The sequence below is a fragment of the Shimia marina genome (assembly GCF_001458175.1).
Classification (GTDB): domain Bacteria; phylum Pseudomonadota; class Alphaproteobacteria; order Rhodobacterales; family Rhodobacteraceae; genus Shimia; species Shimia marina.
In genome coordinates, this window is the sequence record NZ_CYPW01000008.1 from 113,043 (window position 1) to 161,923 (window position 48,881).

59 protein-coding genes and 2 pseudogenes (1 of these 61 only partly in view) are annotated in these 48,881 nt (G+C 60.1%); 22 read left to right on the forward strand and 39 right to left on the reverse strand.

Annotated elements, in window-relative coordinates; genetic code table 11:
* Positions 1-85, reverse strand: the start of a protein-coding gene (locus tag SHM7688_RS06220; RefSeq protein WP_046212149.1) for a L,D-transpeptidase family protein. 392 nt of this gene lie to the left of the window's left edge; 85 of the gene's 477 nt are visible here — the first part of the coding sequence; its start codon is at positions 83-85; the stop codon falls past the left edge of the window.
* Positions 86-179: 94 nt separating this feature from the next.
* Positions 180-2,528, reverse strand: a complete 2,349-nt coding sequence (locus tag SHM7688_RS06225) for a heavy metal translocating P-type ATPase (RefSeq protein WP_081806556.1) — start codon at positions 2,526-2,528, stop codon at positions 180-182.
* A gap of 184 nt (positions 2,529-2,712) precedes the next feature.
* On the opposite strand from SHM7688_RS06225, the gene SHM7688_RS19985 reads away from it, so the two are divergent.
* Positions 2,713-2,985: a hypothetical protein gene (locus SHM7688_RS19985; protein WP_081806555.1), complete on the forward strand. Its 273-nt coding sequence runs from the start codon at positions 2,713-2,715 to the stop codon at positions 2,983-2,985.
* Positions 2,986-3,058: 73 nt separating this feature from the next.
* Here SHM7688_RS19985 and SHM7688_RS19355 read toward each other — a convergent pair whose 3' ends face one another.
* From SHM7688_RS19355 to SHM7688_RS06305, 17 genes are all read right to left on the reverse strand, one after another.
* Complete coding sequence (locus SHM7688_RS19355) at positions 3,059-3,721, reverse strand: L,D-transpeptidase (RefSeq protein ID WP_046212120.1); 663 nt, start codon at positions 3,719-3,721, stop codon at positions 3,059-3,061.
* A gap of 388 nt (positions 3,722-4,109) precedes the next feature.
* The gene (locus tag SHM7688_RS06235; RefSeq protein WP_035253452.1) at positions 4,110-5,495 is read right to left on the reverse strand and encodes an IS1182 family transposase; all 1,386 of its coding nucleotides are present in this window, start codon (positions 5,493-5,495) and stop codon (positions 4,110-4,112) included.
* Between the two features lie 128 nt (positions 5,496-5,623).
* Positions 5,624-6,700: a TrbL/VirB6 family protein gene (locus tag SHM7688_RS06240; protein ID WP_035252574.1), complete on the reverse strand. Its 1,077-nt coding sequence runs from the start codon at positions 6,698-6,700 to the stop codon at positions 5,624-5,626.
* 12 nt (positions 6,701-6,712) lie between these two features.
* Positions 6,713-7,045, reverse strand: a complete 333-nt coding sequence (locus SHM7688_RS06245) for a hypothetical protein (RefSeq protein ID WP_223229249.1) — start codon at positions 7,043-7,045, stop codon at positions 6,713-6,715.
* Between the two features lie 77 nt (positions 7,046-7,122).
* Positions 7,123-7,317: a DUF4177 domain-containing protein gene (locus SHM7688_RS06250; protein ID WP_035252579.1), complete on the reverse strand. Its 195-nt coding sequence runs from the start codon at positions 7,315-7,317 to the stop codon at positions 7,123-7,125.
* Positions 7,314-8,300, reverse strand: coding sequence for an ATPase, T2SS/T4P/T4SS family (locus SHM7688_RS06255; protein WP_035252582.1), 987 nt, complete (start codon positions 8,298-8,300; stop codon positions 7,314-7,316). The genes SHM7688_RS06250 and SHM7688_RS06255 overlap by 4 nt, the downstream gene beginning before the upstream one ends.
* A 4-nt stretch (positions 8,301-8,304) precedes the next feature.
* A complete protein-coding gene (locus SHM7688_RS06260) occupies positions 8,305-9,684 on the reverse strand; it encodes a TraB/TrbI/VirB10 family type IV secretion system protein (RefSeq protein ID WP_035252585.1) in 1,380 nt (459 codons plus the stop codon).
* Positions 9,681-10,376 carry a TrbG/VirB9 family P-type conjugative transfer protein gene (locus SHM7688_RS06265; protein ID WP_035252587.1) on the reverse strand — a complete coding sequence of 232 codons (696 nt, stop codon included), beginning with the start codon at positions 10,374-10,376 and terminating at the stop codon, positions 9,681-9,683. Before SHM7688_RS06265 ends, SHM7688_RS06260 begins: the two co-directional genes overlap by 4 nt.
* 1 nt (position 10,377) lies before the next feature.
* Positions 10,378-11,031 (reverse strand): VirB8 family type IV secretion system protein, encoded by a 654-nt coding sequence (locus tag SHM7688_RS06270; protein ID WP_035252590.1) that lies wholly within the window; start codon positions 11,029-11,031, stop codon positions 10,378-10,380.
* Positions 11,032-11,047: 16 nt separating this feature from the next.
* Complete coding sequence (locus SHM7688_RS06275; RefSeq protein ID WP_035252593.1) at positions 11,048-11,857, reverse strand: type IV secretion system protein; 810 nt, start codon at positions 11,855-11,857, stop codon at positions 11,048-11,050.
* Entirely contained in the window at positions 11,854-12,945 is a 1,092-nt protein-coding gene (locus SHM7688_RS06280) for a lytic transglycosylase domain-containing protein (protein ID WP_035252737.1), read from the reverse strand. Before SHM7688_RS06280 ends, SHM7688_RS06275 begins: the two co-directional genes overlap by 4 nt.
* 55 nt (positions 12,946-13,000) lie before the next feature.
* Positions 13,001-13,168: a hypothetical protein gene (locus tag SHM7688_RS19840; protein ID WP_165589904.1), complete on the reverse strand. Its 168-nt coding sequence runs from the start codon at positions 13,166-13,168 to the stop codon at positions 13,001-13,003.
* The gene (locus SHM7688_RS06285; RefSeq protein ID WP_035252596.1) at positions 13,165-15,540 is read right to left on the reverse strand and encodes a VirB4 family type IV secretion/conjugal transfer ATPase; all 2,376 of its coding nucleotides are present in this window, start codon (positions 15,538-15,540) and stop codon (positions 13,165-13,167) included. The genes SHM7688_RS19840 and SHM7688_RS06285 overlap by 4 nt, the downstream gene beginning before the upstream one ends.
* The gene (locus SHM7688_RS06290) at positions 15,530-15,808 is read right to left on the reverse strand and encodes a VirB3 family type IV secretion system protein (RefSeq protein WP_035252740.1); all 279 of its coding nucleotides are present in this window, start codon (positions 15,806-15,808) and stop codon (positions 15,530-15,532) included. Before SHM7688_RS06290 ends, SHM7688_RS06285 begins: the two co-directional genes overlap by 11 nt.
* Positions 15,801-16,094, reverse strand: a complete 294-nt coding sequence (locus tag SHM7688_RS06295) for a TrbC/VirB2 family protein (RefSeq protein WP_035252599.1) — start codon at positions 16,092-16,094, stop codon at positions 15,801-15,803. Before SHM7688_RS06295 ends, SHM7688_RS06290 begins: the two co-directional genes overlap by 8 nt.
* Positions 16,091-16,705, reverse strand: coding sequence for a lytic transglycosylase domain-containing protein (locus SHM7688_RS06300; protein ID WP_058239121.1), 615 nt, complete (start codon positions 16,703-16,705; stop codon positions 16,091-16,093). The genes SHM7688_RS06295 and SHM7688_RS06300 overlap by 4 nt, the downstream gene beginning before the upstream one ends.
* Positions 16,706-16,748: 43 nt before the next feature.
* Positions 16,749-17,117: a hypothetical protein gene (locus tag SHM7688_RS06305; RefSeq protein ID WP_028284974.1), complete on the reverse strand. Its 369-nt coding sequence runs from the start codon at positions 17,115-17,117 to the stop codon at positions 16,749-16,751.
* 210 nt (positions 17,118-17,327) lie between these two features.
* On the opposite strand from SHM7688_RS06305, the gene SHM7688_RS06310 reads away from it, so the two are divergent.
* The 3 genes from SHM7688_RS06310 (at position 17,328) to SHM7688_RS19845 (ending at position 18,662) form a co-directional block, all read left to right on the forward strand.
* Complete coding sequence (locus tag SHM7688_RS06310) at positions 17,328-17,579, forward strand: hypothetical protein (RefSeq protein ID WP_028284973.1); 252 nt, start codon at positions 17,328-17,330, stop codon at positions 17,577-17,579.
* Positions 17,580-17,703: 124 nt separating this feature from the next.
* On the forward strand, positions 17,704-17,961 hold the full coding sequence (locus SHM7688_RS06315) for a helix-turn-helix domain-containing protein (protein ID WP_028284972.1): 258 nt from the start codon (positions 17,704-17,706) through the stop codon (positions 17,959-17,961).
* A gap of 494 nt (positions 17,962-18,455) precedes the next feature.
* Positions 18,456-18,662, forward strand: a complete 207-nt coding sequence (locus tag SHM7688_RS19845; protein ID WP_162797850.1) for a hypothetical protein — start codon at positions 18,456-18,458, stop codon at positions 18,660-18,662.
* Here the strand turns inward: SHM7688_RS19845 and SHM7688_RS20220 are convergent.
* The 3 genes from SHM7688_RS20220 to SHM7688_RS06330 all read right to left on the reverse strand — a co-directional run bounded on the left by SHM7688_RS20220 (position 18,566) and on the right by SHM7688_RS06330 (position 20,014).
* Positions 18,566-18,925: a c-type cytochrome gene (locus SHM7688_RS20220; RefSeq protein ID WP_074637348.1), complete on the reverse strand. Its 360-nt coding sequence runs from the start codon at positions 18,923-18,925 to the stop codon at positions 18,566-18,568. The two genes, SHM7688_RS19845 and SHM7688_RS20220, sit on opposite strands and share 97 nt — an antisense overlap.
* Positions 18,926-19,150: 225 nt before the next feature.
* On the reverse strand, positions 19,151-19,618 hold the full coding sequence (locus SHM7688_RS06325; protein ID WP_074637346.1) for a DUF411 domain-containing protein: 468 nt from the start codon (positions 19,616-19,618) through the stop codon (positions 19,151-19,153).
* 51 nt (positions 19,619-19,669) lie between these two features.
* Entirely contained in the window at positions 19,670-20,014 is a 345-nt protein-coding gene (locus tag SHM7688_RS06330; protein WP_046212131.1) for an ArsR/SmtB family transcription factor, read from the reverse strand.
* Between the two features lie 56 nt (positions 20,015-20,070).
* Between SHM7688_RS06330 and SHM7688_RS06335 the strand changes: the two genes are divergently transcribed.
* From SHM7688_RS06335 to SHM7688_RS06350, 4 genes are read left to right on the forward strand one after another with little or no spacing between them, the layout of a single operon-like run.
* On the forward strand, positions 20,071-20,925 hold the full coding sequence (locus tag SHM7688_RS06335) for a cation efflux transmembrane domain-containing protein (protein WP_028284971.1): 855 nt from the start codon (positions 20,071-20,073) through the stop codon (positions 20,923-20,925).
* Complete coding sequence (lspA, locus tag SHM7688_RS06340) at positions 20,922-21,431, forward strand: signal peptidase II (RefSeq protein ID WP_036538122.1); 510 nt, start codon at positions 20,922-20,924, stop codon at positions 21,429-21,431. The genes SHM7688_RS06335 and lspA (SHM7688_RS06340) overlap by 4 nt, the downstream gene beginning before the upstream one ends.
* A gap of 37 nt (positions 21,432-21,468) precedes the next feature.
* Positions 21,469-21,990, forward strand: a complete 522-nt coding sequence (locus SHM7688_RS06345) for a TRAP transporter small permease subunit (RefSeq protein WP_223229250.1) — start codon at positions 21,469-21,471, stop codon at positions 21,988-21,990.
* Positions 21,980-23,353 carry a TRAP transporter large permease gene (locus tag SHM7688_RS06350; protein WP_046212151.1) on the forward strand — a complete coding sequence of 458 codons (1,374 nt, stop codon included), beginning with the start codon at positions 21,980-21,982 and terminating at the stop codon, positions 23,351-23,353. Before SHM7688_RS06345 ends, SHM7688_RS06350 begins: the two co-directional genes overlap by 11 nt.
* A 219-nt stretch (positions 23,354-23,572) precedes the next feature.
* On the opposite strand, the gene SHM7688_RS06355 is transcribed toward SHM7688_RS06350, so the two are convergent.
* The 6 genes from SHM7688_RS06355 to SHM7688_RS06380 all read right to left on the reverse strand — a co-directional run bounded on the left by SHM7688_RS06355 (position 23,573) and on the right by SHM7688_RS06380 (position 27,624).
* Positions 23,573-24,268 carry a hypothetical protein gene (locus SHM7688_RS06355; protein WP_223229251.1) on the reverse strand — a complete coding sequence of 232 codons (696 nt, stop codon included), beginning with the start codon at positions 24,266-24,268 and terminating at the stop codon, positions 23,573-23,575.
* A gap of 353 nt (positions 24,269-24,621) precedes the next feature.
* A complete protein-coding gene (locus SHM7688_RS06360) occupies positions 24,622-24,933 on the reverse strand; it encodes a SpoIIAA family protein (protein WP_007803481.1) in 312 nt (103 codons plus the stop codon).
* Positions 24,905-25,870: a cation diffusion facilitator family transporter gene (locus tag SHM7688_RS06365; RefSeq protein WP_007803480.1), complete on the reverse strand. Its 966-nt coding sequence runs from the start codon at positions 25,868-25,870 to the stop codon at positions 24,905-24,907. The genes SHM7688_RS06360 and SHM7688_RS06365 overlap by 29 nt, the downstream gene beginning before the upstream one ends.
* Complete coding sequence (locus tag SHM7688_RS06370; protein WP_007803479.1) at positions 25,860-26,423, reverse strand: transglutaminase-like domain-containing protein; 564 nt, start codon at positions 26,421-26,423, stop codon at positions 25,860-25,862. Before SHM7688_RS06370 ends, SHM7688_RS06365 begins: the two co-directional genes overlap by 11 nt.
* A gap of 69 nt (positions 26,424-26,492) precedes the next feature.
* Positions 26,493-27,113 carry a cation efflux transmembrane domain-containing protein gene (locus SHM7688_RS06375; RefSeq protein WP_008327361.1) on the reverse strand — a complete coding sequence of 207 codons (621 nt, stop codon included), beginning with the start codon at positions 27,111-27,113 and terminating at the stop codon, positions 26,493-26,495.
* Positions 27,114-27,195: 82 nt separating this feature from the next.
* Entirely contained in the window at positions 27,196-27,624 is a 429-nt protein-coding gene (locus tag SHM7688_RS06380; RefSeq protein WP_007803476.1) for a MerR family transcriptional regulator, read from the reverse strand.
* Positions 27,625-27,837: 213 nt separating this feature from the next.
* On the opposite strand from SHM7688_RS06380, the gene SHM7688_RS06385 reads away from it, so the two are divergent.
* From SHM7688_RS06385 to lnt, 10 genes are read left to right on the forward strand one after another with little or no spacing between them, the layout of a single operon-like run.
* Positions 27,838-28,404 (forward strand): SCO family protein, encoded by a 567-nt coding sequence (locus SHM7688_RS06385; RefSeq protein ID WP_007803475.1) that lies wholly within the window; start codon positions 27,838-27,840, stop codon positions 28,402-28,404.
* 5 nt (positions 28,405-28,409) lie between these two features.
* Complete coding sequence (locus tag SHM7688_RS06390; RefSeq protein ID WP_007803474.1) at positions 28,410-28,832, forward strand: disulfide bond formation protein B; 423 nt, start codon at positions 28,410-28,412, stop codon at positions 28,830-28,832.
* The gene (locus tag SHM7688_RS06395; RefSeq protein WP_007803472.1) at positions 28,829-29,488 is read left to right on the forward strand and encodes a DsbA family protein; all 660 of its coding nucleotides are present in this window, start codon (positions 28,829-28,831) and stop codon (positions 29,486-29,488) included. Before SHM7688_RS06390 ends, SHM7688_RS06395 begins: the two co-directional genes overlap by 4 nt.
* A 22-nt stretch (positions 29,489-29,510) precedes the next feature.
* Positions 29,511-29,981 carry a copper chaperone PCu(A)C gene (locus SHM7688_RS06400; protein ID WP_008327335.1) on the forward strand — a complete coding sequence of 157 codons (471 nt, stop codon included), beginning with the start codon at positions 29,511-29,513 and terminating at the stop codon, positions 29,979-29,981.
* Entirely contained in the window at positions 29,981-30,607 is a 627-nt protein-coding gene (locus tag SHM7688_RS06405) for an SCO family protein (RefSeq protein WP_007803468.1), read from the forward strand. Before SHM7688_RS06400 ends, SHM7688_RS06405 begins: the two co-directional genes overlap by 1 nt.
* Positions 30,604-31,977: a M23 family metallopeptidase gene (locus SHM7688_RS06410; protein ID WP_050686157.1), complete on the forward strand. Its 1,374-nt coding sequence runs from the start codon at positions 30,604-30,606 to the stop codon at positions 31,975-31,977. Before SHM7688_RS06405 ends, SHM7688_RS06410 begins: the two co-directional genes overlap by 4 nt.
* Positions 31,978-31,980: 3 nt before the next feature.
* Positions 31,981-32,439: a DUF411 domain-containing protein gene (locus tag SHM7688_RS06415; RefSeq protein ID WP_007803465.1), complete on the forward strand. Its 459-nt coding sequence runs from the start codon at positions 31,981-31,983 to the stop codon at positions 32,437-32,439.
* 22 nt (positions 32,440-32,461) lie between these two features.
* Positions 32,462-33,244: a ZIP family metal transporter gene (locus tag SHM7688_RS06420; protein WP_050686155.1), complete on the forward strand. Its 783-nt coding sequence runs from the start codon at positions 32,462-32,464 to the stop codon at positions 33,242-33,244.
* Between the two features lie 4 nt (positions 33,245-33,248).
* On the forward strand, positions 33,249-33,722 hold the full coding sequence (gene lspA / locus SHM7688_RS06425; RefSeq protein ID WP_007803461.1) for a signal peptidase II: 474 nt from the start codon (positions 33,249-33,251) through the stop codon (positions 33,720-33,722).
* Positions 33,719-35,290, forward strand: coding sequence for an apolipoprotein N-acyltransferase (gene lnt, locus SHM7688_RS06430; protein WP_009807490.1), 1,572 nt, complete (start codon positions 33,719-33,721; stop codon positions 35,288-35,290). Before lspA (SHM7688_RS06425) ends, lnt begins: the two co-directional genes overlap by 4 nt.
* Before the next feature lie 261 nt (positions 35,291-35,551).
* On the opposite strand, the gene mntR is transcribed toward lnt, so the two are convergent.
* Positions 35,552-36,010, reverse strand: coding sequence for a manganese-binding transcriptional regulator MntR (gene mntR / locus SHM7688_RS06440; RefSeq protein WP_008327326.1), 459 nt, complete (start codon positions 36,008-36,010; stop codon positions 35,552-35,554).
* 97 nt (positions 36,011-36,107) lie between these two features.
* Here mntR and SHM7688_RS06445 point away from each other — a divergent pair, with 97 nt between their 5' ends.
* Positions 36,108-36,383 carry a hypothetical protein gene (locus SHM7688_RS06445; RefSeq protein WP_012187175.1) on the forward strand — a complete coding sequence of 92 codons (276 nt, stop codon included), beginning with the start codon at positions 36,108-36,110 and terminating at the stop codon, positions 36,381-36,383.
* Here SHM7688_RS06445 and SHM7688_RS06450 read toward each other — a convergent pair.
* Positions 36,377-38,731, reverse strand: coding sequence for a heavy metal translocating P-type ATPase (locus tag SHM7688_RS06450; protein ID WP_207287124.1), 2,355 nt, complete (start codon positions 38,729-38,731; stop codon positions 36,377-36,379). The genes SHM7688_RS06445 and SHM7688_RS06450 overlap by 7 nt on opposite strands.
* A gap of 192 nt (positions 38,732-38,923) precedes the next feature.
* On the opposite strand from SHM7688_RS06450, the gene SHM7688_RS06455 reads away from it, so the two are divergent.
* Entirely contained in the window at positions 38,924-39,196 is a 273-nt protein-coding gene (locus SHM7688_RS06455) for a hypothetical protein (protein WP_012187176.1), read from the forward strand.
* 47 nt (positions 39,197-39,243) lie between these two features.
* On the opposite strand, the gene SHM7688_RS06460 is transcribed toward SHM7688_RS06455, so the two are convergent.
* The 3 genes and pseudogenes from SHM7688_RS06460 to SHM7688_RS19575 form a co-directional block, all read right to left on the reverse strand.
* Complete coding sequence (locus SHM7688_RS06460) at positions 39,244-39,909, reverse strand: L,D-transpeptidase (protein ID WP_007803448.1); 666 nt, start codon at positions 39,907-39,909, stop codon at positions 39,244-39,246.
* A 193-nt stretch (positions 39,910-40,102) separates the two neighbouring features.
* Positions 40,103-40,825 carry a cytochrome c biogenesis CcdA family protein gene (locus tag SHM7688_RS06465; RefSeq protein WP_007803446.1) on the reverse strand — a complete coding sequence of 241 codons (723 nt, stop codon included), beginning with the start codon at positions 40,823-40,825 and terminating at the stop codon, positions 40,103-40,105.
* Positions 40,813-40,932, reverse strand: a pseudogene (locus tag SHM7688_RS19575) (IS5/IS1182 family transposase); the annotation flags it as partial. The pseudogene SHM7688_RS19575 and the gene SHM7688_RS06465, both read right to left, overlap by 13 nt.
* A 109-nt stretch (positions 40,933-41,041) precedes the next feature.
* On the opposite strand from SHM7688_RS19575, the gene SHM7688_RS06470 reads away from it, so the two are divergent.
* A complete protein-coding gene (locus tag SHM7688_RS06470) occupies positions 41,042-41,686 on the forward strand; it encodes a hypothetical protein (RefSeq protein ID WP_007803445.1) in 645 nt (214 codons plus the stop codon).
* A 7-nt stretch (positions 41,687-41,693) separates the two neighbouring features.
* Here the strand turns inward: SHM7688_RS06470 and SHM7688_RS06475 are convergent, their stop codons facing one another.
* The 5 genes from SHM7688_RS06475 to SHM7688_RS06495 all read right to left on the reverse strand — a co-directional run bounded on the left by SHM7688_RS06475 (position 41,694) and on the right by SHM7688_RS06495 (position 47,649).
* A complete protein-coding gene (locus SHM7688_RS06475; protein WP_007803442.1) occupies positions 41,694-43,031 on the reverse strand; it encodes an APC family permease in 1,338 nt (445 codons plus the stop codon).
* 48 nt (positions 43,032-43,079) lie between these two features.
* Positions 43,080-45,425, reverse strand: a complete 2,346-nt coding sequence (locus SHM7688_RS06480) for a copper-transporting P-type ATPase (protein WP_012187177.1) — start codon at positions 45,423-45,425, stop codon at positions 43,080-43,082.
* A 78-nt stretch (positions 45,426-45,503) separates the two neighbouring features.
* Positions 45,504-46,424, reverse strand: coding sequence for a prolipoprotein diacylglyceryl transferase (gene lgt / locus SHM7688_RS06485; RefSeq protein WP_050686145.1), 921 nt, complete (start codon positions 46,422-46,424; stop codon positions 45,504-45,506).
* Between the two features lie 105 nt (positions 46,425-46,529).
* Entirely contained in the window at positions 46,530-46,916 is a 387-nt protein-coding gene (locus tag SHM7688_RS06490; RefSeq protein WP_050686143.1) for a DUF302 domain-containing protein, read from the reverse strand.
* A 139-nt stretch (positions 46,917-47,055) separates the two neighbouring features.
* Positions 47,056-47,649 (reverse strand): EF-hand domain-containing protein, encoded by a 594-nt coding sequence (locus SHM7688_RS06495; protein WP_223229252.1) that lies wholly within the window; start codon positions 47,647-47,649, stop codon positions 47,056-47,058.
* Positions 47,650-48,046: 397 nt separating this feature from the next.
* Between SHM7688_RS06495 and SHM7688_RS06500 the strand changes: the two genes are divergently transcribed.
* Complete coding sequence (locus SHM7688_RS06500) at positions 48,047-48,604, forward strand: hypothetical protein (protein WP_012187179.1); 558 nt, start codon at positions 48,047-48,049, stop codon at positions 48,602-48,604.
* Positions 48,605-48,680: 76 nt separating this feature from the next.
* On the opposite strand, the pseudogene SHM7688_RS19365 reads toward SHM7688_RS06500, so the two are convergent.
* Positions 48,681-48,788, reverse strand: a pseudogene (locus SHM7688_RS19365) (L,D-transpeptidase); the annotation flags it as partial.
* Positions 48,789-48,881 lie beyond the last annotated feature (93 nt).

Here is a 48,881-nt window from a genome sequence, read left to right on the forward strand (position 1 = left end):
AGACCCGCACCCGGGTCACCTCCGGCCCCCTGTAAGTGCGGAATTTGTTTGCACATCCAGAAAGAATTGTCGCCAGAGCTCCCAGGAGGATTGTGCGACGTGTAACTCGAAAATTCACTGCTCAATGCCTCTTTCATGAGGTTTTTCAAACTTGACACTAGCGTGCTGTGCCAGCCCGTTCAATGGCCGTGCGCCAAAGCACCTTCGGCCAGTCTGTCGCCGACGCGGTCACCGCCTTTGGGCGGAGTCTCCGCGTGGTGTCCGTTTAACAGCCTGAGCGCATTTGCGACAACCAGCAGTGACACGCCAACATCTGCGGCAATGGCCCCCCACATCGATGCCATCCCAAACGCTGTCGCCACCACGAAAACGGCCTTGGTTGCCAGCGAGGTTGCGATGTTTTGACGGATGATCGACATCGCACGGCGGGAATGGCCTATGAGCCAGGGCACCCTGCCAATGTCATCAGTCATCAAGGCAATGTCCGCCGTCTCGATGGCCGCGTCGGAACCAACCGCGCCCATGGCGATAGCATAGTGGGCCCGCGCCATGGCGGGGGCATCGTTTACGCCATCGCCAATCATGGCCACCATATCGTGCGCTTCGACCAGGTCTTCGATGGCCGTCACCTTGTCCTCGGGCAGAAGCTCCGCGCGCACCTCGTCGATGCCGACCTCTGTCGCGACCGCGCGCGCGGTGCGTTCATTGTCGCCCGTCAGCATGACGATGGTTTTCACGCCCTGCGCATGCAGACGAGCCACGATTCCCTTGGCGTCGGGGCGGATGCGGTCGCGCAGTTCCAGAATACCCATCACCCCATTTGCATCACCAACAGCCACCAACGTACTACCGGCAACTTCGATACGGTGCCGAAGGTCTGTCGGAATGGCACTTCCAAGCCCTTTTTCCTCGGCGAACCGGTCAGAGCCGAGCCAGACCGCCCGATCCTGTACCCTGCCTTCAAGCCCACGCCCCGGTACGGTCCGCGTATCGTCCGCCGCGGATACATCAAGGCCGTCGACTTCTGCACGTACAAGGATAGCGCGCGCTAACGGGTGGGAGGATCGCGCTTCAAGCGCCGCCGCTACGCCCATCAGATCCTGCGTCGACGCATTCCCTAGCGGATACATTGCAGCAACTTCAGGCTCGCCGATGGTGATCGTACCGGTCTTGTCCATGGCCAAGGCTGAAGTGCGTCCCGGAGCTTCGACATAAGCACCGCCCTTGATCAGCACCCCGGCGCGGGCCGAGGCTGTGAGCGCGGCGACGATGGACACGGGCGTCGAAATGACCAGCGCACAAGGGCAGGCGATCACCAGAAGGACGAGGGCGTTGTAGAACCAGTCATCCCAGGCTCCACCAAATACGAGCGGTGGCAGCATCGCGACGGCAATGGCGAGCGCCATCACGATGGGCGTATAGACGCGCGCAAATTTCGCCACCCATTGCTCCACGGGCGCGCGGCGGGTGTGGGCGTCGCCTACCATGCGGATGATCTTGGCGAGCACCGTGTCGGAGGCCGCCCTGGTCGCGCGTACCGTCAGCGTGCCCTCGCCATTGATCGTGCCCGCATAGACCTCGTCACCCGGCTCCTTCGGCACCAATGCGCTTTCGCCAGTGATCGGGGCTTGATCAACGGCCCCGGCGCCTTCGATCACTTGCCCGTCCAATGGAATGCGGTCCCCGCCACGCACCACGAAATGTGCATCGATGGCGACGGCTGACGCCGGAACATCTGCTTCAGAACCATCTTCGTAGACAACCCTTGCAGTAGGTGGCGCTAGGTCGAGCAAAGCCGAGACAGCGTTCCGCGCCCGCCCGACACTCCAGCTTTCAAGGTACAGCGAGAGAGAGAAGAAGAACGCGACCGTTGCCGCCTCGAAAAACTCGCCAAGGCCGATAGCCCCGGCCACAGCGACCACCATCAAGAGGTTCATGTCGGGCGATACGCGCCGCGCGGATGACCACGCCTTCGGGGCGACAAGCCAAACGCCAGCCAGGATCGCGATAGCAAAAAGCCCCGCTTCGACCAAAGGCATCACTGCTTCTCCATGGCCGGAAAAGAGACCGATCGCACCGCCCATCCCGGTTTCTGCGATGTGATACAGAAATCCTGCCGCCCAAAAGCCTCCGCTCAGCATTGTGAACAGGCGCTGACGGGCAAGATGCGCAGCTTGATCCTCCGAAGCGTTCTCGGCATCCCAGGGTTTTGCGCTCATACCCGTGGTCGCAACCAGTTGAGTGATCTCTCCATCCGACACTGCGGCAGCGCTGTGGAGTATGATCATGCGTCCGTTGATGACATCGAATGCCAGGTGCTCCGCCCCGCCGACTTTCGGTCCAACGACCTTGTTGAGGATCGCCACTTCTTCTGCGCAATCAAGACCGCTGACCTGAAAACTCCGGCCCGCTCCATCTTGTGGCACGGGACCAAACTCTTCGTGTGAATGGCTTCCTCCACAGCAGGCATGTTCACTTGCACATGTTTCTGACTTGGCTCTATCAGTTGGGTGTACTTCAGATACCACAGTTTCAGTTTTGGCGGCCATTCGGCATCTCCAGAATCATTGCTTGGCTGGACCATAACTCCTACAGTCGCTAGAGGTTCAAGAGGTATTTTGTTTCGTATATAGTTTTCGGCTGCCAAGGGGCGCGCGAGTATAAAACCAATCGGCGGACACGCAATCAACGAAGAAAGGCGACAAGGAATTTATGAAGACTCAGCAATTTGCCGGACCGATCGGACTACCGCTACTTGGGGTACTGCTGCTTGGCGCATGCGCGACGACAGATCAGAACGGATCCCAAAAAATCGGAAACGTGCCAGAGGCTATCGTGGAACTGGCTGATCCAAGTCAAAACCTTGCAACAGCCCGGCTCCGCGAAGAAGACGGATGCTACTGGTATGAACACAACGGACCCGTAGAAAAGACCTTGCTTCCCCTCAGAACCGCTGGTGGCAACCCGATTTGTGTTGCTCGGTAAACGTAACGATCTTCCTGACATCTCCGGCCCACGTTGAGGGCCGGAGCGAAGATCAACGCGTCACAATCCTGCACTAGCTGTCCGAAACAACACTCTGTTCGGCAGAATACAGGTATACGGTCGACCCTATGGCGACGTTTGAATAGAGATCATTGATATGTGCCATGACCATCCGGACGCAGCCAGAACTCGCTCGACCGCCAATCGACCAAGGTTTAGGTGTCCCGTGGATGCGAAGGTAAGTGTCTCGGTTGCCAACGTAGAGATAAAGAGCACGTGACCCGAGTGCATTCTTCGGCCCCGGCTCCATCCCATCCGCAAATTCTGCGTTTTCCGGATTTCGTTCGATCATTGACGCTGTTGGGGTCCAGTGTGGCCATTCGACCTTTCGCCGAATGGTGTAGGTTCCTGGTTCGTAGAGATTTCCACGCGCGATCGCCACTCCATACCGCATCGCTGTACCACCTTCTTCAATGTGATAGAGATAGCGGGCGACTGCATCGACATGGATGTCACCTGGCACAAGGCCATCTTTCGCAGCAACACGTTGCGGCAAGAAACGGGGATGCAGCCCCCACGGATTGGATGTCGCCGGGTCATAGTTGCTGGGCGTTACCTGAGAATCCCACGACGCTTTTTGGCCGGTCGTTGGCCAGCTACTGGCCAAAGCCGGTCCCGCGATCGGTAACGAAAACATCGCAGTGGACGTGGAAATGAAATGGCGCCGGGTCAGCATAGGTCCTACTCCAAAGAAATTGTTTGTGCACCTCCAGCCGCGGCTTGGATGCCTCGAGTGCCTTGTAGAACCTCAAGCCACTATAGGTTCAAGGCCTCATTTATGAGCGATGATCAAGTCCTCGTGAAGGGATGGCTCTCCTTCTGCCGCTGGCATCTGACAGATCACAGGCCAATTTTACAAGCATTTTGGATCTTACCGGTGTCGATACTCTGCCACAAACCCTTGGCGAAACTCGGTTTGATTTTGTCACTTTTTCATCCTCGGCTATGAGAGCCTACATTGGAACGCGATGCAGCATTGTTCACTTTGGGCTGATTCTGTGGAAAAACAACGTGTTGCTGACGCAGAAAGCGCGGTGCTGAACATAGCGCGAGCGCCTTTTCTATCAGGCTTTGCGCGTTTGCTGCGGTGCGGGAAAGATCTTTGCCAGTTTGCGGAGGTTTTGGGCGGTTGCGGCGAGGAGGAATTCGTCATTTGCACCGCATGGTCCGCGTAATCGGAGCCGCCCGAGGCCGAGAATGCGTTTGAGGTGAGCGAAGAGCATCTCGACCTTCTTTCGGAGCTTCATTGAGATCTCGTATTGGCGGGTCTTGGCGATGTCGCGAGCGACTTGACGTGCGTCTTCGTGTTCTTCACGTGTGATCTTGCGAGCGTCGGCATTCGGGCAGCATTTGGCCTTTGATGGGCAGGCCTGGCAGGTCAGTTTCAATGCGCGATAGCGGGCTGTGCCTTTGCCGGTGGGTCCTCGGTTCGGGTCGGAATAGTTGCGACGGAACTGCTTCAGCGCGTGCCCCTCCGGACAGATGTATTGATCGTTCTCTGCATCCCATTCGAAGTCAGCACGCGTCCATGTGCCATCGCTGCGGCTGGACTTGTCAAAGACAGGAATGTGTGGGGCGATCTTGCGTTCGACAAGCCAGCCCAACATCGGCCCGGTGCCATAGGCGGTATCTGCGATCAGGCGCTCCGGGTGCAGATCAAACCTGTCTTTCACGCGCCTGAGCATTGTTTTGGTGGACCCAACCTCGGCCTGCCGAATGGATCGTGTGGCCTCGACGTCGACGATGACCCCATAATCCGTATCGATCAGATAATTGTCGGAATAGCTGAAGAATGCAGGACCTTTGCGGGCTGCCGTCCATTGACTGGCGGGGTCGGAATGTGATGTGAACTTCGGCTGCACATTGCTGGCAGCGCCAAAGGCCGCCTCATCCAATGTGTCGAGATACTCTCGAACGGCGCGTGGTGCATCCATGGGATCAATGGTTGTCGCGTCCCATTCTTCCTTCGGTGTCGAGTTCTGCTTGTTGGCGTCAGCCTCGATCAGACTGGCGTCGATGGCCATACGTTGGCCGCTCACGAGACCCTCTGCGATGCAACGGGTAACAGTCGTCTCAAACAAATGGCGCAGCAGTTCGCTCTCCCGAAACCGCCCATGTCGGTTTTTCGAGAAGGTCGAATGGTCGGGCACGCGGTCATTGAGGTCGAGCCGACAGAACCATCGATAGGCCAGGTTCAGATGCACTTCCTCGCACAGGCGGCGTTCGGAGCGGATGCCAAAGCAATACCCCACCAGAAGCATGCGGATCAGGAGTTCAGGGTCGACAGAAGGGCGGCCCGTGTGGCTGTAGAACTCCGCAAGATGGGTGCGAATGCCACTCAGATCGACAAACCGATCAATCGAGCGCAACAGGTGGGCTTGAGGCACATGATCTTCCAGCGAAAACTCGTAAAACAAAGCCGCCTGCGCTTCTTGTCTCGGTCCCATCATCACTCAATCCCCCGTTCAATATGGAAATTGAATCAGTGACTTCGGCCTCGATCAAGGGTGAGTTTTTCAACAGAATAGGCTCCCACCCGACGTTCGCTACGGGATGCCTGAAGGTCGGCTAAGGGCCGTCACCGTCGGCCAAGTCGACCCAGTCTCGCCAGCTGCGCCAGCATTTTTGACCCCGAGTCTGCGGATCCTGTGCCTCCTGCGGAACCCGTCTGCCCCATGCCTTGCCTCACGGGCATCTGCTGCACGCCGAAGAACTGCCGCGCCCTGAGGGCTGCGTATTCTGCGCCACTTGCCCCACCGATCAGGTAGCGATTGTAGGCCTGCTTGCTGCCCATTGCGGCGCGGGCAAAGCTGTAGCCGCCGCCGAGACCACCGGAGAGGGCGGGCATCATGATGTTGCCGGAGATCGCGCGAACGATGAAGGGCGTTGCGATGATGAAGCCCTTGGCCATGAGCACCATCATGAAGAAGGGAATGAGCGCGCCGATGTTTGAGGCTCCCTCCGGGTCGCCAAGCTCGCCGATGAGTGCGGAGGAGACGCCTGTGATCGTCGCGAACACGCCGGCGACGACGATGGGGTAGAGCGCAAAGGAAACCAGCGCCGACAGCCAGCGCGCGAAGTAGTCTTTGGTCACCTCGAAGAGTGTCAGGAATATCATGACCGGCGCGATCCCGATCAGAAGCGCGATCATCAGTCGGGAGGCCACGAGGATGAAGGCGGCGAGCCCGCCGAGGATGGAAAGCAGCAGGACACCGACGATGTCGAGCATGGCGCCGGCCATCCAGTTCAGCTCGGACCCGGCAGCGTTCAGATAGTCCCCCAACTCGGCGATCAACCGGTCGAATTCTTCGGCGAAAGTTCCAGAAGGACCGGGAGTTCCACCACCGACCGAAGCCACGAGCGCCCCCGCAATGCTGTCGATCCCTGCAAGGATAGCGGCGGAAAGCGCGTTGAACTGCACCCAATTGGTCGCAAATATTCCGATCAACCCGATCTTGACTGCGAGCCAAAAGGCCGTGCGCCCGTCCATCGCCTTATACTGGTAGATCATGTTCAGGAAGACGAGGATCACCACCAGAGTTGTTCCCAGCACCAGAAGCGTGCCGACTGTCGCCGCGACCGACCCGAACTGGGTTTCCGCCGCGGTGTCGAGGTAGCCCTGGGAGGTTTCAACGAAGTAGGTGACGACGCTCATCTGGGATCAGCCTCACCAGTTACCTGCGGCTTCGCAGATCGCTTTGGCCGCGAGGCGAACGTCGTTGGCACGACTGTTGTAGGCGTCCGAGGCTTCCAGCATTTCCCATCGTTCGTCGCTGGCGTATCTCTCCCGAAATACCGCTTCTGCAGCGTCCCAGGACGGGAACCGGGTCGCGCAGTCGCAGTTGCCGATCTCAACGACCCGCTCGAGATTCTGGGCGCGATAGATGTCCTGAACCAGAACCCGCTGATAGGCTTGGCGCAGGGGGATCTCATGCATCCAGGCAGGCTCGGTGGGCCGGTCTGCACAGACGTCGAAGCTGCGATCGAGGGTCGGCACCATATTGCGCTCTGCCAAGGCGGGGACAGCCAGTAGGCTCACGGCCAGCGCGATTAGCGCAAGAGTTAGCCGCGCCGAATTCATGCCTTTGCCTCGGCCGCAGTCGTTTCCCGCTTCAAAAATACCGTGTAGCCAACGTTAGCGTATTCCGATGAAGTGAACGACACGACTTCCCATCCCTCTGCGCCTCGGGCATTCAGAACGTTTTTCATCTCAAATTCACCTGTCTTGCGGCTCATCGGGAAGGTCAGGATGTCATATTCAAAGGTCTTCATTGGGAAGCTCCGATCTCGGTTGCGCCGGGGAGGTAGAATTCAGTGATGCCGCGTTTGCCGTCGTGGCGACCGGCCTGGATGATTACGTCGATGGAGTTCTCGATGTACTGGATCATGTCGGCATAGGTCATGGGGATCTCGGTCTTGAGCGCGGCGATGGCCAGACGCTGCACGGCAAGTTGCGGGGTTTCTGCGTGCAGCGTGGTCATTGAGCCGCCATGGCCAGTGTTGATCGCCTCGAGGAAGGTCATGGCCTCCTTGCCGCGCACCTCGCCCAGGATGATCCGGTCGGGGCGCATGCGCAACGTTGCGGTGAGCAGCACATCGGCGGTCTGGAACTCCGCATCGCGATTGGCGATGAGGGTCACGGCATTGGGCTGGGTCGGCAGAAGCTCGGCGGCTTCCTCGATGGTGACGATGCGTTCCTCGGATGGCACGTGCGAGAGGATCTTGCGCGCAGCCACGGTCTTGCCGGTGGAGGTGCCGCCAGAGACGATCATGTTAAGCTTGTTGTCGACGCAAAAGGCCAGCGCATCGTCGATCACGCCCGCGGCCACAACGTCGCGCAGTTCCCGCGTCTTCTCGAGACGCAGTTCTTCGAGCTTGCGTTCTTTGCCATACAGAAAGTCGAGCGCGATGCCATCGAGCGGCAGGCTTGAAAAAAACCGAAGGCTGATCGACATCGCCGAGAGCACGGCAGGCGGGGTGATGACCTGTGCCCGGATCGGGCGGCCCTTGTAGGTGATCGAGACCGAGACGATCGGGCGGTCTTTGCTCATTGTGGTGTTGGCGGAGGAGGCGATCTGGTTGCCGAGGTCCTTCACTTCCGTTGCGGTTAGCTGCCGTTCCAGTTCTCGCATGGAGTGATCGCCCTGGAACTCGCCCCAGCAGCTGCCATCGGGGTTGATGCAGATCTCGATGACATCGTCGCGAGCGGCGGCGTCGATCCTGTCGAGGGAGGTTTCGAGATAGCTCAGCGACATGGACTCAGAATATCTCCAGATCGCGGTCGACCATCACCGTGACGCGGGCCCCTTGGTCGACATAGATGACGGGGCCGATGGAGAGGTAGTCGCCTATGACGCTGTCCGTGGCATCGGCCAGATCATCGCCCACGTCTTCGAGCACGTCCGCGGCGGTCTCATCCTGGACGTTTGCAGCAGCAGCGCTTGGCGCGGCGGAGATCAGCGATATCAACGCCGCTGAGCCGAAACGCTCATCGAAGCGCGTGTCGACAAAGCCGGTCACGCCGGAGCGGCCCAATTCGTCACCCCCGAAAGAGCTGATCTGGATCGTCTGGTTGTCGGGTAGCATGATCCGGTCCCAGGCGATGGTGACCCGGCGCTGCGCGATATCGACCCCCGAACGATAGCGCCCGATGAGACGGGCCCCGCGCGGGATAAGGAGGCGCGCGCCATCGACGCTGTAGACATCCTCGGACACCACGGCACGGGTCTGGCCGGGCAGGGAGCTGTCAAGGGCAGTTTCCATGACGGCCTGAATCATTGTGCCCTGGATGATGGTGTTGGACGGGTTGGCGATGACTTCTGCCTGCGTCACGGACGTGGGCAGTGCGCCGTTCAGCACGAAATCCGTCACGTCCCCGAAGGTGCGTTTGGTCAGTGCCGTCTCATTCGCACCGGATGCACCTCCAAAAGCGATCGTCGGCGAGGTGATGCGGCGCTCCTGGAATGCGCGTTCCTCAGCCGCGCGGCGTTCGAGTTCCGCCAGCCGCCGTGCTTCCTCCTCGCGGCGGAGCCGTTCTTCTTCCCGCGCGCGCAGTTCGTCTTCGGTTGGGCCGATGGGTGCGGGCAGGGGGCGGTTGGCCTCAAGCTGCGCGAGTTCGAGATCCATCCGGAGTTGCTCCAGTTCGCGGTCGCGCGCCGTAAGCTCATCGCGAAACTGCTGTTGCGCGGCTTCCGACGCAGCTTGCAGGGCGGCTATCTGCGCTGTCAGCGCATCAATGGCTTCAGCGGCTGCGGTATCTTCCTCTACTACCGGTTCGGGCGCGCTGCGCAATTCTTCGATCTGGGCCTGAAGGGCGGCGAGTTGCGCTAAAAGCTCGGCGTTCGGTTCCACCGGTTCAGGTGCGACCAGAACGACTTCGGGCTCCGGTGGAGGGAGGGTTTCGATGGCACCGAACCCGTCGCCTTCGTTCTGGAACACGTCTGGCGTGGCCGTAGGCAGAGCTTCTTCTTCCTCGGGTTGGGACAGGAGATAGAGCAATGCACCGCCGGCACCGATCACGAGGACGACGACCAGTGCGAGCAGCGGTGGGCGCCGTGGGGCAGGGGGCGAACCTGCGCCTTTGCCTTGCTCGAGAGCAGCGAGGCGTTTCTCGAGGTCCGCGTTTCCGGTGTCGCTCATGATCCGACCCCCGCCGTTGGTGTGGCCTCGATACAGACCACCTCCTCCCCAATCCGCAGCACCCATTGCCTGTTCACCCCGGAGACCCGGATCACGCCGTCCTCGGTCGCTTGCGTGTTGGCCGTCCGTTCTCGGCCATTGGCGTAGCGAAAGATTGCGGGCACCGGCGCGTTCCGCGGGAACTCGAAATACGTGAAGGTCCCATCATCCCAGACGCGCGTCGGGGTGAACTCGGTGCGCGCACTGGCACCGTAATTGTGGTTAGGGGCTTGGGCCGCGATGGCACGTGTGGGCCGTGCATTGTCTTCGGGGTAGCGGAACTGGACCACGTAGAAGGTCGGGCTGCGGGTCTCCTGGACGTTGAAGTAGTAGCTGCGGCGGTTGGTATAGACGGTCACGTTGGTATGGACACCGCGCGCGACGGGCTTGATCGCGAAGGCTTGCCCGCCCGGAACGCCGTCGATCTCGAAGCCCTCCGTGTCCCCTGCGATGATTGAGCGGATGCTTTCTCCCTCGCCAAACTCGATCGTGGTCACATGGGTGAGCGAGACGTTGAGGCGATAGACCTGACCTTCCTGATAGGTAGCCAAGCGCACGCGGCTGTCATTGGGGCCACCGCGCGGGATGGCTTCCGCGAAGGCAAGGACTGGCAGCAGGGAAAATAGGCCAGCAACTAAGAACTTACTGATCAAACTAGTTCTCCAATCTGTCGGAGCGGATGGAATATTCGAGCACGGTGAAGCCGAAGGGGTTGGTCCAGACCTCATCGATGGAGCGGCTGGTCTCGGGGCGGAACTCGAAGAGCAGCGTGGCGGTGAAGAGGCCGGTCTGGACGCCGTTGATGGATGTCAGGCGCTTGCGCAGGCGGACCGTGGCGCGATTGGTGCCGATCCGGTTGATGCTGAGGATCTCGACGTCGAGCCGGGCATTCGGGCCATAGACCGTCGGCGGGTAACTCTCGTTGGCGCTGTTCCAGATCTGGCGCAACCCACTTTCGGCCGCACCGTCCGAGCGACGCAGCACACTGCGGATGCGCAGATCATTGTCGAGTTGGTTGTAGACCTCGCGGTCAGTTACGTAGCGGAAGACTTCCGCCTCGATGATGGCCTGGTTGGCTGTGACCGAAGTTGCACCTACAGAGGCTTCGGGCAGGGCAAAGCCTGTCTCGGGATCGTAAGGAACAACCACGGGCGGCGGATCGACATCGAGGATTGCGACAGCCGCCGCGCTCAGGCATCCGAGGATGCCGAAGATGAGCCCGATGAGCCCAAGGCGCTGCCAGAGCCGTTCGCGGCGCAGCGCACCATAGACCAGCTCCTCTTCGATGATTTCCTGTTCACTCGCCACGCGTCAAACCCCTGAATCAGTCTGCGCGCAGGTCTGGCAGCGTAAAGTCCATGAAGCGCTGCTCCTCTGCGATGGTGGCGGCATCGATCACGCCGCCGGTGCCGTCACCCACGGTTTGCACCGCTTCAAGCTGCCACATGGCGACGAGCGCGATCGCCAGTTCCGCGGTCACTCGCGTGTTGAGATCGATGCTTTCCTTGAGTTCATCCATGTCATCGATCAGCCCGACGAGCCGGTCGACACGCTCCAGCGCTTGCCCTGCGTCTTCATAGCTGTTCTGGGCCGCCGCCGAGACGAGCGCGCCGGTCGTGGCTTGCGTCGCCACGCGATTGGCCCCGGGATTGCCGCTTGTGGCCATTTCCGAAAGCGTATCGTCGTCAAAGCCGAGATCGGCCAGGACCCGGTCCATCTGGGTTTCGATCTCGCCCGCGCCGGAGCCGGACAGGCCGGAGAAGTCACCCGTCTTGATGGCTTCGATGGTGGCGAGGATGTCCCCGAACTCCTGGTCGAGCAGGCCGTTCAGCTCGTCTTCCATTTCGGTGCGGATGATTTCCGGCAGCTCGGCAAGGCGCGTTAGGGCTTCGTAGGTGCGTTGCAATTCGCCAAGTTGTTCCGTGAGTGTCGCAAGCTGTTCGCGGAGCTGCGTCAGCTGCTCGTTTTGCAGGATCTCGTCTTCGATCATCTGCCGCAGCTGCTGGATGTTTTGTGCGATGTTCTGGGTATCGACGACGGGCACGCCTTGCGCCAGGGCAGGGGACAGGGTGCCGAGATGCAGGCCAATTCCAAGCGTCGTGGCCAAGGCCGTCCTCACGAGTAAATCTCTCATCGGTCTATCTCCCTGATCGTGAATTCCATGAACGCGCCCTCGGCCAAGCGGGCGCTGGCCTGGGCCAGCTCTTCGGCAGAAAGCACGCGGGTGCGCGCGGCCTGTAGCCGGATGCGGGCCGCGACGAGACGCACGAGTTCGGCGCGGGCATAGGTGTTGAGCGCGATGCTTTCCTGCACGTCTTCGGTTTCAGAGATCTGCTCGACGATGTCCGTAATACGCAGCGTGGCCTGCCGGATCGCGGCTGGCGCGTTGTTGCCATAATAGGCCGCGCCATGCCCGGTGATCGAGAGGTTGGCATTGGCCAGTAACGCGGGATCAATCGTGCCGAGCGCTTCGATCCCGCCGATGCGGCTTAGGTAGAGATTGTAGCGTTCGGGGATGACCTGGACATAGTGCTGGGTCTCGGCAAAGGGCGGCACGCCCCCATATTCAAACACGCGGCCGGGTCCGGCGTTGTAGGCCGCGAGCGCGTTGATGATATTGCCGTCGAAGGTGTTGAGCTGGGCCGCGAGATAGCGCGCGCCGCCATGCACCTGCAGGTAGGGGCTGTCATAGTATTCTGGGTTGATGCCGAGGTCACTGGCGGTGCCTGGCATGATCTGGGTAAGGCCAAAGGCGCCGACCGGCGACCGCGCGCCGATGGTGAACCGGCTTTCCTGCCATATAAGCGCTTGCAACAGTGCCCGCCATTGAACCGGCGAGAGGCCCGCGCGGCCAACTCCCGCAAAGCCGCTGGTCTCCTGGGCGACGCGAATGATGAGCTGCTCGATGTTTTCCGAGGCATCCCCGAACATCTGCGCGCCGCCGGGATTGGGATCGATCTCACCCGTGCCATAGACCGCCTCGACGGACCGCGCCGGATCGCCGCTGCCACTTTCCAGCCCGGAGACCATGGCCGGCAGGCCTTGACCGCCAAAACTTGTCTGGGCATCGAGGATGCGTTGCAGGGTTTCCAGCTGCTCCCGTTCGATCTCGGCAATGAGTTCGCGTACAGCAAGCTTGTCCGCTTGAATGGCGAGGTCGGCCTCGCGATCGCCTGTTTCGACGATATCGCGCGCGGTCAGCCCGCTGTCATTGGTCGGCACACCTTGGGACAAGGCGAGACCGGGCAGCAAGCAAAGCGCGAGGATATGGGGCAGCTTAGACCTCAACGTCACCATCCGATGCGCCGAGGGGCGTGAAGGTGCAATCTGGCGCGACGGGGGCCGTCGAGGCCATGAAAGTGAAGCAATTGGCCTGCGGTTCCTGGTACTGGGCGCAGGAGGCCAAAGCGCCGAGCGCGGCCAAGGCGAAAAGAACACGGATCATGAAAGCCTCCAGAAGTCGGGGCGGTCGCGGTAATCGGCGCCGACCAGCGCCTCACCTTTCTCCATGCCGCCGAGGATGGTGAGATTGGGCCCGAGGGCGCTCAGATCGGCATCGACCACGATGGAGCCCTGGTCGTCTCGGATGAGCGCAAGGCGGCTGTCGCTGCCGGTGTTGAGAAGCACGTCGAGTTCCTTCTCATAGAGGTTCAGCATCGCGTAATCGGCCGCATGGGCGCGGATGTTAGGAAGCAGAATCTGCGTCGGTACGGCCTCGACAATCGTCTTGCCGGTCCGGGTGCGCTCGAGCTGACTGGCGTATTGCGTCATCATCACCGCGACGGTGTTTTGCTTCCGCGCGGTCACCAGCCAGTTCGAGAGCCGCTCCGCGAAATAGGCGTTGTCCAGCGCCTTCCAGGCCTCGTCGATCACGATGATCGTTGGGCGGCGATCTTCGATCTCACGCTCGACCCGGCGGAAGAGATAAGAGAGAACGGCCATGCGTTCCTTCTCGGCCTCGCTGTCGAGTATGCCGGTGAGATCGAAGCCCACCACATCGCCTTTGAGCGAGAAGGTGTCTTCCAGAGTCTGTCCGAATATCCAGCCGTAACGGCCCTCTTCGGTCCATTCGAGCAGGCGCTGATGCAGATCGCCACCATCATCGGTGGAGACGAATAGCGATGCGAAATCCCGCCAGTTCCGCAAGCCGGGATTCGTCGCCTGCGCGTTCTGGCGCACGACCTCTTGGATGCGGTTGGTCTGGGCAGGCGTGAGCGGCTTGTCTGCGCGATAGAGCAGGGTGGCGAGCCAGTCCGAGAGCCATGCCGTGCCGCGCGCATCGGTCTCGGTCCAGAGCGGGTTGAGGCCTGTGGGTTGCCCCGCTTTCAGGGACGCATAGCGTCCGCCATTGGCGCGGACCGCCATCTCCATACCGAGACGGTAATCGAAGACGAAGATCCGCGCCCCTGCTCGACGGGCCTGGGTCATGAGGAATGCCGAGAGGACCGACTTGCCAGACCCAGGCCGTCCCATGATCAGCGTATGCCCGCTGGTGGGTTCTTTGTCGGGGCTGCCTTGCTCGTGATATGAAAACCGATAGGCGCTCTGCTCGGGTGTGGGCAGATAGGTGATGATCTTGCCCCAAGGGGTTTTCTGAGCAGGCTTGCCAAGCTGCGTCCGATGAAACGCCGCGAAATCCGCAAAGTTGCGATTGGTGATCGCGCTGGCGCGCACGCGCTTAGGCTGGTTGCCAGGATGCTGGCTGAGGTAGTGGGCCTTGGCCGCAACCCGCTCGCCGATCATCTTCACGCCCTCGGCGGCGGCGGCGTTCACGATTTCGGCGCTGAGTGTCTGTAGCTCGTCGAGCGTGTCGCAGAAGATCGTTGCGATCATGTGGTGTTCACCGAAGCTTTGTCGCTTGGCCTCAAGATCATCGGCGGCGATGTCGAGGGCTTCCATCAGCGAGAGCGCCGCGTCCTGGCTCGCCTGCATCTGGCGCTTTTGCCGCTTGATCCGACCCGCCATGAGGTTCGAATTGATCGGCGTGAAGGAATGCGTGACGATCATGTCGACAGGCAGGTTCAGCATGTCGAACATGGTGCAGGAGGTTGCCTCGGAATATTCCCCGATGGTGAAACTCTTCCCAAAGCGGTGTCCCACGACGCCTTCGGAGAGTTCGAAGTGATCGCCTTGAAACGTCACTCGCGTGTTGGCGACGTTGAAGGACAGGAAACCATAGGTATTGGCCGGATAAAGCGGCAGTTCCTGGCCAGTGTTGAGGGCCCCCAGAAAGCCGATCAACTCGCCGGACTTGGCCGAAAGCACACGCGGATTCAGCTCCGTCAGGCCTGACACGAACACGCTCACGGCCTCGCCCAATCGGCGAAGGCGTTTCTCAGTTGCCTCCTTCAGCCGATCCGGTGCGCTGCGGTTCAGGAACGGCAGGACGCTTTTCGGGGGCGGGCGATGGATGACCGTGAGCGTCAGCGTCTTGTCGCGCAGCCCGCTGGTCTCGAGTTTCTTGCGCCAGAGCCGGTCAACTTCTCCAGCAAAACTGTCCTCGCGCACGGGCTCGAGGTCCGGCGTGATCGCCTTCGAGACCTTGTGGACGTAGTAGCTGAACTCCGGCCCCAGCTGCGCGATGATCCGGGCAAAAAGCGCGGTCACCTTGTCGAGATAGGCATCATCCGTGGTGTAGCTGTTGACCCCGTCGAGCCGAATGCACTGGAAAAGCTCGTTGACCCGCGTCCGCACGGTCCGGTCATCGACCTGGCTGACGTACGGCAGCATATGCGCAAGGCGGGTCTCGCGTGCATACCATTCGGGCGTCATCGTGCGGGGATCGAGCGCAGCATCACAGGCTTCATCACGGAGCATAGCTGTCCCCGCCATGGATGGAGCGGTTCCGCGTTGGTGGGGTTTCCTGCAGTGCCGTCATCATCACGTCGATGAAGCGCGGGTCCCAGTCCGCGGCCTTCCAAAGCACGGGATAGAGCAGGGCGGCCACGCCCAGCACCGCGATGTGCTGGATCCAGACGAACAAGAGCACCGAGCCAAAGAGCCAGACCATCGCATACATGATGGGCAGGCCCAAAAGCTTGGGCGGGCGCACGAGACCCAGAAAGAGGGGCGAGCGCTCAGCCACCGGCAAAGACCGCGGCAACAATGGTGGGGGCGGCAGCAACACCGGCGATCCCGACGAGGACCCAGAGGGCCTGGCGCAGATCGATGATGTTGAAGAACCAGCTCAAGAAAACGCCCAGCACGGCAAGCGTCGCGATCACCACACCGAGCGGGCCGGTCAGCGCATCAACGATGCCCTGCAACAGGCTCTGGATCGGCGAGAGATCGATGCTTTGCGCAAGCGCAGGCTCTGCAACGAGCAGGAAGAGCGCGAGCGACGCAATAAACAGGTTAGATATGTGCTTCATGAATCTGATCCTTCCAATCGGGCCACGACGGCCATGACACGGGCCACGTGGTTTTGGGTTTCTCGGTAAGGGGGAATGCCGCCGTACTGGCGCACAGCGTCTGGCCCGGCGTTGTACGCTGCGAGGGCAAGATGCGGATCGCCGAACGTCTCCAGCATCATCGCAAGATAGCGGGCGGACCCGTCGAGGTTCTGCAGCGGATCACGCGGATCGACGCCGAGATCGCGCGCCGTCGCAGGCATCAATTGACCAAGGCCAATAGCACCTGCATTTGAAATCGCATCCTGCCGGTAGGCGCTCTCAACCTCGATATTGGCCCGAAAGAGAGCCAGCCAATCCGTCACGGAAAGCCCCGCGCGACGCAGGCCGGGATGGCCGGCATAGCGCAAGGCCGTGGTCTGAATCCCGGAGAGGACATCGGCGCGGGGCAGGGGAGTTGGGCGGGCAAGGGCCGCGACTTGGACGCCCTCTTGCTCGGCCTCTACCTCGCCGAAGATCGCGATCCCATCGGAGGCCGAACCCTGACCAATCCCGTCATTGTAGTTTCGGGCAAAGCTGCTTTGGGAGCGGGACGGGATCAGGGAGCCGTCGCTCTCCATGACCAGGACCATCTGTGCGGAGGCAGGTGCTGCGACCAGCCAGAGACAGACGAGGCTAGGTGTCAGCGCCCTTGTCTGATGGGACTTTGTCTGGCGGGGCGAATTTGTGCGTACGGCTTGTCCCCGCCTCAAGCGGCAGGTCGACATGCGCAAAGCCAAGGCCAATGAAGAATGACACCACGCCGGAGATCGTCTTGAACTCGCGGATCTTGATATCGTTGTAGGTCGTCCGCGTACGGGCGGTGACGAGGAGCTTTTCCACGCCATCATCAGAGACAACGCGCATGATCCAGACCCCGTAATAGCTGGGGCCTTTCTTGTGTGCCGACGCTTGGCACAGGATTTCTGCGCTATAGCCGCTTTCCACGAGTTCGCGGAACCTGGCTTCCGTAACCACATTTGGTGCTTCGATATCCCAGTTCATGGCCCGGCTCACGCTTTCTCCAATGGCGCGACCCCAGGCATTCCTACTTGAAGCCCAGAGTTACGATAGTATATTATCAACCGCAAGATGTAATATCGTGCTTTTGCTGTAGTTTGGTTACGCAAACACTAGTCACGGCCAGTGTCCGCGATCAAGGAGATAACAGGTTTGAGAAACCCAAGGTTGATATGCCTGCTCCCATTGCAAGCTATGGCCCTTCTGATCTGCGTTCCCGGGCCGGTTTTGGCGGAATCCTGCTTTGCGCCATCCCGTCCTTTCCTGCCAAGCGATTCGCAGGCCGCGCGGGACTATGCGGATATCATCCGCGGGGACTTCGAAGACTATATCCAGGATATCCAGAGCTACTTCCGTTGCCTCGACAGCGAACGCGCCCGCGCCTTCGAGGAAGCGCGCGAAGTCAGCGAGGACTATGGCCGGTTCCTGCAATTGGTAGGGGATTGATGGGCAACCTCGGGAGCATCAGACTTGCAGCCCATGGAAACCAGACGCCGATAACACCCTCATATATCTACTTTTTAGATAACAGATTTCATCCGCTAGCGACGTCACAAAAGGTATGTGACGCGTGGCAAAGACAATCAGAACAAATGGCCAGTTGGCGCTCGTCCGTGCGTTGGTTGATGCACGTCAGAATGCGGGTCTCAGCCAGCAGCAGTTGGCGGCGAAGCTCAAACGCCACCAGTCGTTTGTGGCACGTCTCGAAAGTGGCGAGCGTCGTATCGACGTCGTGGAGTTTACAGTTCTGGCGAGGGTCATTGGTTTTGACAAAGATGAAGTCCTGTCGATTGTCGAAGCCGCCACGGAGCCCGACCACAGGATTTGAAGCCAATGAATTGTTGAGAACGCGGGAACCCATTTTCTCGGTCTGATGATCATTCCCTCATCGAGGACCAGGTAGCCAAAATCAACGAAGTCCGGCGCGCGGTCGTAGTGAACGCTCTGCAACCTCACACCGCAGTTTGCAGCGCCACAGTGCAGGAAGTTAGTAAACAGTGAACGATGATAGGGGTGAGGGCGTCGCGATCGCCAATCTGATCGGGACCGATGGGTGCAGTGTTGTTGGTTGGGTTTATCGCTGGAGTACAGGCTCACATGCGGTGATGTGGGACGTCCAAGGGCCCCAGCCGGTATCGGAAACCCGGCCGGATATAAGTGACGAACAGAAGCAAGAAATCGACTTCGATGCGCTCACGCGGATTCGAAAAAGTGACAGTGGATAGGATTCTCACGCAGCCGCCAGTTCATATTGATGGAAAGGGTCTGCGAGCGTACCGGTCATTTGAGCTGATGGCAGCGAAGGTCTCGAAGGAGCCCAGAGTGAGCGATGCTGCGCGCTCCACCAATGTCAGTTTTGGTGGTGATCGGCGAAATTGTGTATTTTTGGAAGCACCGCCAAAAGCTCTACAAAGTGTTCGCGGTGCGCGGTATCACGGGAACCCCGCACGCATGTATGCGATGATTTTCCAGATTTCTTCTTCAGTCAGCGCTTCCCTGAAGGCTGGCATTTCTGTTCCGAAGCGCTGACCGCCCTCAGAAATTGCCCAGAGCAGATACTCGTCTCCCGACATCGGCATCTGAACAAACCATCTAAGGAGAGCCGGAGAAGGCACGAGAGACCGACCGGCCTCACCATCCCCGAGACCCTCGGCTCCATGACAACTTGCGCAGTTCGCTGTGTATAGCGTCTGGCCTTCCGCGATAACTTCAGGCGTCGCGCGAATAGTGCTCCGAGCGCCCCGATGAGCTGCGGGCACGCACTCGTTCATGTAAGTCCAATGTCGTTGCATGCGCTATTGCTGGCCCGGACCCATGTTGCCGTGTCCCCAGCCAGGCATGCGTTCAGACCACATGTGGTTCGGTCCCATTGGCCCGTGACCCCACCCAATCGCCTCGCTGCTGCTGTGCGAAGGCTACAGTAGCAGAGATCATACACACCGCAACCTTACCAAAATAGCGTGATTTATGCTGCTTCATAGTCTTCTCCTTATGGTTTCCGATCAATGAAATTGCCGTCAGGCTGCTTCGTAACTCGTGAACACTTCGGTGTTACCGTCGCGCCGGATCAGAAATACATCGTAGGCTTCACGCTGATCTTCTGGCCCCATTCCGTGTGATCCATAGGGCATGCCGGGAACGGCGAGACCGACTGCGTCTCGGCGTTCGTCCAGAAGGCGACGAATGTCTGCTGCGGGCACATGGCCCTCGATCATATAGCCTTCGATCTCGCCTGTGTGGCACGATATCATCTCTTGGGGGATGCCATTGTCCAACTTGTGTCGGACCAGCAGTGTTCCAAAGCTGCGCTCCTCGGTCACACGGAAGCCTTCAGCCCGAAGAATATCAGCCCAAACCCGGCAACAGCTGCAATTCGGGTCCTTAAGAACGTGGATCGACGGAGCTCCCTGCGCAATCGCGGCGAAGGGTGCAATGCTGGTAAGACCTACAGCGGCTATAATAATTTGACGGCGCGTTACATCAATATCAGTCGTCCTTTAGCTCTGTCCTAGTCTATTTCATCGCTTAGTGGCTGCTTATCTCCCGCGATAGTTGTCGCAGGCCTCAACGCCCCCTGCGACCACATCGAGAAGTGCGTCCACATCGCTCAACAGCGTTGCGATACGTGCGCTACTGATACGGTAGCGGATGAAGCGCCCATCTCGGTCGCTGTTAACTAGCCCGCACTCCAACAAGCATCGCAAGTGGTTGGATACGTTTGGTTGTGATAGTCCCGTACGCTCGACGAGTTCGTGAACAACCAGCGGCTCCCCGCACAGCGCGCCGAGAATAGACAAGCGGCTTGGGTCGGCAAAGCCGCGAAATAGTTTTGCGCGTTGTTCAATGGTACCGACCTTGCGGTCCACAACGATCTGCGTCATATCATTGCTCACTGATATATTATCCTTTGATCCACTTTAGCAGGAGAACTGCGATCATGGCCAACGCTGATAGCACCGGTTCGGCGGCAGATATCCCATCCTTCCGTTACCGCGTTTCCGGTATGGATTGCGCCAAGGATGCCGCCCAGATCGAGCGGGCGGCGCAATCTGCAGGTATCGCGCCTGACGCCGTGAAAGTGTCTACTGCAACGCACATAATGACTTTGACAGCTCCCGAAGCGCGCTTGCCGGAAATTGAAAAAGCCGTCGAGACAACAGGGTATGGGTTTGACCGCATCGAGAGCGACGAAGATATTCAGCAAGGTGCGGCCCATCAGGACCCTGGCTATCGCCGCGCGCTCTGGATCGTTGTGATCCTGAATGTTGGTTATGGCGTTCTTGAAATGATCGGCGGGTTCATTGCCGGGTCACAGGCCGTGAAGGCCGACGCGTTGGATTTCATCGGCGACGGCGCAATCACCTTCCTCGGCCTGTTGGCCATCGGCTGGAGCCTCGCTTGGCGAGCGCGGTCGGCTCTGATCCAGGGCATCTTCCTCGGCCTGCTTGGTCTTGGAGTCTTTGGCACGACCATCATAAGGGCATTCGAGCCGACAACCCCAGACGCCACTTTGATGGGGATTCTGGGCCTGATTGCTCTTGTGATAAATGTCATCTCCGTGCTGCCGTTGCTGCGGTACCGCAAGGGCGACGCGAACATGCGCGCTGTCTGGCTGTTCTCGCGCAACGACGCCATCGGCAACGCCGCAGTCGTTATCGCCGCCGGGCTGGTGGTTTGGCTAGGCAGCGCATGGCCCGATCTCATCGTAGCCTTCGGGATCGCCGGACTGTTCCTGCACTCGTCATGGGCGATCATCCGCGACGCGCGGGCCGATCTGAAGGCGGTGGCATGAACAGCCGCGTTCTCGGTGGGCTTTGCGCCATCGCCGCGTTTGGTGTTGATCAGGGCACCAAGGCTCTTGCCCTGAACTCCCCGGCGCTTGAGAACGGGGTCGAGGTTCTGCCCTTTCTCAACCTCGTGCGGGTTTTGAACGATGGGGTCAGCTTCGGTATGCTCGGCGGGGTCGTACCCTGGTGGGGTCTGGTCGCACTTGCTGCCGTGGTCGTGGCATGGCTGCTGATCTGGCTGTGGAAGGCTCCGGACAGGCTGACAGGTGCGGCGCTCGGTCTGATCATCGGAGGCGCGCTTGGCAATATCCTTGACCGTCTGCGCTATCAGGCCGTCCCTGACTTTCTCGACTTCCATTACAGGTCATACCACTGGCCGTCCTTCAACTTGGCTGACGTGGCGATCTTTTGTGGGGCAGCATTGCTGTTCTGGGACAGCTTTCGCACCTCGAAAGTTAGGCCGGAAAATCGGGAACAAGACAATCGCAAGGGAGATGTCACGGGGGGATAACAGCTAACAGGCAAAGAACTTTGGGAGGGAATTCGGCTTGAGATTTTTGGATTGGATTGACCGTGGCATTCGCGGCATCGGCGTCGTGACTGCGTGGCTGACAGTTGTTTCGATTGCTGCTTATGGCGCGCTTCAGATGCTGGATCGCAAGCTACAACTTGGCGTGTCGAGCTATTTGCCGGACCTGTCCACGTCACTGCTGTTCATCCTAATTTTCTTGACCTTTGGGTATACCTATCTGCGCGACGGTCACGTGCGCGTTGATGTTCTTCGCAGACATTGGTCCGCCCGCCGCATTGCTTGGATCGAACTGATTGGCGGCCTTTTTGTCCTTCTGCCGCTCGCCGCCATCCTGACCTACTACGGATGGGACGGTTTGATGCGCACCACGAAATACGCGGAAACCCAGTTGTGGGCACAACGCATCACCGGGGTCATCGGCCCCATCTTGCTGGCTCTTGCCGGGATGATCGTAGCCCTTCGCAACATCGCCTTTCTGACAGGGAGACGTGCGCAAGGTGCACCGGAACAAGCAAGCGGCCTGCACAATGGTGAATGAGGTCCTCACGGTTGCCATGCTTGTCGTGATGGCGATTGGGGTTTTCAGTGGCTTTCCGGTGGCGCTGGTGCTCGCGGGGACAGGCTTCTTGGGGTTTGTCGCTGCGGTTTGGGTGGGGATCACTGATTTTCAGCATCTGGGGCTGATCTACCTGCGGGCCCGTGGTGTACTGACCAATGAATCAGTCCAATTCACCAGCGTTCCAATGTTGATTTTTCTTGGCCTGATCCTGAATGCCAGCGGGATTGCCGAAACCATGTTTCGCTTGCTGGGGCGTCTTCTGACAGGCGTTCCCGGTCGCTACGCCATTGCGACTTTGCTGATCGGCCTCGTTCTTGCGCCCGCCGCCGGGGTGATCGGTGCTTCCGTCATAACTGTGGCGTTGGTGGCCTATGCCCCGATGATGGCGTCGGGCTACGCACCGCGAACCGCAGGAGGCGCTGTCGCAGCTTCTGGAGCATTGGGTGTCGTGTTCCCGCCAGCCGTGATGCTGTTCTTCATCTCGAACGTGTTCTATCTGCGCATCGGATTGATGTATGTGGCCCTCATCGTACCTGTGCTTCTGATGGTCATGGCCTTCGCGGTCTACTTTGCGGTCACCTTGAGAAAAACGGTCGAAATCCCGCTGGACACACCCAAGACCAATCTTGTGTCAGACCTCTTGTTTGTACTCGCGTCTGTCGCGGTCATCGCATCCATTCCGCTCAGCATCATTCTGGGCTTTGCGACACTAACAGAGGCGGCTGGAGTAGGGGTTTTTGGCGCGCTTTTGGTTGCTCTGGCGCGAAAGCGTCTGTCTTTCTCGTCGTTAAACTCTGTCACGGTGCAGACAAGCACGATGACGTCGATGGTCTTCTTCATCGTACTTGGCGCATCGGTGTTTTCGCTCAGTTTCCACCTCGTTGGTGGACCAAATGTGATCTTCGACTGGATATCCGCATTCGATCTCACCCGGTGGGAACTGTTGGCCATGCTCCTTGGCGTGATCATCATACTTGGGTTTGTTTTTGACTGGATCGAGGTGCTGCTGGTCTTTGTACCCGTACTGATGCCGATTATTTCAGAGCTCGACTTCGCAGATCACGTCGGCTCTGCCTACTTTGCACAAATCTGGATCGCTGGCCTGATAGCCTTGGCGTTGCAGACGTCTTTTCTGACGCCCCCTTTCGGTTATGCCCTGTTCTTTGCCAAGATGGCCGCACCGAAGGGTATCAATCTGTCTGATATCTATCGCGGAGCGGTACCCCTTGTTGCCATTGAGATTGCATTGATCGCGGCGCTGATCTCGTTTCCTCAGCTTATCACTTGGCTGCCCGAAATGGCCCTTGGGGATGCCGATGCGCCGCAATTGATACAGCGGTGAGTGATGTAGCCTGCAGCGGGGGAAAGCATTCCCTTGTGGGTTCTCTAGGTTTAACCGTTTTTTCGGATTGAGCTGAAGCGGCCACTGGCGCAGCCGCAGCGAAATGGTGCTTAGTCCGCTCTCCGGACAAACGCACCGAAAGCAGCGAAGGGCCGGTATTTGAACAACTCAGCACGCTAAAATTCTCGCAGCATGATGGCAAAGCTGTCTTTGTCAGCGCTAGTAGTTCACCTGTTCGAAGCCGTAGTTGCCCTCATAGTCACGCCAATCGACGAAGACAGATCGGTGATAGATACCCGGGCAATTCTGGCCCCAACGTTCAAGTCCCACATGGGCCTCGGGCAGGGCAGTTATGGAAGATCGCTGCCATGAGAAATCGCCTTGGGTCCCGTAGGTGCCGAGGACCACGGTCGCGCTTCGGTTACAATCCCCATCGCGCCCGGACTCGTGCTGTCGTGCATACCGTACATCGAAGACGCGGATGGACCGCACGAAATTGAACTCTGGCCCGCTGATATCGATGTCCGCGCGGTCCTGAACAAGCCGAAGGGTGAAGTCTGTGGGAACGAGATTATCTACTGGCAAGGATTGGAGCGGTCGACGGTTGTCGGTCCGGTACAAGGCTTCAATTATGCGGTCAGCGTTGTTTGATTGCCGATCGCTCTCATAGGACGCGCCCATGGGACAGCGCCAGATTTGCAGCGGCGGTTCCACTGGCCAAGGCGTAATCCGCCGGATGAACTCGGCGCGGGCTCGGGCGCAAGGGACGGAAGCGGGCCAGCCGCCAGACAGGCACAAGAGGATCGCGCAATCGATCGGGTAGGTCTGCGCGCGGGCGGGTGCCGGCAGCGAAAAGCTTGTCGCGGCCAAAGCGACTGCGACCGAGGGGAGGAGCTTCTTGAGTAAATGGCGCATACTGGGGGACCTCCGTGAGAGGAGTTCAGCATACATACGATAATATACTATCGCAACGCAAAATATTAAGCCGCATAATGAAGTTTATGTTAACCAACTGGCGCCCTGAGCCGCTAAAACATTACGATTTGATAATGCCCCGGCAAGGGCAGTGCCACCGTACCAAAGTTACTCCTTTGCGAAAGGAGCGACCATGTTCAGAACTTTCGGATTGCTCTTGGGTCTCGCAACTGCTGTAGTTCTTTTGTTTATGGTTTCGAACAGATGCTGTCTTCTGCGAAGGCATCTGATTGAAAGCTACTCTACCTTTCACTTGCCCAGGCGATTGCCGCCTTCATTTCCGCCGGGTCGAACTAACGGAGTTCTGCCGTGGTCAGCACGTCGGCGAACCTGGTTCCCCACTCCAACAAAGCCCCTTCGCCCACCACAGCGACGCGGCGGAAGTCATTCCTATGGGCTGTGTCGATTTTCAGATCTTCGAGCAGAGCGGACGGCCCATCGTAGCCTTCGAACCTCGTGAGATCGAGAACCAGGCCGGGCTTACTTGTCTCTTGCAGGCGCTCATGAAGCAGGGCGTGCATCCGTTTCAGGTCGCTTTCGCTGAGCTTGCCCTCGCAGGCGAGGCCAATCGTGTCGTCATGAGCTGTCAGTGTCTCGGTGAACATGGTTTTCCTCCTCTTTTTCCGGTTTGCCGTGACCGTAAAGGTCAGCGTTTTCGTGTGCGCGGTCTTCGTGCTCAAATTCCAGACTCGAATGACCGATGCTGAAATCGTCCTTCAGCCGGTCCTTGATCGCGGCCTTGATCTTTTCGATTTGACCCCAGCCGTCCGCTGTCAGCACGACGTGGCAGTCCAGAGCCGCCTCGTGCTCCTGCATCTGCCACAGATGCACGTGATGAACGTCCGCGACACCATCCACACCCCGCATCGCCTGAACGACGGTTTCATTATCGATGTCCGGTGGACTGCCGAGCATCAGCGTCCGAATCGGACCGCCGATCTCGGTAAATGCGAGGTAGAGGATGTAGAGAGCGATGCCGATGGTGATCGCCGGGTCGACCCACCGCATGTTGTAGAGGAGGATGAGCGAGCCGCCGATGATGACCGCCACGGAGGCCAAAGCGTCCGATAGGTTGTGCAGGAAGAGCGCACGGATGTTCACGCTGCCTTTCTGCATCGAATAGGTGAGCAGCGCCGTCAACGTGTCGACGACCAGTGCCACACCGCCCAGGATCACCACCGTCCAGCCCTGTACCTCTGGTGGGTCGATCATGCGCATGCCACCCTCGTAGATCAGGTAGAAGCCGATCAGGATAAGTGTCGTGTAGTTGATGAGCGCTGCGACGATTTCTACCCGCCCATAGCCGAAGGTCATGCGCTTGTCCGCCGGGCGGCGAGCGATCTTACGCGCGAAGAAGGCGATCACCAGCGACGCCATGTCCGAGAAATTGTGGAGGGCATCCGCGATCAGCGCGAGGCTGCCGGAAAGGATCCCGCCGACGATCTGCGCGACCGTCAGGAGGCCGTTGGCCCAGATGGCGATGGAGACGCGACGATCACCGGATTGAGGATCGATGTGGGCGTGGCCGTGATCATGCGGCACGGTTCGTCTCCTCATGGCGGTGGTTCGGCCGATCGAATCCGGGGACCGGCGGCAAGATTCCGCGGCGGATGCGGCGAACCCTGGCATTCATCCAGTGACGGATGACGTGGCGATAGAGCAAGTCGCGCACAAATCCGAAGTTCTGGCGGTGATTGACCCATCCGTCGCCCAAGTCCACCTCTACCCAGGAGTGGAGGATTTCGGACGGCGCGAGGGGATAGACGAGTTCCGGAACGACGCCTCTCTGAAGCGCCTTGTGGATTGTGAACCCGTGCAGTCGGCAGCGAACTCCCACGCCACGCAGCAGGGCCATGAGGAGCGTGCCCTTGGTGTTGCACTGCCCGTGGCCATCTGCGAGGACCTCGGACGCCGGAATGTCGTCGGCGCGGTTGTAGCCGAAGGTAATCTCGTTCCTGACGAAATCGTAGATGGCCCCAATTCGGTCGTCGCTGGGAAGGTCTGCCCAGCCGCGCTCCTCGATCAGTTTTGCAATTGAGGTCGCGTCAAAATCCAGCAGCCGGGTTTTGGCCAAATGAGGGTCGGCGGGGTTCACGGGATACCTCCTCGAATCGTTCACGAGAATATGTAGTTGCTACAGTCACTGTAGCTTCAAGCCCCGATTTCAGGCCGAGTCCTTGGTTACCTGATCGTCATTGTGCACCGCCTTGTGGTGTTCACCATGCGCGTCTCTCAGGATTCCGACGCCACCCCAGGCCGCGATGCCGGCGACAATCACGCCCACGACAAGGTCCGGCCAATTCGTTCCGAGCCAGGCTACGAGCCCGCCTGCGACGACGATTCCGAGATTGGCCGCGAAGTCGTTCCAGCTGAACGTATTCGCCGCTCGGATGTTTACGTCTGGATCGCGAAGCCGTGCCAGCAGCCAGACGCAAAGTGCGTTGATGGCCGCCGCTACCAGCGCCATGACAATCATGATCGTGCCAAGAGGATCCGATCCGCCGACGTAGCGGCGCCACGCGTCATACAGGATTCCAAGGGCGAAGAGGATCAGCAGGCCGCCCGAAACGTTCGCCGCTCCGCGCTTCCACTTGGCGGAGCGGGACAGCGCGAAGAGGCTGATCGCGTAGACGAAACTGTCCGACAGATTGTCGAGGCCATTGGCGATAAGCGCGCTTGACTCGCCGAATGCGCCCGAGGCGAAGAAAGCGACTGCCAGCCCGATGTTGAGACCCAGCACGATCCAGAGTGTGCGTCTTTCCGTTGCGTTTCTCTGCTCCGCCATGCCGGGTATCCAAATTAGTGAATTGCCAATGAGTAACTAACACCGGGCTTTTTGCGTTCCGATCAAAGGTCGTCGAAATTGCTCAGGCGCCGATCTCTTCATGGTCGGTCAGGCATTCGGAATGGTCGCGCAGTACCTCGAGCACACGGCAATCAGAAGTCTGTCCGCCGCTGCACTCATGCACCATCCGCTTCAATTCCGTCCGCAGCGCCTCGAGCCGCGCCAATCGTTGCTCGACCTGTTTGAGTTGCCGACGGGCTATTGCATCCGCCTCAGCGCAGGACTTTCCCGGATGATCGCTGAGATCGAGGAGCTCACGGATCGCGTCCAACGAGAACCCCAGTTGCCGTGCGTGCCGGACGAATGACAAGCGGTCGAGTTCGGCGTCGCCATAGCGTCGTTGGCCCCCCTCGGTCCTGCCGGGCTCAGGCATAAGTCCGATCTGCTCGTAATACCGGATGGTCTGCACCTTTGTTCCGGTCTTCTTCGCCAGCGTCCCAATCGTCAGCATTTCCGCTCCCCACATTACCTACAGTGGGTGTAGCTTTATGCGGTGCGCATCACAAGCTTCACCCGAGTTTCACAGATCGGTGATTGTTGGCCGATCGATGACAATCACGCTTGAACCTACAGTAGCTAGAGGATGTAAACGCACACAAAATATAGAATCAGGTTCGGGCGGAGCGGCGTGAGGCTTTCAGGTCTTCAGAAGGTATTGTGGGTGTTGGCGGGCGCGGCGGCGTTCGTTTTCATCTGGCTGTTGCTATGGTCCGACTACCGTGCCGATCTTGCCCGCACCGAGAGTGAACCACCGTTTCTTGCTGATTTCGAACTGACCGATCATCGCGGCATGGTCCAAACGGACGAAGATTTCGCAGGGCGCTGGATGCTGGTCTTCTTTGGCTTCACCAATTGCCCCGACGTCTGTCCGACAACACTGTCCGAAGTCGCGGCCGTGATGGAGGGCCTGGGCGATGAGGCAGCAATGGTTCAGCCGATTTTCATAACGATTGATCCGGAGCGGGATACGCCGACTGCACTTGCCGAGTATGTGCCCCTGTTCGACGCAGGGATCATCGGGCTGACCGGTACACCGGAGCAGATCGCCGCGACATCCGAAACCTTTCCGATATTCTTTGAGCGGATCGAGCAGGCGACTGCGCCGGGCGGATACACGATGGGTCACACGTCGCATCTTTTCCTTTTCGACACGCAAGCAGGCTTCGCGGACTCCTGGCCCTACGGCACGCCCGCCGAAGAGATCCTCGCCGATCTGAGACAGAGGATCTGATCGTCATGACCCGACTTTCCGGAGAGACGGCCCTTGGCCTGGCCTGGATCATCGCGCTCACCGCGTCGCTTGCCGTGCTCTTCATCGGCGAGGTTCTGGGGCAGACACCTTGCGTGCTCTGCTGGTTCCAGCGTGCCTTCATGTTCCCCTTGGCCATCATCCTCGGGCTTGGGCTGTGGTGGCAGGATCGGCGCGTGGGTCGCTACGGGATCGCGCTGGCTTTGGGCGGTGCCGCCGTCGCGCTTTGGCACTTGGGCCTCTATGTCGGCGTTATCCCCGAGCGTATCCAGCCCTGCACGGCGACCGGCCCATCCTGTACCGACGACAATCAACTGGTCTTCGGCATTCCGATTCCTTTGATGGCGCTCGTCGCCTTCGCGATGATCGGTCTGCTGTCGGCTCTCTCACTGAAGGAAACACAAAAATGAAACGACGCGGCCTCATCCTGTCCGTTCTCGCGCTCGGGGTCGCCGGTTTCGGCGGTGCCGCCTGGTATGCCACCCGCCCCGACCCGATTGCCGCGTCCGATCCCATCGACCCTGAAATGGCCGACGCGCTGATCCGACCCTATTCCCCGATCCTCGGGCCCGAGGATGCGCCCGTAACCATCGTTGAATTCTTCGACCCGGCCTGCGAGGCATGCCGCGCTTTCTATCCGGTCGTCGAGGATATCATGGCGGAGCACGGAGACGCGGTGCGCGTTGTAATCCGCTATACGCCTTTTCACGGCGAGGCGTCGGTAGAAGCGATCCGTGTGCTCGAGGCGGCGCGCATGCAGGACGTGTTTGAACCTGTGCTCGAGGCAGTCTTGCGAGAGCAGCCCAGATGGGCGTCTCACGGGACCCCGGCACCCGGATTGATCCTTGAGATTGCAGCAAGCGGAGGTCTGGATGTCGAAGCTGCCCGGACACAGATGCTGGCCCCCGGTGTTGTGGCGGTGCTCAACCAGGACCGCGCCGATGTCGAGACAGTCGGGGTCCGCCAAACGCCCACGTTCTTCGTGAACGGCAAGCCTCTCGATCCGTTCGGTGAGGCCGAATTGCAGAGGCTGGTGGCAGTGGAAGTTGCGGCAAGCCAAAGCTGATTTGCGGAGGCAGGAGAAACGAGTGGTGAAGAAGTTGAGATATACCAATGCATTGGCCGTGCTTTTGACGGTTGCAGGGCTGTCGGCCCCCGCACTGGCCGGTTCGGAGGATGTCGTGGTCGAGAATGCGTGGTCCCGCGCCTCGATCGGCGTCAACAGGCCAGGTGCCGCCTATATGACCGTGCGCAACACGGGTGAAGACGCCGTTACGCTGACCGGACTTGCGACACCGCTGGCAATGATGCCCGAGATCCATGAGTCGAAAACCAACTCCGATGGCGTCAGTTCCATGGCGCCTGCAGGCGAGATCACGATTGAGCCCGGCCAAAGCGTGGCATTGGAGCCGGGCGGGTTGCACGCCATGCTCATGAAGCTGCAAGAGCCGATGACCGAAGGCGAGAATTTCCCGCTGACACTGACCTTCTCGGATGGCGGCAAGGTGACGGTCGAGGTCCCAATCCTCGGAATCGCCGCGCGTGGACCGGAGGGCTGATGCAACGTCGGCAGCTCCTTCTATACGGCGCAGCCGGTGCCGGCGTTCTTGGCCTGACGCTCTTCGTGGGCTGGTGGCGGGTGGACGGGCCCGGTGCGCCTGAACCAAAAGGGCAGCGGCCCCTGCCCCTATCGGCGATGGAGTTCCGGCTGACCGACCACGAGGAAAATGAGGTAGGGCCTGGCAACCTGATCGGTCGTCCCACAATGGTGTTTTTCGGGTTCACCTACTGCCCGGACGTCTGCCCGACGACCCTATCGGATATTTCCGGCTGGCTTGAGGAACTGGGCGACGAAGCATCAGAGATGAACGTGGTCTTCATCACGGTCGACCCGGAGCGGGACACGGTCGAGGCCATGGCCGAATATGTCGGCTATTTTCATCCGGTCATTCGTGGCTGGACGGGGCCGGAAGACCAAATTGCCCGCGCTGCAGAAGGGTTTCGTGCCTCATTTGAGCGCGTCCCGACTGAGGGCGGCGGCTATACGATGAACCATACGGCAAGCGTATTCCTGTTCGATGCCGAGGGTGAGCTCGTCACCATGATCGACTATCACGAGCAAAGAGAATTCGCGGTGCCGAAGATCCAGCGCGCACTGACAGAAGACGTAGAGGGGGCAACATGAAGATAAGAACTGTCTTGGCGGCCGTTGCGGTCGCAGGCGCATTTTCGGTGACCGCCATCGCCATCTCTGGCGTTCTGTCCAAAGAACCGGTGCCCCCTGCGATTGCTGAAGCGACCCTCTGGACTCCCAATCCGCTTGCGCCGCCTCGGATTACCGAAACCAATTCGGTCCGCCCTACACTCGCCCAGGCGGATATCGCATTCGAGTTCAGACCCCGGCCGCTCCTGACCGTTTCCCCCGCTGATACCTCCTTGCCATCTATCGAGCCCCCGCTGGTCACCTGGTCGCGGGAGATTGCGTCCGGCGAGATGCTTGATGCGGTCCTTTCCGATGCGGGGCTGGATGCTTCGGATCGCGCCGAAATCGCCTTGGCGATTGGCACGGAATACGATCTGCGCCGTCTGCGTCCGGGTCACATCATTACGGTGGTTTCCACAACGGACGACAACCCGCGTCGTGTAGAGCTCGCCGTCGAAGACGGTGTCCGGATAGAGGCGGTCTTCGGCGAACAGCTTGCCGCCCGCGTGTTGGACCCGGATCCCGAATTGGTGACTTTCGCCGGCGAGGCGGTGATCGAGAGCTCGATTTTCGCCGCCCTGAACACGGCAGACATCCCCGCCCGTTTTGCGGTGGACCTGGCGCAGATGCTGGGCGGCACCGTGGATTTCCGTCGTGATCTTGCGGGTGGCGAGACGATGCGCCTCCTTTGGCGCGAGGCCCGAGACGGGAACAAGAGGATTGGTCAGCCCGAGCTTGCCTTTGCCGCACTGGATATCGATGGCTCGGTCTATGAAATCGTCTGGCCGAACGACGGCAGCGGCCAAGCGACGATCTATGTCGACGGAGAAGTCCTGCGCGTGTTTGCGCAACCGGTCGAAGGTGCACGGCTGAGTTCTGTGTTCGGGCGCCGCACCCATCCGGTCTACGGCAATGTACGGATGCACACAGGAGTCGACTTCGCGGCGGCGCGCGGCACGCCGGTACAGGCGACGGCGCCGGGCCGCGTTAGCTTCATCGGCCGACGCGGTGGGTATGGCCGGGTCGTCGAGATCGCTCATGGCTCCGACACCCTGACGCGCTATGCGCATCTGAGCGCCGTACCGGACGGGCTCACACAAGGGCAACGCGTGATGGCCGGAGATATGATCGGGCGGGTCGGTGCGACGGGTACCGCGACAGGCCCCAACCTACATTACGAAGTGCTGGTGGACGGTCGCCCAACCGACCCTCTCTCTGACGACCGATTGGCAGAGGCGGCCGAGCGTGAAGCGGACGACACGGCCGCGCTTGAGCGACTGCGTGAGGCGCGTTCACTTCTTGCTGAGAGGCTCGCCAGCGAATTTGCACAGACGACAACCGAAAGGCTTTGATCCATGAAACGATTTACTCCCGCCCTTGCCATCGCATTTGCCTTGCTTCCTGCGGCGCAGGCCGTCGCAGAGGCGATTCAGATCGACGTCCGGAAGACAAACGGCTGCGGCTGTTGCCTGTCCTGGATGAAGCACCTCGAGGAGAATGGCTTCGCGCCGATGGGCGAGGACATGTTCGGAGGATCTCTTGTGCGCTTCAAACTCGACAATGGCGTGCCGCAGCGCATGGTCTCCTGCCATACGGCTTTGGTCGACGGCTATGTGATCGAGGGCCACGTGCCGGCGGCTGACATCCAACGCCTGCTGGAGGACCGGCCAGACGCGGTAGGCCTGGCGGTGCCGGGAATGCCCTACGGGTCGCCCGGCATGGGACCGGAGGACGACCGGGAGGCTTACGATGTCTTCCTGATCCACGAAGACGGATCGACCGAGGTCTACACCAGCTACTCGGCTCCTGACTGAACTCGCGGCAGAACCTTAACAATTGGAACCCCTCTCCCCCATAGCGCTTGGCTTTCTTGGAAGCCTGGCCGCCGGATCGCTGACCGCGGTCGGGGCGGTCCCCGTTCTTTTTGGGCGCATCCCGTCCCGGGCCACGCGCGATCTGCTGCTTGGCTTCGCGGCGGGTGTCATGCTCGCGGCTTCGTTCTTCTCGCTGATCATCCCGGCTCTCGACGCAGCTGAAGGACAGTTCGACAACGGTGCTCTCCCGGCGGCCATCGTATGTGTTGCGATCCTGCTTGGCATGGGCGCGATCGCTCTGATGAACGAACGGCTACCGCATGAACATTTCAAGACGGGGCGGGAAGGTCCCGACGCCGCATCGCTGCGGCGCGTCTGGCTTTTCATCATCGCGATCACTATCCACAATTTTCCCGAAGGGCTTGCCGTCGGCGTCGGGTTCGGGGCTGACGGTTTGTCGGGCGGGTTGCCACTTGCGATCGGTATTGGATTACAGAATGCCCCCGAAGGTCTGGGGGTGGCGGTTTCGTTGCTCGGCGAGGGCTATTCCAGGCTTCGCGCCTGGGGCATCGCCGCTCTGACCGGTCTCGTCGAGCCCGTCGGTGGACTTCTCGGCGCAGGGATTATCAGTCTTTCGCAACCGCTGCTGCCCTGGGGTCTCGCCTTCGCAGCAGGTGCGATGCTCTACGTCATCAGCCACGAGATCATTCCGGAAACCCACCGATCCGGCCATCAGAACAGGGCGACGCTCGGCCTCGCCGTTGGTCTTGTGATCATGTTGTTCCTCGACGTCTGGCTGGGATAAGCTGATGAGAACTTGCCTCTTCGTCGGTCTGCTTGCTGCGCTGATCGCCTTTCTTGTCGATCAGGCAACGAAGGCAATCGTTGTGTCCAATGCGACTGTTCTTAGTTCCGGCGTATCGGTCTTTCCCGGCTTCAATCTCATCTACCTGCGCAATGACGGAGTGACCTTCGGGCTTCTCGGCGGCGCGCCGTGGTGGAGCCTTGTCTTACTGGCGCTTGGCATCTGCGTCTGGCTGGCGTTCATGCTGGTCCGTACCAGCAGCCGGGTCGAGGCCATTGCCTATGGTGCGATCATCGGCGGTGCACTCGGCAATATTCTGGACCGCCTGCGCTATCGTGCGGTGACGGATTTCCTCGATTTCTACATCGGGACGGCGCACTGGCCTGCCTTCAACATGGCCGATGTTTTTGTGGTTGGCGGCGTGATGCTGCTGCTCATTGCGCCGTGGGTTGGCGCTCGACTTCAGACCGATTCATGAAGCCGGGATTGCCGCAGTTCGTTAGTGAGGACCTGAACCTGTTCCAGCGCATGGGTCTTGCCCTTGCTGCCGGCGGATTGACGGTTTTGACTCTTCCGCCGTTTTCTTGGCTCATCGCGGTCCCTGTCGCCTTCTCCGTGCTCTTTATCGTTCTCCGGAACATCTCAACCTCGCGCGCTTTCCTTGTCGGTTGGGCTTTCGGACTGGGCCAATTCGGGATTGGAATTTCCTGGATCGCCGAGAGCTTTTACGTCGATGCCGAACGTTTCGGCGCACTGGCGATTCCGGCGGTCGCGGGTCTGTCCGCCGGACTTGCCATCTTCCCGGGCATGGCGGCGATGCTTTTTGCCGCCATCATGCAGCGCCGAGCTGTCGGCGGCATTGCGGCGGGCCTGCTGTTTGCAACCTGCTGGGTGGCCACGGAATGGCTGCGGGGTCATGTCCTGACAGGGTTTCCCTGGAACCTTGCCGCTTATGCCCTTGTCGACTATGCCGCCCTGCGCCAACCCGCCGCCTGGGTCGGAAGCTACGGTTTGGGCTTTCTCACGGTCTTCATCGGCATATTGCCAGGTGTGTTGACTGTGGCGGCGCCAAAGAGACGCGCGCCTGTTCTCGTGCTCTTCGCCGTTGCTGTGGCGGGTTTCTGGGTTGGCGGTGCGCTTCGGTCAGGGCAGGACGTGCCGCCGACAGACGTTGCTTTGCGCATCGTCCAAGGCAATGTGCCACAAGTCGAGAAGTGGGTACCGGGCAGCCGCCAGCGAACCTTGGAAAAATACCTGGGCTTGTCCGCGCAACCCGGACGTTTCGATTTGCTGCTTTGGCCGGAAACGGCCTTCCCCGGCTTTCTGGACGAAGATGCTGCGGCACGCGCGCGGATATCTGCAGCTTTGCCAGACGGCAGGATCCTACTGACAGGTGCGCCTGACCGAGTGGAGGGCGATGGGGGAACCAGATATTTCAACACGGTTCAGGCCTATGACGGCAGCGGCGAGGTTCTGACGGGGTATGCAAAACATCATCTTGTTCCGTTCGGGGAATATGTGCCCCTGAAAGGCTGGCTGCCCATCGAGCGGCTGACCGAAGGGTTGGGCGATTTCACGCCGGGACCAGGGCCGCGCACGCTGGCGATCCCTGGCGCGCCTCTGGTCGCGGTGGCGATCTGTTACGAGATCATCTTTCCGGGCCACGTGGTCGATGACCTTTTCCGCCCCGACTGGATATTCAACGCCACAAATGATGCCTGGTTCGGAACCAGCATCGGACCCGAGCAGCACCTCGCCTCCGCGCGGATGCGCGCGGTCGAGGAGGGACTTCCCGTGGTCCGGGCGGCCAACACTGGGATATCCGCGATCATCGACGCCAATGGAAATGTCGTCGCGCGTCTTGATACCGGGGAAACAGGCACCATTGATGCCGGCCTGCCGGGCGCGCGTACTCCAACGCCCTATGCGCGGTTCGGCGACTGGACCTTGTTGGTTCTTGTTTTTGGGTGCTGGGTCTTCGGCTGGCTGGCCAGTTTGCTCGGACGAGATCCCGATGCGCGGCATTTTGGAACGGAGGTATCCTGATGCTTGTGATCGTGAGCGCTATCGGAGGCGCGATCTGGGGTGGCTATCTGGCACGACGGAGGAGGGGGAATCACCTGGATATCCTCCAATATGCGGTAGCGTCTGCGATCGCCTTCGGACTTGTCGCCCTGTTTGCAACCATCGTGCTGTCGCGGGTTCTCGGCTAGCGAGCTTCGAAATTGCGCAAACGTGTCAGCGGCTTGAAGACCTGATAGCTCGAGGTCCCGATAGAGAATCGCGCGAATGTGCATCTAGGCGAGCTCATTTCTGATTGAGCCGTCGCTCGAACGCCTCCAATGTCGTCCCGCTGACGTGATGCTCGATCCCTTCCGCATCGCGTTCCGCGGTCTCTTCGTCGATTCCCAGGCTCAGAAGAAAGGCGACGACGACCCTGTGGCGGCGTCGACAGATCTCCGCGAGGTCCTGCCCGGCATCGGTGAGGAATATCGCGCGGTATGGCTCCCGCCGGACCAGACCAGCAGCCTTGAGCCGCGAGATGTTCTTGGTCACGGTCGGCGGCTTCACGCCAAGCCGCTCGGCGATCTCGACCGGTCTGGCCTCCCCGCGCGTCTCGATCAGTTCCGCGATCAGTTCGACGTAATCCTCCGCCATCTCGCTTTCATGTGCCTGACGCACGGTCGCAAAGCCATCGGCCTGCGCCTCGGGAGCCCGGTCGACCGCTTCGAATGGCTCACGCCCTTGTGATTGTAGCTTTGTCATACTCGGGACTTTGCAGCGAAACAGCGGGATTGACAACTTGTTTGCTTCGGGTAGATAAGTTAGCCATGTCTAACTTTTTACTTTGGAGGCCGTGGTGATGCGAAATATTATGAGAGTGCTGCTCGCCACACTCGCAAGTGCGCTCCTCCTGTCCGGACCTGTCGCCGCGACGCCGGCCAAGGAGGCGCCTTGGCTTCCCGAGGCAGCGGCCTACCGTCTGACGCTCTTTCTTGGAAATCTCGAGCCTCTGCCCTGGGACGACATCGAGACCGCCTGGACGGAACCCTACCGGGGTTCGGAATTCTCTGTCGGGGCGCTGGCGTGGCTGGACCGCAAAAGCGATATCGAGCTACCGAAACCGCCGGATCAATGACCGTGCGCCAGTGCTCCTTTCGCCATCTGCTCGCCCACCGGTTCTCCGCCTGAAGGCCCGGCCTCAACCTGATGGCCGTTCAGGAGCCGAAGTGCGTTGGCGACCACCAGCAGAGACACGCCTACATCCGCAGCAATGGCGCCCCACATTGAGGCCATACCGAACGCGGTCAGCCCGACGAACAGCGCCTTGGTCGCCAGCGATATGCCGATATTCTGGTGGATGATCGTCATGGCACGGCGCGAATGGCCGATAAGCCAGGGTACCTTGCCGATGTCGTCGGTCATCAGCGCGATGTCGGCCGTCTCGATCGCGGCATCCGATCCGACAGCGCCCATGGCGATGGCATAATGCGCCCGCGCCATGGCCGGTGCGTCATTCACACCGTCGCCGATCATCGCCACCATGTCGTGGCTTTCGACGAGTTCCTCAATGGCCGTCACCTTGTCTTCTGGCAAAAGTTCGGCGCGCACCTCGTCGATGCCGACTTCGGCTGCCACCGCGCGCGCGGTGCGTTCGTTGTCGCCCGTCAACATCACGATGGTCTTCACACCCTGCGCATGCAGACGCGCAACGATCCCCTTTGCATCTGGGCGGATGCGGTCGCGAAGCTCCAGTACGCCGGTCACGCCGGTCTCGTCACCCACGGCAACGAGGGTGCTCCCTGCCCCTTCGATCCGATCCCGCAGATCCGCCGGAATGGCATTGCCGAACCCCTTCTCTTCGGCGAAGCGATCCGAGCCGAGCCAGATAGCGCGCCCGTCGGCGCGTCCTTCCAGACCGCGCCCGGGCACGGTACGGGTGTCCTCTGCGGCAGACACGGAAACACCATCGGCTTCGGCGCGCGAGAGGATGGCGCGTGCCAGCGGGTGTGAAGACCGCGCCTCCAGGCTTGCTGCCAGCGCCATGAGATCGCGTGCGGAAACGCCGACCAGTGGGTGAACCGCCGCCACCTCAGGCTCGCCCATGGTGATCGTCCCGGTCTTGTCCATCGCCAGTGCCGTGGTCCGCCCCGGCGCCTCGACATAGGCGCCGCCCTTGATGAGCACCCCCGCCCGTGCCGACGCGGTCAGCGCTGCCACGATGGAGACCGGCGTAGAAATGACCAGCGCGCAAGGACATGCGATGACCAGAAGGACCAGAGCATTGTAGAACCAGTAGTCCCAGGCGCCGCCGAGCAGCAGTGGCGGCACCAGCGCGATGGCGATCGCCAAAGCCATCACGATGGGTGTGTAGATGCGCGCGAACTTGGCCACCCACTGTTCGACCGGCGCGCGGCGGGCATGGGCATCGCCCACCATGCGAATGATTTTCGCGAGCACCGTGTCCGAGGCGGCCTTCGTCGCCCGCACCGTCAGTGTGCCCTCGCCGTTGATCGTGCCGGCATAGACCTCGTCGCCTGGTTCCTTGGGCACTAGCGCGCTTTCCCCAGTAATTGGGGCCTGATCGACGGCCCCTGCCCCGTCCACGACCTCACCGTCGAGGGGGATCCGGTCGCCGCCGCGCACGATAAACCTTGCATTGACTGCCACGGCCGCGGCCGGAACGTCGGATTCAGATCCGTCGTCGTAAAGAACCCGCGCCGTTGGCGGCGCCAGATCGAGGAGCGCGGAAACCGCATTACGCGCCCGCCCCACGCTCCAGCTCTCAAGATAAAGCGAAAGCGAGAAGAAGAAGGCGACCGTCGCGGCCTCAAAAAACTCGCCGAGGCCGATGGCGCCCGCGACGGCCACCACCATGAGCAGGTTCATGTCGGGGCTAAGCCTCCGCGCCGAAGACCAGGCCTTGGGCGCGACAAGCCAGACGCCAAAAAGAATCGCGACGGCGAAGATCCCTGCTTCCACCATAGGCATAGGCACCTCGCCATGGCCCGCAAAGAGCCCGAGCGCGCCGCCCATGCCGGTCTCGACAATGTGAAAAAGGAATCCCGCCGCCCAGAAGCCGCCGCTCAACGAGGTAAAGCGCTTCTGACGTGCCAGATGCGCCGCCTGGTCCTCTGCTGCGTTGTCGGCATCCCATGGCTTGGCGCTCATGCCGGTCGTTGCGACCAACTGCGTGACTTCGTCGTCTGGTATCCTCTCGGCGCTATCGAGGATGGTCATTCGCCCGTTGATCACGTCGAATGCCAGGTGTTCGGTTCCGCCCACTTTCGGCCCGACAACCCGGTTCAGGATCGCCACCTCTTCGGCGCAATCGAGCCCGGAGACCTGAAAGCTCCTTCCGCCAGACGGCGCTGGCGCCGTGGACGCGACGTCCTTGCTGGCGTCGCAACAGGAGTTGCCTCTTGGGTCAGAATGCTCTTGATCACCCGGATGGCCGTGATCGTTGCGGTTGCCGTCGGAAGACATGGATTGACCTCAGGATTCATTGATTCCACATTGACATAGCCCCTACAGTAACTAGAGCTTCAAGGGCAACAAGTGGATATTCGTCCAGCAAGAAAGGCGCCCTGCGGAGGCTTGAAGCTAGCCGCCCCCTTGAAACGACGCGGTTGGAGCAACGCTTGCCGGTACGAAGCGATCAGAATGAGTGAGGTAGACATGCAGAAACGAAACGCGCCGATTATCGCAGCGACATTGGTGCTTGCTGGCTGCGCGGTGCCAACGCTGGACGACGGCGGCGCTCGCAACGAAGTGGGAAGTGTTCCCGAGGCCGTCATTGCCCTTGCTGCGCCTGGTCAGGATCTCACCACGGCGCGGCTTCGTCCCGAGGATGGCTGTTATTGGTATGAACACAGCGGTCCGGTGGAAAACACCTTGGTTCCGCTACGCTCGGCAGGTGGCAACCCCATCTGCACTTCGCGCCAGTCCTGATCAGCCCATAGATGCGTCAAGCCCACGCGTAACACATGATGCGCCAGTCAACTTCTCGGGGTGACGCTGTCTTCCGCCGAGTACAGGAATGCCGTCGAGCCAATCTCGACGTTGGGATAGAGATCATTGATGTGTGCCATGACCATTCGGACGCAGCCGGAACTCGCACGGCCGCCAATGCTTCTTGGATACGGTGTCCCGTGAATCCTTAGATAGGTGTCTCGGTCGCCGACGAAGAGATAGAGGGCTCGCGATCCGAGCGCGTTTTCAGGTCCGGGTTCCATACCGTCAGCGATATCGGCGTAAAGCTCTGGGTCGCGGTCGATCATGTTTTGTGTCGGCTGCCAATGCGGCCACCTGACCTTGCGCTTGATCGTATAGGTGCCCGGTTCGTAAAGTTTACCGCGCGCGATCGCCACGCCATAGCGCATCGCCGTGCCGCCTTCTTCGATGTGGTAGAGATAGCGCGCAACAGCATCGACATGGATATCACCGGGTACAAGTCCGTCCTTCGCGAGGACCCGCTGTGGCAGGAAGCGAGGGTGAAGGCCCCAAGGGTTGGACGTGGCCGGGTCGTAGCCGGGAGGTGTAACCTGTGCGTCCCAAGCTGCCTTCTGCGCATCGGTAGGCCACGTGTCTGCAAGGAGCGGGCTGGATATCGATGCCGAAAACAGCGCGGTGGTCGTCTGGATGAAATGTCGTCTTGTCAGCATATAGATTGCTCCGTTCACGCATTGGACGGCAAACCGAACCTTACCCCGAACGCAGTGTTGTTCGCCCGGGAAGGAGTGAGGCGTTATTGGCAACTTGCTCCATGGTGCCGTTCTTTGTCGGTGGCTTAACTCCTAAAGCTACTAGAGGTTCAAGAAAATTTTCTGTTATCAATAGACGCTGCTACTAATGGAGCTATCCGATCCGTCCCAGAACCGGAAATACGTCGAGCATCCAGTATGACAGCGCGCTCAACTGCCCTGTCATCATCGCCAGCCCCATCAAGATCATCACTATGCCCGCAAGCTGGTGGAGGCGGCGGCCAACCCGGCCGATGGCCCGCAACCGTCCCGCGATCTGGTCGGTGAATCCGGCCACGATCAGAAACGGTATTCCAAGGCCGGCGGAATAGACGGCAAGCAGCATGATACCTTCGCCCATCGTGGCACTCGCCGCACTGGCTGTCAGGATCGCGCCGAGGATCGGGCCGATGCACGGAGTCCAGCCGAAACCGAAGGCAAGACCGAGGACATAGGACGCAGCGGGTTGGCCCCCGGGGATGTTGAGATTGAATCGGAAGTCGCGTTCCATGACCGAAACACGCGCGGCTCCTATCATGAAGAGCCCGAAGAAAATGATGATGCCGCCCCCAACGAGGTTGAGTTCATACCGCCACCGAAGCAGGGCCTGACCCATTGCAGTCGCGGATGCGCCAAGTCCCATGAAGATGGTGGAGAAGCCGAGGACAAAACACAGGCTCAGCCAGACCGCGCGCGACGGCGAAGCGCCGACCACCCCGCCCTCAGCGGCTGTGCGCCCGGTTACGTAGGAGACATAACCTGGCACAAGAGGTAGCACGCAGGGGGACAGAAATGATATCGTGCCGGCTAGGAGGGCGGCGGTGAGGGCGCGCGCCAAGTGATGTCTTCGTCGACCCAGATCAGCAGGGACCCCCGCTTGCGCAGCGATGCGTTGTAGCTGGACCAGTTGGTCGTACGATAGCGGGCGGGAGATGGGTTGCTCATGGAATGCGGCTAACAGCATGGGTTCGCGAAGGGAATCCTGAGGCGTCAGACTTGTGCAACAACGCCCCGTATCATCGACCTAGTGGTGCCCACATGGCAGGCTATTTCAATGGATAGATTTTTCTCTATCAGTATGCCCGCGGCTCAGTTTGTTAGAAATGTCCTGCTGTTCAGCTTCGCTGCATTACTGCCGGTCCTGTTGTTCTACGTCTTACTGGCTCCGGGCTTTGCTCCGGCTCTTGCTGCCGGCGGACCGGCACTCATGCGCTTACTAAGGCAGGTTGCGACCAACGGTTTGCCCGTGGTTTTTGCCGTCAACTATGTCAGTTTTTTCCTTTTCGCTATGACAAAGCAACCAAAGGCGGGCTCAAGAGACACGGCGTTTTTCGTGCTGGTCGATGTCTTGCTCAGAGCCCTTCTCTTTCCAGGTCTCCACGTGCTGATATACGTTCTATCTGCCGACTGGTTCGGGTCATTCGGCGGCAATCGTTCAACCGCTTTGGCGGTTGTATCCCCGACTCTTGCGCGTTCGGCATTTTTCGAGAACATCTCCGGCGTTTACCTCTATGCGACTATGATAAGCGCGTTGCCGCTCTACGTCTCGGCTTTCGGGCGGTCGGAATTTCTTGGACCGGTTGTACGTCGCTTGCCCATGAACACGGGCGTGATGCTGCTTGCCCTGGCTGCGTTTGCCTTGTCGGTCGGGCTGATCACGATCGGCGCACAAGGCATCGCATCTCTTCAGGCCAGGTGATGGCAGGCTAATCACCGTGGGCGTGGGCGGGGGCGGGGGCGACTTGCGGTGCCACCCATTGCGACAAGTAAACGCGCTCGAAGGCGAACACAGCGATCATCCCGACAGCGGCGTAGAGAACGATCATCGGGTCGCTTTGAAGCTTCATCACGGTGAAAGCTGCCAGTACTATCGCATCGAGCGCCAGGGCAGTCAAAAGCACGATACCGAAGGCGCCGACGTCTGCTCGACGATAGCGGAACACGCCCCAATGTATGATCATGTCCATGACGAGGTAAAAGAAAGCACCGAGGGATGCGATCCGGCCTAAATCAAAGAGCACGGCCAACGTCGCGGCGATGACGACAGTATAGACCAGGGTGTGGCGTTGGATGGGACCTGGCATACCGAAGTGGCTGTGCGGGATCATTTCCATGTCGGTCAGCATCGCCAGCATACGCGACACCGCGAAGACGCTGGCCAGAACGCCGGACGCCGTTGCGACAGCGGCCAGGATCACCGTGAGTATGAAGCCGGTTTGTCCAAGGGCGGGCTGCGCCGCTTGTGCCAGCGAATAGTCACGCGCTGAGATGATCTCCTCGATCGTGAGACTCGAACCGACCCCGTAGGCGACCAACAGGTAGACGACGACGCAGATTCCGATAGAGAACATGATCGCTCGGCCAACATTGCGATTTGGTTCAGTGATCTCGGCTCCGCTGTTGGTGATCGTGGTGAATCCCTTGAACGCAAGGATGGCCAGCGCCGTAGAGGCGATGAACCCCGTGAGCCCGTAGGATTGTGAGGTCTCGGACGCCGCGGCGAACGCAAAACCACTGGACCACAGGGCCGCGATGCCAAACAGAGCTATGCCTCCGATCTTGATCGCGGCCATGATCAACGAGAACAGCCCGACCGAGCGGTTTCCGGCCATGTTCACCAAAAAGGCGAAAACGATCACGGCCACAGCCAGAGCGGGGACCAATGGGCCACCTTCGATATCGAAAGGGCGCAGGACATAGGTGGCGAAGGTTCGCGCGACGAGGCTTTCCGCGATCACCATGCTGAGCGCCATCAGCAGTGCGGCCCCGCCCGCGATGGCTCCGGGGCCATAGCATTTCTGCAGGATCATGGCGATGCCACCCGAGGACGGCCATTTGTTCGACATCCTGATGTAGCTGTAGGCGCTGAAGCTTGTGACGACCGCGCCGGCGATGAATGCAAGCGGGAAAAGCGGGCCGGCGAGCTGCGCGATTTGCCCCGTCAACGCAAAGATTCCAGCGCCGATCATCACGCCTGTCCCCATCGCAACGGCTCCGCCCAGACTGATGGAATTTTCGCGGTACGTTTCTTTTTCGCTCTGCATAAATGGCCCCCTTTTAATTTTGGTTCATCCGAACGCTGTTGCGCGCTTCTAGATACGAACGCCGCGAAGGCGCAGCGAATTGAGCACCACCGAGATTGACGACGCGCTCATGGCGAAGGCAGCAAACATCGGACTGATGAGGATGCCAAAGAAGGGAAACAGAACTCCCGCCGCGACCGGCACGCCGGAGGCGTTGTAGATCAGCGCGAAGAACAGGTTCTGGCGGATGTTGCGCATCGTGGCCCGGGCGAGCCGCCGCGCACGCACGATACCATCAAGGTTGCCCTTGACCAGCGTGACGCCCGCGCTTTCGATGGCCACATCGGCGCCGGTGCCCATGGCGATGCCGACATCGGCCTGCGCGAGCGCGGGGGCGTCGTTGACGCCATCCCCGGCCATGGCGACCTTGTGGCCCGCCTCTTGCAACTCAAGGATGATCCGCGCCTTGTCCTCCGGCAGCACGTCGGCCCGGATCTCATCGATTCCGAGCCGCGTGCCGATGGCCTTGGCCGTGCGTTCGTTGTCGCCGGTCGCCATGATGACGCGGAACCCCAGTTCATGCAGATCCTCGATGGCTTCTGGCGTGGTCTCCTTCACTGGGTCGGCGACAGCAACTAGACCGGCGATCTCGCCATCCAGCACAACGAACATGACCGTCTCGCCTTCGTCGCGGCGGGCATTGGCCTTGGCGGTCAACGCGCCCGCCTCGAGCCCCAATTCGCGGATCATCGCCAAATTGCCGAGCGCGACCGCTTTGCCGTCAACGACCCCCTTGACGCCCTTGCCAGTGACCGCCTCGAAGTCCCGTGCCTCGTCCATTTTGACATCTCGCTCCTCCGCACCCCTGACGATCGCTTCGGCCAAGGGGTGCTCCGATCCGCGCTCAAGCGATGCGGCGAGACGCAAGACCTCGGCTTCGTCGTGGCCGGGTTGCGGGAGTACGTCGACAAGCCGCGGCTTGCCTTCGGTCAACGTGCCGGTCTTGTCGACGATCAGGGTATCGACTTTCTCGAACCGCTCCAGCGCCTCGGCGTTCTTGATCAGCACCCCTGCCTGAGCGCCCCGTCCTGTCGCTGTCATGATCGACATCGGTGTCGCCAGGCCAAGCGCACAAGGACAGGCGATGATCAGAACCGCCACCGCCGAAATCAATGCGTAGGAAAGCGCAGGCGCGGGCCCCCAGATCGCCCAGGCGATGAAGGACAGGACCGCGATACCGATGACGGCCGGAACGAAATATCCCGCCACCTTGTCGGCGTATTTCTGGATCGGGGCGCGCGAGCGCTGCGCGTTCGACACCATCTCGACAATTTGAGCCAGCATCGTGTCGGACCCGACACGCGTCGCCTCCATCACCAGACTGCCGGTGCCATTGATCGTCGCGCCGGTCAGCGGGTCGCCCTCGGTCTTCTCGACCGGCACGGGTTCACCGGAGATCATGCTTTCGTCGACCGAGGACCGGCCGTCCAGAACCACGCCATCGACCGGCACCTTGTCACCGGGCCGCACGCGCAGCCGGTCCCCGACTTGCACGTCCTCCAGCGGGATTTCCTCCTCGGATCCGTCGTCCCGGATGACCCGCGCGGTCTTTGCCGCCATGTCGAGAAGCGCGCGGATCGCCTTGCCGGTCCCCTCGCGGGCGCGTAGTTCCATCACCTGGCCGAGCAGCACCAGCGTCACGATCACCGCCGCCGCCTCGAAATAGACGCCGACATGGCCTTCGGAGTCTCGGAACCCATCAGGGAATATGTCCGGTGCGAGAACGGCAACGACGCTGAAGAGCCAGGCGGCAAGAACGCCCATGCCGATCAGGGAGAACATGTTGAGGTTCAATGTGCGGAACGAAATCCATCCGCGTTCCAGAAACGGCCAGCCGCACCACAAGACCACTGGCGTTGCCAGGATCAATTCGATCCATTGTGTGGTGCTTTCGCCAAAAAAAGTCCGGACTGCGGGGAAACCGACGAATGGCCCCATCGTGAGGACAAGGAGCGGGATCGTCAGGACTGTGCCGACCCAGAACCGCCGTGTGAAATCCACCAGTTCGGGATTTGGACCTTCATCGCCCGGCACACCGGATTCCAGTTCCAATCCCATACCACAGATCGGACACGCGCCCGGATCAGGCTGCCGCACCTGAGGGTGCATCGGGCAGGTGAAAATGGGACCATCATGTCCTGTAGGAACCAGATCATATCGGCCATCGGCCGGCGTGGCACCCGCGTGGTGTTCGTGATGATCATGTGCTGAATGGACCTCGAGCTCCGATTCCGGCACGAGGTGCATCCCGCATTTCGGACAATTGCCGGGCTCGTCCTGCCGCACCTCAGGGTGCATGGGGCAAACGAATACCGAAGAAGCTGCTGTGGTTTCAGAACTGTCGGGAGTGCTCATTTTGCGGTCCTTTCCGAGAATGCTTCTCTTGCCTAGGGCTTCCATCCGCGGGAGGGTCAAGAGAGATCAGTACGGCGATTACATTGCGGCTCTGCGGGGTGGCGCTGTCCGGCCCCGTTCCCGCCGGGCGAACACGATCAACGCCAGCCCGACCAGCGCCATTGGCATGGAGAGCAACTGGCCCATGGTCAAACCCCACTCACCAAAATGAAGCGCATGGCCGATCGGGTTGTCCGCCGTTACAAATTGTTGGTCCGGTTGCCGGAACATCTCGACGAAACTTCGGGCAAGACCATAGCCGGTCAGAAACACGCCAGCCAAGGCACCGGGCATTTTCAGCCAGCCCCGGCCCCAAGCGAGATAAATGAGCAGCATTCCAAGAATGAGCCCCTCCAATAGCGCCTCGTACAGCTGGGACGGGTGTCGGGCGCAGAGGCCACTAATCCCTGGGCAGGCCTGCGCGACTTCGCCGGGAAAGATCACCGCCCAGGGAACGTCCGTCGGCCGCCCCCACAACTCATTGTTGGTGAAGTTCGCCAGCCTCCCAAGAAACAAGCCTGGCGGTGCCGCCAAAGCCAGCAAGTCGCCAGTGCTGAGCAAAGACGCGTTCTGTCGAAGGCAGAACAGCAAGGCAGCGATGACAACGCCCGCGAACCCCCCGTGGAAGGACATGCCGCCTTGCCAGACCATCAGAATTTCCAAGGGATTTGCGAGATAATATGCGGGCTGGTAGAACAGTACAAAGCCTAGGCGACCACCAGCAATCACGCCGATGATGATCCACGTCAGAAGATCTTCGATCTGCGTCCGGTCAAGCGGCGGTCCAACTGATGTCCAGAGCGCGGGACGGCTTATCGCACTCAAACAAATGCGCCAGCCAATCAGGATACCGAAGATATAGGCTAGCGCGTACCAGCGGAGTGCGAATGTGACCCCCCCGATGTCGAAGGAGATGAGGTCGGTTCCAATATCCGGAAATGGCAATCCCGCTGGCAGCACTGGGTGAGTTCCTCATCAGGAATTTACGTGGGGATTAGATGGCATTGATCGAGCACCGCTAAAGGCGCTCGATCTGCGACAGGGCATCCAACGCCCATCCCGCCATCACGCGGCGTCGAGGGCGTCCCGGAGTAGATCGCGGACTTCGCCGGCGACCGCGTCCAGGTCTTGGTTCTGCACCGCCTGCATCGAAGCGACAGGATCGACCGCGCTGACCTCGGTGTCGCCGTCCACTTGCCGCAGGATGACATTGCAGGGAAGCATCGCACCGATGCGAGGCTCGATCTCGATGGCTTTGTGCGCCATGCCCGGATTACAGGCCCCGAGAATGCGGTAAGGCGGCATGTCCGCATCAAGTTTCTTTTTCATCGTCGCTTTGACGTCAATCTCAGTCAGAACGCCGAAGCCCTTGTCTGCCAAAGCATCCCGAACACGCATCTCTGCGTCATCGATATTGGTGTCTTTCAGGACGCGATCATAGGTATAGGCCATGGGAATTTTCCTTTCCGTGTCTCTATTTTTTGGCATAACGAGGCTAAACGGTTCAGGTCGCGGTTCGGTTCAATGTCCCGGCCGAGAACGGTTTTGGCGTTTTGAGGACGGGTGCCGGAAAAAACCGGCACCCGTTGGCTCAGTTGTCCTGCATCATGGAGCCGTTGCCCATGCCCTGACCGTTGCCCGGCCGCGCAGGCGCATCTGCCATGTTCGACCGCATCATCTGCATCCGCTCCATCCTATCGGCCGGAGCGGCCATCTCTTCCGGCGTCACCGCGCCGTCGCCATCGGCATCGAGGTGTTGAAAACGATCCACCATCATTTCGCGGATCATCGCGCTGTGGAGAGCTTCAAACTCGGTAATCGAGAGGTTTCCATCCCCGTCGCTGTCAAACTCGGAAAGCTTGGCCTGCAGCTGCGTGCGCATTTCTTCCGGCGTCGTTGTGCCGTCTCCATCGGTGTCGAACATTTGCATCATGCCGCCAGCCATGCCTGCGCCCATCATACCACTGCCCATGCCTGCGCCCATCATGTTTCCGTGCATGCGCTGCATCATGTCCATCATTCCGCCCATGTTCCCCATCATGCCCGGACCACCGTTCTGCATCATGCCTGCCCCACTTTGGGCACCAGGTTGACCACTGTGCCCATGGTTGGCATCCGCCAAGGCGACGCCACCAAAGGCGGTTGCAGCCAGAGTCATTGCAGCGAGTAGAGTATTGCGTTTCATGTCGATCACCTCGTGTCAGTGTTACGATAGCCACCATATGGGATGCACCTGCAGATGCGGAATGCCACGCGAGCCGGTGTTTTGTATCGCGAGGTCACAAAGGCGGGGTCTGTTACAAATTGCGACAAATCAATTCGGGGCGAACGCTCCTCTTAATCTGAGACTTGCGATATCCAGAGAAAAACCTGTCGAGGAGTCGCGTACCAACCGACACCGAACCCGTGTTTCGGTGGACGTGAAATCCGGAAGAGTTGGTGTCGAGAGTGGTAGAGGACCTGAATATCCCGAAAATTCAATTATTCAACCCATGGCAGGAGGCTGCAGGGTGCTCTTTTTGAACCGCATTTTCTCAGTTCTAACCTTGGTAATTTTGGCGGGGTGCGGCGCAGGAAACGACATGCGCCCGGATGCTTCAGCCGAAGTCATCAGTAGCGCATCCTACCGTCACGATGGACCGGCCGCGCTGACGTTGTACACCATGATCAACAACAGGTCCGGGGCGGGTGCGCATAGCAGCGTCATGATTAATGGGTCGCAGCGTGTTATCTTCGATCCGGCAGGAACGGTCCGGCTGAGCGCTGTACCGGAACGGGGAGATGTGCTTTATGGCATTACTCCACAAGTGGCCGATTTTTATGCGCGGGCTCATGCTCGCGAGACCTACCATGTCGTCATACAAGAGATCGATGTGTCTCCCGAAGTCGCGGAGCAGGCTTTGCGCCTTGCAATTGCCAGCGGCCCAGCCGCTTCCGGTTTTTGTAGTGCCAGTACCTCCGCGGTACTCAGACAATTACCAGGATTTGAATCCATCGGACGCACATTTTTTCCAAAGCGCCTGATGGCGGATTTTGGCAAGTTGCCGGGCGTGCGAACCACAAAGCTGTTCGAGAACGATGAGGACGACAAATCCGTAGCGATCGCACAGTTCGAAAGTTCACTTGCGACACAGCCGTGAGTGTTCGTCCAACAATTCATTGGAAGATGTCCCTGCACGACGCAGTCCTCGGCGTGTGAGCCAAAGATGCAATAGGTTAGCTTCGAGCGGTAACGCTGTCTTCGGCCGAGTAAAGGAACGCCGTCGATCCGACAGCGACATTCGGATAGAGATCATTGATGTGGGCCATCACCATGCGCACGCATGGGGTCTGTTCCGGCTGGGGGCAGAATGACACCTTAAGGCCGGATGTCAGCGATTTTTCCATCTGTATTCACCTGTGAGCAAGATATGTGCC

Coding starts and splice junctions, on each gene's coding strand:
- SHM7688_RS06355 (WP_223229251.1), bottom strand. CDS start 24,268: ATGCGCCATTTACTCAAGAAGCTCCTCCCCTCGGTCGCAGTCGCTTTG.
- SHM7688_RS06405 (WP_007803468.1), top strand. CDS start 29,981: ATGCAACGTCGGCAGCTCCTTCTATACGGCGCAGCCGGTGCCGGCGTT.
- SHM7688_RS06360 (WP_007803481.1), bottom strand. CDS start 24,933: ATGTTCACCGAGACACTGACAGCTCATGACGACACGATTGGCCTCGCC.
- SHM7688_RS06275 (WP_035252593.1), bottom strand. CDS start 11,857: ATGAGAGATTTACTCGTGAGGACGGCCTTGGCCACGACGCTTGGAATT.
- SHM7688_RS06450 (WP_207287124.1), bottom strand. CDS start 38,731: ATGTCTTCCGACGGCAACCGCAACGATCACGGCCATCCGGGTGATCAA.
- SHM7688_RS06380 (WP_007803476.1), bottom strand. CDS start 27,624: ATGCTGACGATTGGGACGCTGGCGAAGAAGACCGGAACAAAGGTGCAG.
- SHM7688_RS06445 (WP_012187175.1), top strand. CDS start 36,108: ATGCGAAATATTATGAGAGTGCTGCTCGCCACACTCGCAAGTGCGCTC.
- SHM7688_RS19985 (WP_081806555.1), top strand. CDS start 2,713: ATGAAGACTCAGCAATTTGCCGGACCGATCGGACTACCGCTACTTGGG.
- SHM7688_RS06245 (WP_223229249.1), bottom strand. CDS start 7,045: ATGGTGCCGACCCTCGATCGCAGCTTCGACGTCTGTGCAGACCGGCCC.
- SHM7688_RS06475 (WP_007803442.1), bottom strand. CDS start 43,031: ATGCAGAGCGAAAAAGAAACGTACCGCGAAAATTCCATCAGTCTGGGC.
- SHM7688_RS19355 (WP_046212120.1), bottom strand. CDS start 3,721: ATGCTGACCCGGCGCCATTTCATTTCCACGTCCACTGCGATGTTTTCG.
- SHM7688_RS06480 (WP_012187177.1), bottom strand. CDS start 45,425: ATGAGCACTCCCGACAGTTCTGAAACCACAGCAGCTTCTTCGGTATTC.
- lspA (WP_007803461.1), top strand. CDS start 33,249: ATGAGAACTTGCCTCTTCGTCGGTCTGCTTGCTGCGCTGATCGCCTTT.
- SHM7688_RS06375 (WP_008327361.1), bottom strand. CDS start 27,113: ATGGCGGAGCAGAGAAACGCAACGGAAAGACGCACACTCTGGATCGTG.
- SHM7688_RS06295 (WP_035252599.1), bottom strand. CDS start 16,094: ATGAAGCACATATCTAACCTGTTTATTGCGTCGCTCGCGCTCTTCCTG.
- SHM7688_RS06330 (WP_046212131.1), bottom strand. CDS start 20,014: ATGACGCAGATCGTTGTGGACCGCAAGGTCGGTACCATTGAACAACGC.
- SHM7688_RS06305 (WP_028284974.1), bottom strand. CDS start 17,117: ATGAACTGGGATATCGAAGCACCAAATGTGGTTACGGAAGCCAGGTTC.
- SHM7688_RS06460 (WP_007803448.1), bottom strand. CDS start 39,909: ATGCTGACAAGACGACATTTCATCCAGACGACCACCGCGCTGTTTTCG.
- SHM7688_RS06390 (WP_007803474.1), top strand. CDS start 28,410: ATGACCCGACTTTCCGGAGAGACGGCCCTTGGCCTGGCCTGGATCATC.
- SHM7688_RS06285 (WP_035252596.1), bottom strand. CDS start 15,540: ATGCTCCGTGATGAAGCCTGTGATGCTGCGCTCGATCCCCGCACGATG.
- SHM7688_RS06415 (WP_007803465.1), top strand. CDS start 31,981: ATGAAACGATTTACTCCCGCCCTTGCCATCGCATTTGCCTTGCTTCCT.
- mntR (WP_008327326.1), bottom strand. CDS start 36,010: ATGACAAAGCTACAATCACAAGGGCGTGAGCCATTCGAAGCGGTCGAC.
- SHM7688_RS19840 (WP_165589904.1), bottom strand. CDS start 13,168: ATGATCCGTGTTCTTTTCGCCTTGGCCGCGCTCGGCGCTTTGGCCTCC.
- SHM7688_RS06490 (WP_050686143.1), bottom strand. CDS start 46,916: ATGGCCTATACCTATGATCGCGTCCTGAAAGACACCAATATCGATGAC.
- SHM7688_RS06395 (WP_007803472.1), top strand. CDS start 28,829: ATGAAACGACGCGGCCTCATCCTGTCCGTTCTCGCGCTCGGGGTCGCC.
- SHM7688_RS06495 (WP_223229252.1), bottom strand. CDS start 47,649: ATGAAACGCAATACTCTACTCGCTGCAATGACTCTGGCTGCAACCGCC.
- lnt (WP_009807490.1), top strand. CDS start 33,719: ATGAAGCCGGGATTGCCGCAGTTCGTTAGTGAGGACCTGAACCTGTTC.
- SHM7688_RS06350 (WP_046212151.1), top strand. CDS start 21,980: ATGGTGAATGAGGTCCTCACGGTTGCCATGCTTGTCGTGATGGCGATT.
- SHM7688_RS06500 (WP_012187179.1), top strand. CDS start 48,047: ATGCGCCCGGATGCTTCAGCCGAAGTCATCAGTAGCGCATCCTACCGT.
- SHM7688_RS06310 (WP_028284973.1), top strand. CDS start 17,328: ATGGCCCTTCTGATCTGCGTTCCCGGGCCGGTTTTGGCGGAATCCTGC.
- SHM7688_RS06235 (WP_035253452.1), bottom strand. CDS start 5,495: ATGATGGGACCGAGACAAGAAGCGCAGGCGGCTTTGTTTTACGAGTTT.
- SHM7688_RS06335 (WP_028284971.1), top strand. CDS start 20,071: ATGGCCAACGCTGATAGCACCGGTTCGGCGGCAGATATCCCATCCTTC.
- SHM7688_RS20220 (WP_074637348.1), bottom strand. CDS start 18,925: ATGCAACGACATTGGACTTACATGAACGAGTGCGTGCCCGCAGCTCAT.
- SHM7688_RS06300 (WP_058239121.1), bottom strand. CDS start 16,705: ATGGTCCTGGTCATGGAGAGCGACGGCTCCCTGATCCCGTCCCGCTCC.
- SHM7688_RS06260 (WP_035252585.1), bottom strand. CDS start 9,684: ATGAGCGACACCGGAAACGCGGACCTCGAGAAACGCCTCGCTGCTCTC.
- SHM7688_RS06455 (WP_012187176.1), top strand. CDS start 38,924: ATGCAGAAACGAAACGCGCCGATTATCGCAGCGACATTGGTGCTTGCT.
- SHM7688_RS06240 (WP_035252574.1), bottom strand. CDS start 6,700: ATGAGCGTCGTCACCTACTTCGTTGAAACCTCCCAGGGCTACCTCGAC.
- SHM7688_RS06255 (WP_035252582.1), bottom strand. CDS start 8,300: ATGTCGCTGAGCTATCTCGAAACCTCCCTCGACAGGATCGACGCCGCC.
- lspA (WP_036538122.1), top strand. CDS start 20,922: ATGAACAGCCGCGTTCTCGGTGGGCTTTGCGCCATCGCCGCGTTTGGT.
- SHM7688_RS06250 (WP_035252579.1), bottom strand. CDS start 7,317: ATGAAGACCTTTGAATATGACATCCTGACCTTCCCGATGAGCCGCAAG.
- SHM7688_RS06470 (WP_007803445.1), top strand. CDS start 41,042: ATGGATAGATTTTTCTCTATCAGTATGCCCGCGGCTCAGTTTGTTAGA.
- SHM7688_RS06410 (WP_050686157.1), top strand. CDS start 30,604: ATGAAGATAAGAACTGTCTTGGCGGCCGTTGCGGTCGCAGGCGCATTT.